This is a genomic window from Pseudarthrobacter polychromogenes (assembly GCF_014644495.1).
In the GTDB taxonomy this organism is placed as follows: domain Bacteria; phylum Actinomycetota; class Actinomycetes; order Actinomycetales; family Micrococcaceae; genus Arthrobacter; species Arthrobacter polychromogenes.
On the sequence record NZ_BMKU01000014.1, the window covers coordinates 1 to 57,671 of the forward strand.

45 protein-coding genes and 2 pseudogenes (1 of these 47 running past the window's edge) are annotated in these 57,671 nt (G+C 65.9%); 17 read left to right on the plus strand and 30 right to left on the minus strand.

Annotation, left to right across the window (positions count from 1 at the left end; all coding sequences use genetic code 11):
* Window positions 1–35: 35 nt before the first annotated feature.
* From IEX43_RS17490 to IEX43_RS17505, 4 genes are all read right to left on the minus strand, one after another.
* A complete protein-coding gene (locus IEX43_RS17490; protein ID WP_188813063.1) occupies window positions 36–665 on the minus strand; it encodes an alpha/beta fold hydrolase in 630 nt (209 codons plus the stop codon).
* Window positions 666–764: 99 nt separating this feature from the next.
* Window positions 765–1,403: a hypothetical protein gene (locus tag IEX43_RS17495; RefSeq protein ID WP_188813065.1), complete on the minus strand. Its 639-nt coding sequence runs from the start codon at window positions 1,401–1,403 to the stop codon at window positions 765–767.
* Between the two features lie 210 nt (window positions 1,404–1,613).
* Window positions 1,614–1,868 carry a hypothetical protein gene (locus tag IEX43_RS17500; protein ID WP_188813067.1) on the minus strand — a complete coding sequence of 85 codons (255 nt, stop codon included), beginning with the start codon at window positions 1,866–1,868 and terminating at the stop codon, window positions 1,614–1,616.
* A gap of 103 nt (window positions 1,869–1,971) precedes the next feature.
* The gene (locus IEX43_RS17505; protein WP_188813069.1) at window positions 1,972–4,713 is read right to left on the minus strand and encodes a LuxR C-terminal-related transcriptional regulator; all 2,742 of its coding nucleotides are present in this window, start codon (window positions 4,711–4,713) and stop codon (window positions 1,972–1,974) included.
* A gap of 141 nt (window positions 4,714–4,854) precedes the next feature.
* Between IEX43_RS17505 and IEX43_RS17510 the strand changes: the two genes are divergently transcribed.
* On the plus strand, window positions 4,855–5,544 hold the full coding sequence (locus tag IEX43_RS17510; protein ID WP_188813071.1) for a hypothetical protein: 690 nt from the start codon (window positions 4,855–4,857) through the stop codon (window positions 5,542–5,544).
* Window positions 5,545–5,577: 33 nt separating this feature from the next.
* Here IEX43_RS17510 and IEX43_RS17515 read toward each other — a convergent pair whose 3' ends face one another.
* Window positions 5,578–6,228, minus strand: coding sequence for a response regulator (locus IEX43_RS17515; RefSeq protein WP_188813073.1), 651 nt, complete (start codon window positions 6,226–6,228; stop codon window positions 5,578–5,580).
* Complete coding sequence (locus tag IEX43_RS17520; protein WP_188813075.1) at window positions 6,225–7,373, minus strand: sensor histidine kinase; 1,149 nt, start codon at window positions 7,371–7,373, stop codon at window positions 6,225–6,227. Before IEX43_RS17520 ends, IEX43_RS17515 begins: the two co-directional genes overlap by 4 nt.
* Window positions 7,374–7,532: 159 nt before the next feature.
* On the opposite strand from IEX43_RS17520, the gene IEX43_RS17525 reads away from it, so the two are divergent.
* Together IEX43_RS17525 and IEX43_RS17530 are read left to right on the plus strand one after the other, a co-directional pair.
* The gene (locus IEX43_RS17525) at window positions 7,533–8,024 is read left to right on the plus strand and encodes a DUF6326 family protein (protein ID WP_229666517.1); all 492 of its coding nucleotides are present in this window, start codon (window positions 7,533–7,535) and stop codon (window positions 8,022–8,024) included.
* 273 nt (window positions 8,025–8,297) lie between these two features.
* Window positions 8,298–8,468, plus strand: coding sequence for a hypothetical protein (locus IEX43_RS17530; RefSeq protein WP_188813079.1), 171 nt, complete (start codon window positions 8,298–8,300; stop codon window positions 8,466–8,468).
* A 212-nt stretch (window positions 8,469–8,680) separates the two neighbouring features.
* On the opposite strand, the gene IEX43_RS17535 is transcribed toward IEX43_RS17530, so the two are convergent.
* The 9 genes from IEX43_RS17535 to IEX43_RS17575 form a co-directional block, all read right to left on the minus strand.
* Window positions 8,681–9,409, minus strand: a complete 729-nt coding sequence (locus tag IEX43_RS17535; protein WP_188813081.1) for a PspA/IM30 family protein — start codon at window positions 9,407–9,409, stop codon at window positions 8,681–8,683.
* 210 nt (window positions 9,410–9,619) lie between these two features.
* A complete protein-coding gene (locus IEX43_RS17540; RefSeq protein WP_188813083.1) occupies window positions 9,620–10,213 on the minus strand; it encodes a hypothetical protein in 594 nt (197 codons plus the stop codon).
* Entirely contained in the window at window positions 10,210–10,392 is a 183-nt protein-coding gene (locus IEX43_RS17545) for a hypothetical protein (protein WP_188813085.1), read from the minus strand. Before IEX43_RS17545 ends, IEX43_RS17540 begins: the two co-directional genes overlap by 4 nt.
* 40 nt (window positions 10,393–10,432) lie before the next feature.
* Window positions 10,433–11,911: a mannitol dehydrogenase family protein gene (locus tag IEX43_RS17550; RefSeq protein WP_188813087.1), complete on the minus strand. Its 1,479-nt coding sequence runs from the start codon at window positions 11,909–11,911 to the stop codon at window positions 10,433–10,435.
* 6 nt (window positions 11,912–11,917) lie between these two features.
* Window positions 11,918–12,922, minus strand: a complete 1,005-nt coding sequence (locus IEX43_RS17555; RefSeq protein WP_188813089.1) for a carbohydrate kinase family protein — start codon at window positions 12,920–12,922, stop codon at window positions 11,918–11,920.
* Window positions 12,923–12,981: 59 nt separating this feature from the next.
* On the minus strand, window positions 12,982–14,040 hold the full coding sequence (locus IEX43_RS17560) for an NAD(P)-dependent alcohol dehydrogenase (protein ID WP_188813091.1): 1,059 nt from the start codon (window positions 14,038–14,040) through the stop codon (window positions 12,982–12,984).
* Window positions 14,041–14,092: 52 nt separating this feature from the next.
* Window positions 14,093–15,028 carry a carbohydrate ABC transporter permease gene (locus tag IEX43_RS17565; RefSeq protein WP_188813093.1) on the minus strand — a complete coding sequence of 312 codons (936 nt, stop codon included), beginning with the start codon at window positions 15,026–15,028 and terminating at the stop codon, window positions 14,093–14,095.
* Complete coding sequence (locus tag IEX43_RS17570) at window positions 15,025–15,993, minus strand: carbohydrate ABC transporter permease (RefSeq protein ID WP_188813095.1); 969 nt, start codon at window positions 15,991–15,993, stop codon at window positions 15,025–15,027. The genes IEX43_RS17565 and IEX43_RS17570 overlap by 4 nt, the downstream gene beginning before the upstream one ends.
* 20 nt (window positions 15,994–16,013) lie before the next feature.
* A complete protein-coding gene (locus IEX43_RS17575; RefSeq protein WP_188813112.1) occupies window positions 16,014–17,366 on the minus strand; it encodes an ABC transporter substrate-binding protein in 1,353 nt (450 codons plus the stop codon).
* Window positions 17,367–17,639: 273 nt separating this feature from the next.
* Here IEX43_RS17575 and IEX43_RS17580 point away from each other — a divergent pair, with 273 nt between their 5' ends.
* Window positions 17,640–18,566: an AraC family transcriptional regulator gene (locus IEX43_RS17580; RefSeq protein ID WP_188813114.1), complete on the plus strand. Its 927-nt coding sequence runs from the start codon at window positions 17,640–17,642 to the stop codon at window positions 18,564–18,566.
* Window positions 18,567–18,909: 343 nt separating this feature from the next.
* On the opposite strand, the gene IEX43_RS17585 is transcribed toward IEX43_RS17580, so the two are convergent.
* Together IEX43_RS17585 and IEX43_RS17590 are read right to left on the minus strand one after the other, a co-directional pair.
* Entirely contained in the window at window positions 18,910–22,560 is a 3,651-nt protein-coding gene (locus tag IEX43_RS17585) for a hypothetical protein (RefSeq protein ID WP_188813117.1), read from the minus strand.
* Complete coding sequence (locus IEX43_RS17590) at window positions 22,560–29,279, minus strand: DUF6603 domain-containing protein (protein ID WP_188813119.1); 6,720 nt, start codon at window positions 29,277–29,279, stop codon at window positions 22,560–22,562. Before IEX43_RS17590 ends, IEX43_RS17585 begins: the two co-directional genes overlap by 1 nt.
* Window positions 29,280–29,962: 683 nt before the next feature.
* On the opposite strand from IEX43_RS17590, the gene IEX43_RS17595 reads away from it, so the two are divergent.
* Window positions 29,963–30,412, plus strand: coding sequence for a peptidase inhibitor family I36 protein (locus IEX43_RS17595; RefSeq protein ID WP_188813120.1), 450 nt, complete (start codon window positions 29,963–29,965; stop codon window positions 30,410–30,412).
* A gap of 901 nt (window positions 30,413–31,313) precedes the next feature.
* Here IEX43_RS17595 and IEX43_RS17600 read toward each other — a convergent pair.
* The 3 genes from IEX43_RS17600 to IEX43_RS17610 form a co-directional block, all read right to left on the minus strand.
* Window positions 31,314–31,682 (minus strand): type II toxin-antitoxin system death-on-curing family toxin, encoded by a 369-nt coding sequence (locus IEX43_RS17600; RefSeq protein WP_188813122.1) that lies wholly within the window; start codon window positions 31,680–31,682, stop codon window positions 31,314–31,316.
* Window positions 31,679–31,885, minus strand: coding sequence for a ribbon-helix-helix protein, CopG family (locus IEX43_RS17605; protein ID WP_229666518.1), 207 nt, complete (start codon window positions 31,883–31,885; stop codon window positions 31,679–31,681). Before IEX43_RS17605 ends, IEX43_RS17600 begins: the two co-directional genes overlap by 4 nt.
* 425 nt (window positions 31,886–32,310) lie before the next feature.
* A complete protein-coding gene (locus tag IEX43_RS17610; protein ID WP_188813124.1) occupies window positions 32,311–33,009 on the minus strand; it encodes a maleylpyruvate isomerase family mycothiol-dependent enzyme in 699 nt (232 codons plus the stop codon).
* Window positions 33,010–33,233: 224 nt separating this feature from the next.
* On the opposite strand from IEX43_RS17610, the gene IEX43_RS17615 reads away from it, so the two are divergent.
* The 4 genes from IEX43_RS17615 (at window position 33,234) to catC (ending at window position 37,074) form a co-directional block, all read left to right on the plus strand.
* Window positions 33,234–34,619, plus strand: coding sequence for an MFS transporter (locus tag IEX43_RS17615; protein WP_188813126.1), 1,386 nt, complete (start codon window positions 33,234–33,236; stop codon window positions 34,617–34,619).
* A gap of 127 nt (window positions 34,620–34,746) precedes the next feature.
* Window positions 34,747–35,667: a LysR substrate-binding domain-containing protein gene (locus tag IEX43_RS17620; protein ID WP_188813128.1), complete on the plus strand. Its 921-nt coding sequence runs from the start codon at window positions 34,747–34,749 to the stop codon at window positions 35,665–35,667.
* On the plus strand, window positions 35,664–36,767 hold the full coding sequence (locus IEX43_RS17625; RefSeq protein ID WP_188813130.1) for a mandelate racemase/muconate lactonizing enzyme family protein: 1,104 nt from the start codon (window positions 35,664–35,666) through the stop codon (window positions 36,765–36,767). Before IEX43_RS17620 ends, IEX43_RS17625 begins: the two co-directional genes overlap by 4 nt.
* Before the next feature lie 28 nt (window positions 36,768–36,795).
* Complete coding sequence (gene catC, locus IEX43_RS17630) at window positions 36,796–37,074, plus strand: muconolactone Delta-isomerase (RefSeq protein ID WP_188813132.1); 279 nt, start codon at window positions 36,796–36,798, stop codon at window positions 37,072–37,074.
* Between the two features lie 23 nt (window positions 37,075–37,097).
* Here the strand turns inward: catC and IEX43_RS17635 are convergent, their stop codons facing one another.
* The 5 genes from IEX43_RS17635 to benA form a co-directional block, all read right to left on the minus strand.
* Window positions 37,098–39,929, minus strand: a complete 2,832-nt coding sequence (locus tag IEX43_RS17635; protein ID WP_188813134.1) for an AAA family ATPase — start codon at window positions 39,927–39,929, stop codon at window positions 37,098–37,100.
* 52 nt (window positions 39,930–39,981) lie between these two features.
* Window positions 39,982–40,809, minus strand: coding sequence for a 1,6-dihydroxycyclohexa-2,4-diene-1-carboxylate dehydrogenase (locus IEX43_RS17640; RefSeq protein WP_188813136.1), 828 nt, complete (start codon window positions 40,807–40,809; stop codon window positions 39,982–39,984).
* Window positions 40,809–42,380, minus strand: coding sequence for a benzoate 1,2-dioxygenase electron transfer component BenC (benC, locus tag IEX43_RS17645; RefSeq protein ID WP_188813138.1), 1,572 nt, complete (start codon window positions 42,378–42,380; stop codon window positions 40,809–40,811). The genes IEX43_RS17640 and benC overlap by 1 nt, the downstream gene beginning before the upstream one ends.
* A gap of 121 nt (window positions 42,381–42,501) precedes the next feature.
* Window positions 42,502–43,038, minus strand: a complete 537-nt coding sequence (gene benB, locus IEX43_RS17650; protein ID WP_192044084.1) for a benzoate 1,2-dioxygenase small subunit — start codon at window positions 43,036–43,038, stop codon at window positions 42,502–42,504.
* 35 nt (window positions 43,039–43,073) lie between these two features.
* Window positions 43,074–44,459 carry a benzoate 1,2-dioxygenase large subunit gene (benA, locus tag IEX43_RS17655; protein WP_188813141.1) on the minus strand — a complete coding sequence of 462 codons (1,386 nt, stop codon included), beginning with the start codon at window positions 44,457–44,459 and terminating at the stop codon, window positions 43,074–43,076.
* 329 nt (window positions 44,460–44,788) lie between these two features.
* Between benA and catA the strand changes: the two genes are divergently transcribed.
* Together catA and IEX43_RS17665 are read left to right on the plus strand one after the other, a co-directional pair.
* On the plus strand, window positions 44,789–45,673 hold the full coding sequence (gene catA / locus IEX43_RS17660; protein ID WP_188813142.1) for a catechol 1,2-dioxygenase: 885 nt from the start codon (window positions 44,789–44,791) through the stop codon (window positions 45,671–45,673).
* Window positions 45,674–45,784: 111 nt separating this feature from the next.
* Window positions 45,785–47,176, plus strand: coding sequence for a benzoate/H(+) symporter BenE family transporter (locus tag IEX43_RS17665; RefSeq protein WP_188813144.1), 1,392 nt, complete (start codon window positions 45,785–45,787; stop codon window positions 47,174–47,176).
* Between the two features lie 687 nt (window positions 47,177–47,863).
* Here the strand turns inward: IEX43_RS17665 and IEX43_RS17670 are convergent.
* Window positions 47,864–48,232: a type II toxin-antitoxin system death-on-curing family toxin gene (locus IEX43_RS17670; RefSeq protein ID WP_188813146.1), complete on the minus strand. Its 369-nt coding sequence runs from the start codon at window positions 48,230–48,232 to the stop codon at window positions 47,864–47,866.
* Window positions 48,229–48,435, minus strand: coding sequence for a ribbon-helix-helix protein, CopG family (locus IEX43_RS17675; protein WP_229666519.1), 207 nt, complete (start codon window positions 48,433–48,435; stop codon window positions 48,229–48,231). The genes IEX43_RS17670 and IEX43_RS17675 overlap by 4 nt, the downstream gene beginning before the upstream one ends.
* A gap of 833 nt (window positions 48,436–49,268) precedes the next feature.
* Here IEX43_RS17675 and IEX43_RS17680 point away from each other — a divergent pair.
* The 3 genes from IEX43_RS17680 (at window position 49,269) to IEX43_RS17690 (ending at window position 51,832) form a co-directional block, all read left to right on the plus strand.
* Window positions 49,269–49,835, plus strand: coding sequence for a hypothetical protein (locus tag IEX43_RS17680; RefSeq protein WP_229666520.1), 567 nt, complete (start codon window positions 49,269–49,271; stop codon window positions 49,833–49,835).
* 175 nt (window positions 49,836–50,010) lie between these two features.
* Window positions 50,011–50,709 (plus strand): hypothetical protein, encoded by a 699-nt coding sequence (locus IEX43_RS17685; protein ID WP_188813150.1) that lies wholly within the window; start codon window positions 50,011–50,013, stop codon window positions 50,707–50,709.
* Window positions 50,710–51,034: 325 nt separating this feature from the next.
* A complete protein-coding gene (locus tag IEX43_RS17690; RefSeq protein ID WP_188813151.1) occupies window positions 51,035–51,832 on the plus strand; it encodes a hypothetical protein in 798 nt (265 codons plus the stop codon).
* A gap of 109 nt (window positions 51,833–51,941) precedes the next feature.
* Here IEX43_RS17690 and IEX43_RS17695 read toward each other — a convergent pair whose 3' ends face one another.
* A complete protein-coding gene (locus tag IEX43_RS17695) occupies window positions 51,942–53,111 on the minus strand; it encodes a hypothetical protein (protein ID WP_188813153.1) in 1,170 nt (389 codons plus the stop codon).
* Window positions 53,112–53,459: 348 nt separating this feature from the next.
* On the opposite strand from IEX43_RS17695, the pseudogene istA reads away from it, so the two are divergent.
* Window positions 53,460–54,405, plus strand: a pseudogene (istA, locus tag IEX43_RS17700) (IS21 family transposase); the annotation flags it as partial.
* Window positions 54,406–54,412: 7 nt separating this feature from the next.
* Here istA and IEX43_RS17705 read toward each other — a convergent pair.
* Both IEX43_RS17705 and IEX43_RS17710 read right to left on the minus strand, forming a co-directional pair.
* Window positions 54,413–54,961 (minus strand): annotated as a pseudogene (locus IEX43_RS17705) (recombinase family protein); the annotation flags it as partial.
* A 222-nt stretch (window positions 54,962–55,183) separates the two neighbouring features.
* Complete coding sequence (locus tag IEX43_RS17710) at window positions 55,184–55,897, minus strand: TetR family transcriptional regulator (RefSeq protein WP_188813155.1); 714 nt, start codon at window positions 55,895–55,897, stop codon at window positions 55,184–55,186.
* Between the two features lie 210 nt (window positions 55,898–56,107).
* Here IEX43_RS17710 and IEX43_RS20575 point away from each other — a divergent pair, with 210 nt between their 5' ends.
* Both IEX43_RS20575 and IEX43_RS17715 read left to right on the plus strand, forming a co-directional pair.
* On the plus strand, window positions 56,108–56,545 hold the full coding sequence (locus tag IEX43_RS20575) for a sugar-binding domain-containing protein (RefSeq protein ID WP_377102918.1): 438 nt from the start codon (window positions 56,108–56,110) through the stop codon (window positions 56,543–56,545).
* Window positions 56,499–57,671, plus strand: the 5' portion of a protein-coding gene (locus IEX43_RS17715) for a glycoside hydrolase family 2 TIM barrel-domain containing protein (protein ID WP_377102919.1). Its footprint extends 858 nt past the window's final position; 1,173 of the gene's 2,031 nt are visible here — the first part of the coding sequence; the start codon lies at window positions 56,499–56,501; its stop codon lies off the right edge, out of view. The genes IEX43_RS20575 and IEX43_RS17715 overlap by 47 nt, the downstream gene beginning before the upstream one ends.

A 57,671-nucleotide genomic window follows, 5' to 3' on the forward strand; every position in this document is an offset into this window, starting at 1 on the left:
TATGAAACAATCAACCGGACCGCACTCACAGCGGCCTAAGACCCCGAGTCAACAAAAGCCGGGGCAGTCCCTATCCCGATGACATTGATGCCGCCGCTGGCCGCGGAATGCTTCTCCAGCTCGGTCGTGGGCACGCTCGGGTCAATGCCGATAACGGCGGATACTTCGCCCGGGTACCGGTTCGCATAGTCGAGTGTGTAGAAGCCCGCGATCGAATGTCCAGCCAAAACGTACGGCTTCCCGATGTCGAGTAAGGAGAGGGCCTCGTGGAGCTCTCTGCTGATATTCTCAACGGTCCGATCCGGTGCGCTCATGTCGCTGTAGCCGTACCCGAAACGCTCGACGACGATGACGTCGTAGGCCACGAGTTCCCTAATCAAAGGGGCGAAGTCCAGCGCCGGAGCTATCGTGCCCAGACCGCTGAGCAGGACCAGGGGCTGCCCACCTTCGGCGCCAGCCCGGACGACGTTCAGTGAGCCTCCAGCGACCTCCACTAGTTCACCGTACTGGGCAGTGCTCGACCTCTCCTGCTGTTCCAGGAACGCGTTGGCCGCTGTGGATGCAAGAATCATGCCCAGGGCAGTGATCGCAACAACGCCAAGGATTTTGCGCGTGCGACGGAATGGCCGGCGACGTTTCTTTGTATGGTCTGTAAGCGAAATCATTGCTACTCCTGGTACAAGAGCCGGCTCGATACCCGGCATTGGTTGGTTGCAGTCGACGTTTAGAAATTGGGTGGCAGCGGCCTTCTCAGCGTGTTCTGCTTAGGTTGCAGTCACCGATGCTGGCTGCGCCGCAGTGACCCCGTCGGCTGCTGCGGTACGAGGAACGTTGCGAAGCATCCAGGCTGCAAGGAAAGCGGCGGCTACGGCGAGACCAACCAGCCCAAGTTGCAGCACAATTTCCGGGAACACCGTTCGCAGGGCGATGGGAAGTGAACTCGCCGTGTAGAGGACTATGGCGCTTTTGGGAACGCTTGACGTCACCCACAGCGCGAGCATGAAAATCACGGTACCCACGAGGAAGAGCATCGATACCACTGTGAGGGCGATACCCAAGGGACCTGAACGCAGGACGGAAACAACATCTTGGCCAATGTAGGGAAAGACGAGGTTGAGGACGAACTCAACCCCAACGAGGCCGGCCAGCGACGTTACGGAGATGACGGCACCTGAGGCTGCGAGGGTCCCGGCCTTGCGGGAAACCAACAAATACATCCCGATCACCAATCCGATCGCGGCGATTTGAGCTATCGGTGCAGCGAGCTGGGTGAAAGGTGATGTGGGAATGATCCCTGCCCTCTTTGCCGCGTTGACCAGCAGAATTGCTGCTGAGATAAATCCGGCGAAGGCCAAGATCCTGATGAGTGTTGCAGGTAGGAGAACTTCGATTTTGGATGACATTTTGGAGCTCTTATCTGACGGGTTCTGCGCGAATCACGAATGTTGAAGGTGGCCTCATGCCCGGAAAGTGCCGGGATGACTTGAAGCTACGCGGGCGCTTAGTGACCTGGCGTCACCACGGGTGGTGATTGATGAGGTGGTTGGCCCGATATCTCCCGATCAACCGGCGTGGTTGGGTGGAATCCGAGGTGTGGTCGCTGCACGCTGGCGCTAGGCCTTAATGGTTTCGTTCTGGGGGCCCGGATCCTCCAGGAGATTCACGGCTATTAACGTCGCGCCGATATCCCGAACCTTTGCGAGCAGGCCGTGCAGCGCTGCCTGATCGAGGACCGGTCCGCACAGGCTGGTTGTTCCGTCGTTTTCTTGTGTGACGGCCATGCCTTCGAACCAGTTGGTCCAGGAACTGTCGAGGTGTCCCCGGATGCGGAGTTGGTACTGTCCGGGCCCGTGATGTTCTGCTGGCATGGCGTTCATCCCCTTTCCCACCTGAAGCTACTGAGGCGTGGGGTGATTCCGCGTCACCATCCTTGGTGATGGATGTAGTGCTCCCCGAGGGCTGCGCAGGCCCCTAAATCAGCCCCTGCTCCTTGCCATGGCGCACCGCTTCCCGCCGGCTGTTGACCTCGAGCTTGGTGAAGATGCGTTTGGTGTGGGTGCGCAGGGTGTTGACCGAGACAAAGAGCTGGCGGGCGATTTCCGGCCCGCTCAATGACGAGCCCAGTAGCCTCAGTACCTCCAGCTCGCGTTTGCTCAGGACTTCCAGCTCAGGTGCGGTAGTCCCCCTGGCAGCCGTTTGAAGTTTCGTGGTTTCCAAGGATTGGAGAAGCCGGGCAACGTGGGCCGCGGCGGTGCCCTTGCCTGCTGCCTCAGCCAGCAGCGGCGCCAGGGGTGCTCCTTCATCCAGAAAGAGGCGGACGTAACCCTCCGGTCCGGCTTCGGCCAGGGCACGTTCCAGGGGTGCCAGCGCCAGCGCGTGCTGGCCCTGGGCGTCCAGTACCAGTGCCTGCAGCACAAGGATCTCGTAGGTGCTTCCCTTGCGTCCGGCTGCCTGCGCAGCTTTGAGCAGGCGCTTGAGCAGGTCCTCCGCCGCCTGGATCGTCTTTTCTTCCGGCAGGACGCGGTGCTGGGAAATGAGAAGACGCGCCAGGGTGAGGTGCTCAAATTCCCGTAGGTAGCTCAACTCCCTAACCACCGGCAGGCCGGTGCTGCGTGCCCACGCCCAGCCTTCTGACAGCCGCCCCTGCCTGATCGCTGTGCGCGCTTTCAATGCGGGGATGGGGCGGGTTTCCGGAAAAAACCCACGCAGATACAGGAGCTGGGCCTGGTCAAGGGACTCGATGGCCCCGGTTACGTCCCCTTCGGCTTCCCGCACGCCTGCCATCGCAACGAACCACCGGTAAGAGTGCTCCGTCAAGGGAGCGACGTGCCGGCCCAGCTCTTTACTTGTTTGAAGATGCAGGGCTGCGCTCTCCAGGTCCCCAAATTCACGGCAGAGCTCGCTGTAGCCCACATGCAGCTCAGCAGTGGCACGGGGCGCCGTTCCCCCTTGGGCGGCCGCATGGCCAAGGGCACTTTCGTAGAGCTTTCGCGCTTCCTGAAGCTTTCCCCGGGCGATCTGCATGTCTGCCAGCAGGATGGTGCTGCTGAGCTCATCGGTGAGGTTTCCCGCTTCATGGAGGCTCAAGACTGCCTCTGAGAAGGTGTCGACAGCCGTTTCTACGTCACCTTGAGCCCAGGAAGCCAACCCCAGAAACGCCGCTGCGGCCCCGCGGGCGAAATGGTCTTCCGGCCCGGCGAGTTCGAACGCCTCCCGCGCGTGGTGTGCCGTGGCGGAGACGTCACCCCTGGCCTGAGCCAGCGAGGCCCGGTACATTGCGATGGTTGACGGCAGCATCCGGAGCTCTTGTCCGCGGATTGATGTCGGGGCGGAGTGTCCTGGCCCCTTGCCCTCCGCTGCTGCTGAGTCCAGTCCCTGTTCAGCGGCCCGAAGCCAGGGCTCGACGGCGTCGAGGTCGCCGGAGACTAGCATGCGCCAGGCGTAGAAGACACTGAGCAGTGGGCGGGAACGGATCACCTCGTCAGGAAGCGCCGTCAGCCAGGCCAGCATCATGACATCCTGCCGGGTCCGGCGCATTTGCGGCAGCACTTCTTCGATCAGGTTGGCGGCGCGTTCAAAGTCCTCGGCCGCCAATGCGTGGTGGACTGCGTCCTCTGTCAGGTCATTCTGTTCGTACCATTCGCTTGCCAGTCGATGCAGCTCGGGTATTCGGCTGGGCGGTTCCTGCCGGGCCCGTGCACGCAGGACGTCGGCGAACAAATGATGATACCGATACCACTGCCGCCGGTCATCCAGTGGAATAACGAACAGATTGTCCCGCTCCAGCGCATCAAGCATGGCCTGGCCTCCGCCCACGCCTGTGAGTGCCTCACAGAGACCTCCTGTCAGGTGGTCCAGGAGAGCTGTGGTCAGCAGGAAGTTGCGGACTTCTGCCGGCTGGCGCTGCAACACCTCCTCCACCAGGTAGTCGATGACGAAGCGATGGCTTCCCGTGAAAGCCCGGATAGACGCGGAGGCGTCCTCGTGCTCCCGGAGGGACAACCCGGCCAGCTGAAGTCCCGCGATCCACCCCTCGGTCCGGGTCGCAAGAGCAGCGATGTCATCCACTGAAAGACCCAAGTTCATGACCTGGTTGAGGAAATCAGCCGCTTCCTCCGGTGTGAAGCGCAGGTCGGCGGCCCTGAGCTCGGTCAGCTCGCCGCGGCTCCGTAAGCGGGCCAGCGACAGCGGCGGATCCGATCTGGTGGCGATGGCCAGGTGCAGCTGCGGCGGCAGATGGTCCAGAAGGAACGCGAGGGCTTCATGAACCAGTCGTTCTTCAATGACGTGGTAGTCATCGAGCACAAGGATGAACTCTTTTCCGGACCGCGCCATGTCATTGATCAGGGACGTCAGTACTGGTTCCGCAGCCATGACCTGGCCGCTGTGCCTCAGGCCGGTGATCTCCACGCCGATGTCCGCGTCCACGCCCTGCAGGGCAGCAACAAGGTAGGCCAGAAAGCGTGAGGGGTCATTATCGTGCGCGTCGAGGGACAGCCAGGCGATACCGACGCCGGGTTGCTGGCGTCCGCGCTGGATGATCCACTCGCTGAGCAGGGTAGTTTTGCCGAAGCCCGCCGGAGCGCAAACGAGTGACAGCTTCCGGCTTGCGCCCAGTTCATCGTTGAGACGCTTGAGCAGCCGTGGCCGGGAAGTGATCTGCGGGCGCGGTGCCGGAAAAAAGAGCTTCGTAGCCAGCACAGGCGTCGGCATGCCCCCAGTATAGGCGTCCGGGCTGCCCGGATCTCACCCCGTCAATCACATCCTTGGGTGACGCCTGGTCACCCCATTGGTTCCTACGTTTGAGTCATCCGTAGCACTCGGCCACGGACACGCGGAAACAAGGAGCCGGACATGCCCATCACCGCCACCAAGCTCACCCGGGCGGCCGGCCTGAGCGCCATTGCCGCAGGATTGCTGTTTACTGCCGTCCAGATCAACCATCCCCATCTGGATGCCACCTTTGTCACCACAACCGAATGGACGGTCCGGCAAGGGATGAAGGTGCTCATGGCCGCTTTGGCGCTCGTCGGGATCACGGGAATGTACCTGCGCCAGACCAAGGAGACCGGGGTCCTTGGCCTGCTCGGGTACGTCCTTTTCAGCGCAGGCTACCTCGCCATGCTGAGCGTCGAAACCATTGCGATGGTCGTCCTTCCATCCATCGCCGAGAGCGCGCCCGGCTACGTCAACGACGTCCTTGCCGTGTCCACAAACGGCAGTGCGGCCGGTGACATCGGCCTGATCCAGCCACTCATCTCGTTCATGGGAATCGCTTACCTGGGCGGCGGCCTGCTTTTCGCTATCGCCCTCTTCCGCGCAAAGATCCTCGTCCGTTGGTCTGCAGTACTGCTCGCCGTTGGCGCCCTTGCTCCTATCGCGATCCTGGTGCTGCCGCAGATCAACTTCAGACTGTTCGCCTTGCCCAACGCTGTCGCCCTGGTCGCCCTCGGATTCTCCTTGTGGCGCGAGCAGCGCACGGTCACCGGTCAGTCCGTGCACAAGGCCGCGAGTTCGTCGCTCCACCCAGCCGGTGCCAAGTGAACGACGCTGGCCTCTACGGCCTCCGCCCCAGCCTCAGGTGGTGCGGCCTGTCTCATGAGCCCACATGGCGAGCTCGACCCGATTTCGCGCGTCCAGCTTGCGCATCAGGCTGGCCAGATGGGTCTTGACGGTGCTGGGACTGATGTGGAGATCGGCGGCGATCTCACTATTGGTTCGGCCCTGCGCCACGGGGAGGAGCACTTGCTCCTCCCGGGAGGTGAGCGGTTCTATCGGCTGCGCGGATGGTCCCTTCTGCGACCTGGCAAACGCCGCAAGTAGACGGACGGTCACGCTGGGAGCGATCAGCGCATCACCGTCGGCTGCGGCGTGGATCGCCTGGGTCAGCAGCGCAGGTCCGGCGTCCTTAAGCAGGAAGCCCCGGGCACCGGCCTTCAACGCCCCATGGACGTACTCGTCGAGGTCAAAAGTTGTGATCACCACGATCGGCAGGGGGTCGGTGACCTCGGGTCCGGCGAGCCGGCGGGTGGCTTCAATACCGTCCATCAGCGGCATGCGGATGTCGAACAGGCACACGTCCGGGTGCAGCTGACGCGCCAGGGCCACCGCCTGTCGCCCATCGGTGGCGGCACCCACGACCTCGATGTCGGGCTGGGCGTTCAGCAGCATCGTCAGGCCGGTGCGCACGATGTCTTGATCGTCGGCGATGAGCACCCGGATGGTCATCGGGGGGCGCCCGCTCGGGGCAGTATCGCCTCGACCCGCCAGCCACCGCCCGCGGACGGGCCGGCGTGGAACGTGCCACCCAGCAACTTGGCGCGTTCCCGCATACCGACGAGGCCAAAGCCCGACGGGCCGCCAGCGGCCGTGCTGACGGCGCCATCGTCATCGACCGTCAACCGCACCTGCTCGGCGTCACCCACGACACGCACGGCTACCCGCGTCGCGGAGCGGGCGTGCCGTCGCGCGTTCGTGACCGACTCTTGGGTCAGGCGGTAGAGCGCGGCACCAACCACAGGGCTGAGATCGTCGAGCTCACCGGACAGCTCAACATCGACCCGTGGCCCTCCCCCGGCCTGACCGGCGAGCCGCCCGAGGTCAGCTACGCCCTGGCCTGGCGCGAAGTCCGCCCCCTCGGAGGCGCGCAGAACACCCACCATGGTGCGCAACTCGGTCAGCGTTCGCGAGGCCGCGTCCTCGATGACAGCAAGAACCTCAGCGGCACGCTCGGGGTGCGACGTTGCGACTGCACGTCCGGCCTGGGCCTGGATGACGATGCCGGAGACGTGGTGGGCGACCGTGTCGTGGAGGTTACGCGCCAGCTGCTCACGCTCCCGGGCTTTGGTCTCGTCAATGTCGCGGGTGCGCGCGTACGCGTGGTAGCGGATTGCAGCGCCCAGGGCTGCGGCGAACAGGAAGAAGGCGAATGCACCCACCACATCTGCCTGGCTGGTCGGGTCGGCGACGTGCGTGATGACCAGCCAGGCCAGGATGACCACGAGGCCGATCGAGGCCTCCCGGCCGGCTCCCCACCGGAACAGCGCGTAGGCCAAGACGAGCACGCCCCCGATGCTCGTCAGCAGACCAGCATCCTCGCCCGCGAGGATCCTCGCAACGTCGACAGCCATCAGCGTGCCGAAGGAGACCGCGACCGCCGCCAGCGGGTGGGTGCGGCGCCACCACAAGGGAGCAAGGACCACAATCATGGCGGCGAGCACCAGCGGGCGCCACATTATGTCCTCGCGGAGCACCGCCTCCACCACCGACCACACCAGGAGCACCCCGACGAGCACCCCGTCCCGCCACACCCGCCGCGGCGGATTCGCTGGTCGAGGCTCAGCCCACATAGTGCGCAACGCCTTCGTCACCATCTGTCCAGCTTAGAACCAGAGCGGCAGCGGCGGATCAGCCGAAAGCACGAGAGAGAGACCATGCCATAGGCCAGGCAAACTCCAGCCTCCGGGCCGATGTGCCCGCCGCCTGGCTCAGCGATCGTGGAACTACCGATCCTCACCACAACAACGGAGCCCATGATGAGAACACGTCAACCCACCACCGCACCGGAAGACCAGCGGATCCCGGTGCAAGCCAAGCTCGCCGCAGCCTGGACCAGTTTGATGTTCTTCTACATCTACATCGACTACTTCCACCTCTACCAACCCGGCGCCATCGACCAAATCCGGGGTGGCGGCATCTTTGAGTTCACCATTACCCCGACGTTGATGACCGTTTTCGTCGCGGTCATAGGAATCCCGGCCCTGATGGTAATGCTCTCCATGACGCTGCCCGCCCGGGTGAACCGCACCGCGAACCTCGCCGTGGCAACGCTCTACATGCCCGTCACGGTGTTCAACGCGGCAGGGGCGAGCTGGGACTGGGCCCTTTACTACGGCTTCCACATCGCAATCGAGCTGCTGCTCCTGGCCTTCATCCTGCGCTCCGCCTGGATCTGGCCCCGCACCGCCCCGGCTGCGGCCCTGCCGACCAGGCGTGAGTCCGACCGCGCCCAGCAGCAAGCGTGAACCCACGAGCAGTACCTGTCCTGTTCGGAGTCATCTGCTTCGTGCAGGCCTTGGCCTTGCGCACATACTCCTAAGCATACTTATGATGGTTGCAGTCGGATGGGGATGCGACTGTGAGGGGAATCGTGAAGGGTGCGCTCAGCGAACGGGGCGCACCTTTTTCGTGCCCGGAGCCTTGTCCGTTGACCTCTGGTCCCTACGTGGGCAAATTCCGGCTCTGATGCTGCGGAGTTGCGTCCGGGAATGAAAGCGGCACGGTCCTAGACTTTCGCTATGCACCCCTTAGTGGGAATCGGCCTGGTGTTCCTCGCCGCGATTGCCTGGTCGGTCACCATCCTGACCATGCTGATTGTTCTGGTCAAAGCCCGGCGCCGGCCGCTGGCCCACGGCAGACGAGCAGTCCAGAGTACGGAGATCCAAAGCTCCGATGAAAGAGCGGCTTAGTCGAGGCTGGGTGCCACCTGCGGGCGTGTCCTCCGCTTGGGCGTTCACGAGCAAGGGGCGTCCGGAAAGGCACGGATTGGGGGATCCAGTGAAGCACAAACCCCGGTTGGCCTTCGCCGGGATCCTGGTTCGTGCTACCACTGCGTTCTTCGTGGTGCGGTCCACCGAGGACAGGGTGACGGTCAGATCCAGGGCCCTTGAGGGAGCCGTTCCTAGTCGTCGATGGCTTTCCGGTCGATGGACTTGAGAGCGGCGAGCCGTGCTTCCACTTCGGTCTGCTCACCGAGGTCTTCCAGGGAGGCGAACTGGGCATCCAGGGATGAGGAGGCGAGTTCCTGCTGGCCGCGGACGGTGGCTTCCTGGCGGCGGATGCGCTCCTCGTACCGGCCGATGGCCGAGGTCGGGTCGCCGGCGTCCAGAGACTTGAGCGCATCATGGACCTGGGACTGGGCGGCCGCCGTCCGGGACCGGGCCACCAGTTCGTTGCGCTTGGCGGTCAGCTCGTGCAGCTTGCCCTTCATCTGGTCGAGCCCGCCCTTGAGCTTGTCGACGATCTCGTTCTGCGCGGCCAGGCCGGGCTCCTGCCCCTTGGCCATCGACTCGGCGGTCATCTGCCGCTGAAGAGCCAGCTTGGCAAGGGCATCAAACTTGTCGGCGTCCACACCGTTCCCGGCGGCCCGGAACTCATCAGCTTTGCGGGACGCGGCGATGGCCTTGTTGCCCCAGGTGTTGGCGTCGTTCACGGCCCGCCTGTAGTCCTCTTCGGCCATACGGACGTTGCCGATCGTCTGCGCGACGGCGGCTTCGGCTTCGCGGATGTTGGCCGAGTAGTCCCGGACCATCTGGTCCAGCATCTTCTGAGGGTCTTCCGCGGAGTCCAGGAGGGCGTTGATATTGGCCTTGGCGAGCTGGGCAACACGGGCGAAAATACTCTGCTTCACGGGGGTCTTTCTATCGGGGGTGGAATTCGAATTTTATGTGTACGGCACCGTGGCGGGTCAACAGCGGGAGACCGCACCCTGACACCTCGCCCCGTAGGGGCTTATCCAGTTTGACCCTCGGCTAACCCACTGTGGCCGCGAGAGGACAGCGCGCAGCAGGCGAATATGTGTCGGCTAACGATTCAGGTCGGCTTCCTTCAGGCACCACCTTCACATGCCTGCTTCATCCGGGGCAACCAACAGGGTTTTATCCCCGCAGAAAAGCTGCAGCTCGTTGCCGGCACTATCCAGCCGGCATTTCTGGTCTTTCACCCGGGGCCAGCCAGAGATCTCCGGTGCGTCGCGGACCCGCTTGTAGTGGTACTCGTCGTGCTCGGTGTGGAGGACGGCGCTGTCACCGCCGAAGCCGTCCTGGGTCACGAGCACAGAGGTTCCATCCGCGGCCACGATCTTCACTGTGTCACCAATTCCGAACGCGCCAAGGGCTGCGAAGAGAAACACGAGGGCGAAGTACGGCACTGCCGCAGCGGCCGCCACGCCCGTGAGCCAGCCAACGGTGCGTCGTGGGATCTTCTTGCGAATGCGTCCGATCAACGCCGGAAGCAGGAGCGACAGCCCGGAGGCGCCGGACAGGAAGGCCACAACCAAGAACCAGAAGGCGATGGAATCCGCAGGAATCCCGATGTAGAGGAGCAGCCCCTCCCGGGCGGCAGCCCGGTACGCCCCATAGATTGCATGGTAGGCATAGGCGCACAGTGCCGCCGCGACAATGAGGGCGGTCCCCCCGGCTTCGCGCCGACTCATGGATGTGCGACTTCCTTCTCGGATACCCGCGTGTCTTTGCGGATGGACCAGCGCCCGATCGCTGAGGCCGGACCGACGGTCGCCCAGAAGAGGTGTACGGCCAGGAGCAGGAGCGCCCGCAGCGTCCGCAAGTTTCGAATGTGCACAGGCGGCTCCGCGGCCTCGTCCCCCAACGTCATGCTGCCAGCCTATCTGTCGCCCGGACTTGGCGTCCTCCGGTTAGGGCTGAGAGGCAAGCGATCCAAGGGTGGCCCTGGCTCCGCCCTCGTGGAGCTTGTCCAGCGCTGCGGTGTAGGCACGGACGAACATCTCGTTGTCGATCAGGTCTCCAAAGATTTGTCGGTTGGAGATGAACGCCAGGGGTTCCTCGCGTTGGCGGGCAGCCGCTGCCATCAGGGGCTTTTTGAGCCGGTCGACGACGTCGACGCTGTTTCCTTGCTCATCAAGACCCTCTGCGTAACGGGCCCAGCTGGCCACTATCGCGGCAGAGCGGTGTATTTTCCCGCCCCGTTCCAGATTGGTGTTGATCACAGGCAACAGCCATTTGGGGATGCGGTCGGAACTTTCGGCGCACAGGCGGGCGAGAGTGTCCCGAATGTGCTCATTGGAGAAACGGTCAATGAGGGTTTGTTTGTAGCTGTCCAGGTCTATTCCCGGCACAGGCTCCAGGGTCGGGGTTGCTTCCTTGTTCATGTAGTCCAGCAGGAACCGGGCAAACAACGGGTCCTGTGCGGCTTCATGAGCGTAGGTGTAGCCGGCGAGGTGGCCAAAGTAGCACATGCCTTGATGGCTGGCGTTGAGCAGGCGGAGTTTCATGAGCTCATAGGGTTCTACGTCGGCGACCAGCTGGACGCCGGCATCCTCCAACGGGGGCCGGCCGAGACTGAAATGGTCCTCGAGGACCCATTGTTCGAATGGTTCGCAGACGACGGGCCAGGCGTCCTCGACACCATATTCCCGAACGGCGGTCAAGCGGTCCTCGTCGGTGGTGGCGGGGGTGATGCGGTCAACCATGCTGTTGGGAAAAGCGACATTTTGCCGTACCCACTCGCCAAGTTCCGGGTCTTTGAGGGCAGCAAAGGCGGTAAACATCTCGCGGGCAACGTTGCCGTTGCCCTGAATGTTGTCGCAGGACATCACGGTGAAGGGGGCAAGTCCGCGCTGCCTTCGGCGGGCGAGGGCTGCTGTGATGAGACCGAAGGTCGTCCGGGGCACGGCTCCGGGTTGAAGGTCATGGACCACGTCGGGGTTGTCCGCGTCGAATTCTCCGGTGACGTGGTGGAAGTTGTAGCCGCCTTCAGTCACGGTCAGCGAAACGATGCGGATGGCGGGCGAGGCCATCTTCTCAATCACTGCTTCCGGGTCGTCCGGGGCAAAGAGGTAGTTGATGATGGAGCCAATAATCCTGCCCTCTCTGATGCCGTCGGCATGCTTCACGGTGAGGGTGTAAAGGCAGTCCTGGCTGTCCATGACCTTCTTCATGTGAACATCGCCGGGCAGGACCCCTACCCCACAAATGGCCCAGTCAAGAGCTTTTCCGGCATTCATGAGCCGGTCCAGATACATGGCCTGATGCGCGCGGTGGAAACCGCCGACTCCGAAGTGGACAATGCCCTCTGTCAGCCTTGACCTGTTATATGCAGGCTGGCTGACCGGGCCGGGAACGTCGGGCAAGGTGTAGTTCTTCAGGGATGGCATGGGTGCCTACGCTTCGAGGAAGGACGATGGGATTGCCAGCGGCCCCAGCTCTGCCGGTCCCGGTGGGTTGGCGCCCGCCCGCGAGCAGGTGATGCCGGCTGCTTTGTTCGCATAGCGGGCCAGGGCATGGAGCTCGTCCTGGCTAATCCTCTGGAGCCGCTCCCGGCCTGCTGCGCCGAGTGCGTCCAGCTGCGCCAGCCCGGAGATCAGTGCGGCCATGAAGGAGTCTCCTGCTCCGACGGTGTCTGCTACCGTTACCGTTTCACCGGGGATGTCCACCCTTCCGGACCGGCTGAGGAGGACGGGTCCGTTGGCGCCGCGGGTCAATGCCACCAGGGCAGGCCCCAGAGCCAGCCATGCGTTCATTGATTCCTCCAGGGTCCTGTCGGGGTACAGCCAGAACAGGTCCTCGTCGCTGGCCTTGACGATGTCGCTGGCGGCAACAAAGTCCTCTGCCTGCTGCCTCGCGGCTGCTTTGTCCGGGCTGATTGCCGGCCTGCAGTTGGGGTCGAAGCTGATAGTGGCGTGATGGCGGGCACCGTCGAGCAGGCCCATCACCGATTTGCTGCCCGGAGGCAGAACCGTGGCGATGGATCCGGTGTGGACGTGCCGGGAGCTTTCCGCCGCTGCCAGGGCCGGGATGGAGGCCCCGTTGATGTCCCAGCTGATGGCGAAGGTGTAGCGGGCGGCTCCAGTGTCGTCCAGAGTCGCCACAGCTGTTGAGGTGGGTTGGGATCCCCCGACGATGGTCTCGACACCGTTGTTCTCGAGGTGCTTGGCGATCAACTGACCGTACGGATCCTCAGCGAAGTGGGTGACGAGTTTGGTGTAAAGGCCCAGCCGGGCGCAGCCGACGGCCACATTCAGGGGGCTGCCGCCCGGATGCGTCTCCGGTGCTGTGCTCCCCTGTCGGGGGTCTTCGATGATGTCGACGAGTGCTTCCCCGATGACAGTGACCAGGGCTTTGCTGTCGGAAAGATTCGGTTTCGGGCCGATCCCCTGTGATGACATGGCTGCTTCCTTGCAGGTCGGTGCTGGATGTGGCTGCTGCTGCTTCCGGGCTACCGGCGTCAGCGGCCCGGGTAGACGACGGCTTTGAGCTGGCCGGGCTGTTTGCCTGCCGTGAGCGCCTCCTCGGACTCGGACAGGCTGAATTTGCCGGTGACCAGGATGTCGAGGTCCACTTTCCCGTCGGCGATCAGCTGGATAGCCAAGGGCCAGGTGTTGGTGTAGCGGAAGACCCCGGAGAGCCAGATTTCGCGGTTCTGGAGGTAGGAGACGGGGAGTTCGACATCGTCCGCCCCGAGCCCGACGAGGATGACCCGGCCGGCCGGGGCTACGGCCTTGATTCCGGAGCGGACCGCCTGTGGTGCGCCGGACGCGTCAATGAACGCGTCGACGTCGAGCCCCTCGACGCTGTCCGTCCTGGCATTGAGCGCGTGCGTTGCGCCGTGTTCCAGGGCGAACGCAAGCCGGTCTTCGGCGATGTCGCTGATGTAGATTTCGGTGGCGCCGAAGGCGCGCGCGGCCTGGGCGGCGATGATGCCGATGGGACCGGCTCCGGCGATCAGGACCCTGCTGCCGGGCTTGATCTCTGCCCGTTCGCAGGCCCAGAGGCCGACGGAGAGTGGCTCGATGAGGGCGGCTGCCTCGTCACTGACGCTGTCCGGGATGTCGTAGGCAAAGTCGGACTGGATGGCCACATACTCGGCGAACGCGCCGTCGATGGGCGGGGTGGCGTAGAACTCGATGTCCGGGCAGAGGTTGTACCGGCCGGCCTTGCACTGCTTGCATTTGCGGCAGGGGCGCTGGGGTTCGACGGCGACGCGCCGGCCGATGCGGGCCTGGTCCACGGCGCTTCCGACGGCGGCGATCCGGCCGGAGAGTTCATGGCCCAGGATGAGTGGGTGGTCCACCACGTACGGGCCGATCCGGCCGTGCTCGTAGTAGTGCACGTCACTGCCGCAGACGCCGACGGCGGCCACCTGCACCAGGACCTGGTCGGCGTCGAGCTGCGGAAGCGGCAGGGTTTCCATGGTCATCTCGCCCTGGCTCTTCAGGATGTTCGCTCGCATCGTGGCGGGCAGTCCGGAACCTGTGGCAGGTGACTGGGCGGTTGTTGTTGTCATTGAAGTAATCCTTGAAAGAGTTTGGCGGGGCGGCGGGCTATGTCATGGCCTGTTATTTCACGGCGCCCAGGGAGAGGCCCTGGACGAGTTTGTCCTGTGCGGCGAAGCCTGCGAACAGCACGGGAAGGGAGATCACGACGGCGGCCGCGCAGACCTGGGCGAGGAAGAGGCCCTGGCCGGAGACGAAGCCAGTGAGGAAGACCGGGGCGGTGCCTGCCACCACGCCGGTGAGGACCCGGGCCAGGAGCAGTTCGTTCCAGCTGAAGATGAAGCAGATCAGGGCGGTGGCGGCGATGCCGGGCATGGCCACGGGGGCGATGATTTTGCGGAGGATGAGCAGGAGGTTGGCGCCGTCGATCTGCGCCGCTTCGAGCATTTCTTCGGGCACTTCGGCGAGGAAGGAGCGCATCATCCAGACGGCGATGGGCAGGTTCATGGAGGTGTACATCAGGATCAGGAACCAGATGTTGTCCAGTGCCCCCACGGTCCGGGCGAAGAGGTAGAGGGGCAGGATGGCCGCGACCACGGGCATCATTTTGGTGGAGAGGAAGAAGAACATGACGTCGGTCCACTTCTTCACCGGCCGGATGGAGAGCGCGTACGCTGCCGGGAAGGCCAGGAGCAGCACGAGGACCGTGGACAGGATCGAGGCGGTGGCGGAGTTGATCAGCGACGGCCAGGGGCTGACGCCGGATGTTTCGCCGAAGAATTCCCGGTACGCGTCCAGGGTGAGGTTTGCGGCGATGGACGGCGGGTTTGTTGCGGCGTCGGTCTCGGAGTGGAACGAGGTGAGGATCATCCACAGGACCGGGACTGCGAAGAGAAGTGCCAGGAGCCAGGCCGCGATGCCGGCGGCGGTGTTGTTGCGGGTGGGGTCCATGCGTGCCTTGCCGCGACGCCGTGGAGTGCGGCCGGTGTTCAGTGCGGTGGGCGATGTGGAACGGGCAGGGCCGAAGTTCTGCGGTGCAGCGGGGGTGAGGGTGCTCATCGTGCTGCCTCCTTCTTGAAGAGTGAAAAGACGGTGCGGAGTGCGAAGGTGGCCACGATGATGGTGCCGATGACCACCACGACGCCGGCGGCGGATGCCAGGCCGTATTCGTTGGCGAAGTAGAACGTCTGGTAGATGGCGTAGGGCAGGTTGGCCGTGCCCAGTCCGCCGGCGGTGAGGGTGAAGACGGCGTCGAAGTTCTGCACGATGTAGATTGCGCCCAAGAGTCCGCCGAGTTCCAGGTACTGGCGCAGGTGCGGCAGCGTCAGGTGGCGGAAGATCCCCCAGGGGGTGGCGCCGTCCATCTGGGCAGCTTCCACGGTGTCCATGGGACGGGACTGCAGGCCGGCCAGCAGGATGAGCATCATGAAGGGCGTCCACTGCCACACCAGGGAGAGGATCACAGCCATCATGGGTGCCTGCGAGAGCAGGTCCAGTTGCGGCGCCGCGGCACTGCCGAACAGTGACCATACCCAGGTCAGGACGCCATTTATCAGACCGTAGGTGGGGTTGAGCAGGGCGTGCTTCCAGATCAGGGCTGCTGCCACGGGAACCACCAGGAACGGTGCGATCAGCAGCGTCCGGGCCAGTCCGCGGCCGATGAACTTCTTGTCCAGCAGCAGGGCCAGTCCCAGCCCGATGAGCAGGCTGACCAGCACGACGGAAACGGTGAGGAGGATGGTGGTGAAGATGGCCTGGCGCAGGTCAGGGTCCGTGAGGACGGTGGCGTAGTTCTCCAGCCCTGCAAAGGCGGTCTTGTCCGGGCTGAGGCTGTTCCAGTTCATGAACGAGATAACCAGCGTTGCCACGAACGGGAGCTGCGTGACCAGGATAAGGAAGATCAGGGCCGGCAGCAGCGGTGCACGCCGTGCCCAGGCCAGGGCGCGTTCCCGTTGCCGGGCATTTTGTGAAGGTGTGGCTGCATTGCGTCCCGGACGGGAGATGCGCGCCGTTGCGGTAGTCATGATGTTCTCCTGCGGTTCGGTTAGGGCTGTTTGTACTTGTCGCCGACCTTTTGGGCGGCTTCCTGGCCCTTGGCCAGCGCGTCTGCCACGCTGCCCTGGCCGGCGATGGCGGAGCTGACGCCTTGGGACACGTTTGTGCCGAGGGCTGCGAATTCGGGGATGCCGACGAACTGGATCCCGACCGCGGGACGTTCCTGCGCACCGGGGTTCTTCGGGTCTGCGTTTTCAATGGCGAAGCGTTCTGCCTCGAAGAACGGTGCGGCCTTCTGGAACTCCGCGTTTTCGTAAGTGGAGATGCGCTTGCCGGACGGGACCTTTGCCCAGCCGAGCTCGGAGGCGACGAGTTCCTCGTAGTCCTTGGAGCTGGCCCAGGCAATGAACCGCTCGGCGGCGTCCTGCTTCCTGGACGCGGCCTGCATAGCCCAGGACCAGGTCCACAACCAGCCGGAAGAGGCGGTTTCCTTGACCGGGGCCTGCGCGTAGCCGATTTTGCCTTTGACCGGGGAGTCCTCGGCTTCCAGTGCGCCTGCGGCGGACGTCGCGTCGTACCACATGGCCACATTGCTCTGGCTCATGTTGTTCAGGCACTCGGTGAACCCTGCCTGTGCGGCGCCTGCTTGTCCGTGCTCGCGGACCAGCTTGGTGTAGAACTCCACCGCTTCGGTGAACTCCGGGGAGTTGACCTGGGCATTCCAGTCTTTGTCGAACCAGGTCCCGCCGAAGGTGTTCACCACGGTGGTCAGGGGTGCGAAGACCTGGCCCCAGCCCGGCTGGCCGCGGAGGCAGATGCCCTTCATGCCCGGTTCCGCGCCGTCCACCTTTGCCGCTATCTCAGCCACCTCGTCCCAGGTGGGCTTGGCCGGCATGGTCAGGCCCTCGGCCTCCAGGATGTCCTTGCGGTACATCAGGAAGGAGGACTCCCCGTAGAACGGTTCGCCGTAGAGTTTGCCGTCCTCACCGGTGAGGGATGCCGTGTAGGCGGGCAGGATGTCGTCCTGGTCGAATGCCGGGTCCTCTGCCACGTCGTCCAGCGGCGCCAGCCAGCCGTTGGCGGAGTAGAACGGGATCTCGTAGTTGGACAGGGAGGCGACGTCGTACTGGCCGGCCTGGCTGGAGAACTCCTGGCTGATCTTGGCCCGGACGTCATTCTCCGGCAGCATCGTGTAATTGACCCTGATCCCTGTTTCCTTGGTGAAGTTATCTGCCGTGAGTCGTTGCAGGTCCTCCATCTGGGGGTTGTTGACCATCAGGACACTGATGCTGTTCGGGTCTCCGGCAGAATTGCCGCCGCCGGCACCTGCACAGGCCGAGGCACTCAGCGCTACACACAAAGCGCCGGCGGCCAGGGTCGCGGCACGCATTTTTGGGCGCATTAAGGACTCCTTTGTTCTTCAAGGGTGCACAGTCACCGCACCTCGACTGCCGTGTCGGGGTACAGGACCGGGGCGAGGGCTTTGACCGGATTTTCCGTGCCTCGCTGATGTACTTCCAGATTAGGTGGGAGGTGCAGGTCACAACTAGCGCCCTGGTTGCCACTTTCTGATACTTATTTTCCTGCCGGCACCACCGGGAAGGCGCTAGTCTGGGACCAGGACCACCAACGCCTGTCCGGAGTTCATAACCGCCCACCCCTATGGAGCACCACGATGACCGCCGCGGATACTGCTGACGGAGCCACGGCAAGGCTCGCCGAACGCCTGCTGGGGATGCGGGCAAACCGCGAGGTCATCCCGCCTGATCCCAACCATTCGGTCCGGTGGCACCAGCACAGCTATCCCAGCCCGCTGGCACGGTGGAACTACCATCCCGAGTACGAGATCCACTTGATCCGCAAGGGCACGGGAAAGTTCATTGTTGGAGACCATATCGGCACGTTCGAGGCTGGCCACGTTGCCTTGGTGGGGTCCGGCCTGCCGCACGACTGGGTCAGTGACCTTGAGCCCGGTGAGGTACTCGAGAACCGGGATGCCGTGATCCAGTTCGACGGCAGGTGGGTTGAGCAGGCGGCGGCGCTGGTTCCCGAACTGGCCGAGGTGAGGCCGCTGCTGGAGCAGTCCCAGCGGGGGATTGAGTTCCTGGGAGTTTCAGCCGAGGAGGCGGCCGCGGCCATCGAGGCGATGGGCACTACCACCGGACTGGAGCGGCTCCAGCACCTGTTCTCCCTCTTCGGAATCCTGCTCCGGGCACCCCAGGACGAGCGGCGCTACCTTGCCGAGGAATGGTTCAGGCCGCAGCTGGACGGACAAGCCGCCGCCGTCGTCGACCTCGTCCTGGAGTATGTGTTCAGCAACCACGCCGGCAGCGTCAAGATGTCCGAGGCAGCGGCACTGGTGGGCATGCCCCAACCCACTTTTTCCAAGTACTTTAAGCGCGCCACCGGCCAGAATTTCAGCGATCTTGTTCGGAAGCTCCGCCTGGCCCACGCCCGGCGACTGCTGGAACGCAGCGATAAACCAATTTCCGAAATCTGCTACGAAGTCGGCTTTACCAACCTCTCCAACTTCAACCGACATTTCATGAACGACGCCGGGGAAACACCGCGGACCTACCGCCGGCGCGTCCAGAAATCCTAGTCAGCGCAGGCGCCCGTGCCCGTGGCAGCATTCGCGTCCCGTCAGCTGAGGGTAGCCCCTGTGCGCTGTGCGTATGCCTCCAGCAGAAGGTCCTGCGCTGCGGGATTGCGGACATTGGAATGTACCCGCCCGACGACGGCCTCCAGACCGGGAAGACCGCGCCGAACGTCCGCGGCACGCTGGTCATTGCGCGCGTGTGCGACAACCCGCCTTCGCCCGACCGGGCCCTGCGGCAGTCACCCCTCTGCTAACCCACCGCGCTTGCGCGATTCACCAGGCCTGGTCTGGACGAGCAGGCGTGATTGGTCATGAGGACCGAGCCGATGCCGCGATCGAAGTCAGCTCAGGCCGGGTGCCAGCCGTCGTTCACCTCTCCTTCGATGGGGTGGGTGATGGCCGCGGTCAGGCCGACGATCCGCTCGGCGGGTATCCACAGGCCGATCTCTGTTCCCTGAGGGCCCCTCGACCGCACGGCCATGATCTCTGCGCCCCGTGGCGGCACCGGGGACCGCCGTGTCGGGATGTCCGGGAGTTGCCAAGAGGCGCGCAAGGAACGGCGCCTGAAGGGGCCCGGCGGGATGGTGCCGGGCAGTCTTGCGACGACCGTGAGGACATGGGGCGGTTCGGTCTCTGGATCGGCGCTGGTCAGCAGGCTCGCCACGTAGCCGCGCCCGGCGATCCGGAGCACGTCGATGATCTTCAGGGTCAGCTCGGGCCGCGGCTCGACCCAGCCGGGCACGAGCAGGGTCTGCTCCGCGACCCGGCCGAGCGGGTCTGCCACGCGCACGGTCGCCTGAACCGGCACGGACGGGTCGTCGCGGCGTCCCCAGACCAGCAGCGTCGTGCGCCCGGCCGCGCGCGGCAGCCGCTGCACGACGGGGCCGGCGGTGGCGTCCGCCGGGGTGGACTCGTCCGCCACCCGTGCGGTCGCCTCGAGCGGCTGTACAGGACCGGTGACCGTGCCCAGCGTCACCTGGACCGTATGCGACCCCGCGGGCACTACCCGGTCCGCGGCGGTGGTCGCCGTCCGGACCAGAAGCCCCTTGTTGTCTGCCCCGACCACCTCCGCGACGAGTTCGTCGAGCTGCGGCGCCGCCGGCGGCAGGACGACGGCGGTGACCACGTCCGACGCCGGCGAGACCACGCCGCGCTCGGCGGAGACGGGAACCGTGCGCTCCGGCACGGCGACGGCCCGCAGGTGCCACGGCTCCCACGAGGGCGGCAGGGCACCCGACCAGTCCGCGGTCCAGACCCGCTGGCGGGTGATCGGGTCCAGCCGCGGATCCGCCGTCACCGGATCGAACGCGGCGCCCGCCGGAACCTGGGCCAGGGGCGGTCCCATCGTCAGGTGGTCGCGGGCCGCGAGCTCGGACCGCGTCGCGAACACCTCGAAGGCGGTGACGGGGATCGGCGAGGCTGCCTCGATGGCCACAGTGAGGCTGCCGTCGGTCTGGACGGCGGGCCGGACGAGCGGCGTGGCGGGCCGCCGCAGCCGCGGCGCTGCCACCGCCTGCAGATGGGCGTGCGCGGGCAGGCCGCCGCCCCCGGCCGGCCAGGGCGACTCGACCCCTGTGGTCGTGACGGCAGTGACGAGAAAAAGGTGGATGTCCTCACTCCCCCGGGCGAGGGTCAGATCGGCGGCGGCCGGGACCGCCGGCACCTCAGCGGCCCGGCGGAAGCCGAGGGGGCGCTGGGCGGCGGGCGCGGCGTCGTACAGGTTCCACAGCTGCTGGAGCCGGACGCCGAGCGGGAGTGTCCGGTCCGGCGGGTTGCCGGGCGCGAGCCGCTGGCGCAGAGTGGTCTCTGCGGCCTCCCAGACGACGACCCGGTCCACGTGCGGGCCGGCCAGGCCCGACCAGCCCACCTTCACGTGGGACACGCCCTGCGCGTCAGGGGTGCTGCCCAGCGGCACCCCCGGGGGCAGCGGCGGCGGCGTCGGCACGGCGGGGACCGGGCTGCCCGCGACCGCCATGGCAGGTTGTGCGGGCACGGGCACCCAGATGCTGGGGGCGGCGATGCCGGGTGCGGTCTGCCGGGCCCAGACCTGGACTCCCCAGCGCGAGACCGCCCCGAAGTCCAGGCCGGGCCCGGGCACCGTGAGCCGGTAGGAGCGCGCCTCGCCGCCCTGCTCCGGAGCGCCCCAGCTCGGCGCGACCGAGCCGTCCTCGCGCAGCGGCACCACGCTCCCCGCAGACGCCGTGGCCGCGTCGCCGGTGAACGTGAGGGTGCTGGCCAGCCCGAGGTTCGGCGCCGGCGGGGGCAGCGTCGGCGGCGCCCCGAACGGCGGCGGCGTCGAGCCGGTGGGCATCGGGTAGAACACCGCGCGCAGGTCGATCGCCGCGGGTGTGCGCTGCGTCCACTCTGTGGCCAGGTCCACAGTCAGCAGCGACGGACAAACCGGGGAGCCCGCATACGTGGCCAGGAGCGTGAGATGCGTGAGCCGCGGCGGCGCCACACCCGGCGAGGAGGTGGTCAGCTCCACGTCCTCCCAGCGCGACCAGACGCCGAAGATGTCGCACTGCGCCACCGCGTACCCCCGGTCGACCGACCCGTCGACGGGCAGCTCCTGGTCGCCCTGAACGACCTTTGGCCTGTCCGCGCCGGCCAGGGTGGTGTCGTCGGCGTCGGGGCGGGGGATGGCCCGCGGCTGCGACCCGCCGAGCAGCCGCCCCGGCATCAGGTCCTCGGCAGATCCCCCGCCGTGGCGCCAGCCGGCGAAGGCGTGCGCGACCGGCCCGGACATCGTCGCCAGGCGCGGGCCCGGCCGCCAGCTGACCTCGATCGCCTCGCGGAACGGCCCGTCGGGGAGCGCGGGCGGCAGCAACGCCGCCCGGGCGGCCCGCAGGTCCACGACCGGCGGCACCACCGCGTGCCGCCGCACCGGCGGGATGTACGCGGCCGCCTCGACGCCGTCGCCGAGGACCGAGCGCCGGTAGTGCCCGGTGACGAGGTACTCGAGCTCGCCCTGCCGGTCGGGCATAAGCTGGGCCAGGTCGGCGGCCCGGTAGGCGGTGCCGAAGCCCGTCGCGAGGTTCGCCGCCGGGTCGGTGCCCGCGGCCAGCAGCAGGAGGGCTAGCGGCTTGAGCCGGGCGGTCGCGGGCTGGTCGGCGGCGGTGCCGTCAGCGCGGGAGGGAGGGTCGACAGCGCGCCGGTCCTCGAGCGCGTGCTGGTCCGTCTCGGCGGTCCCGGACGCGTAGAGCGGGCGCAGCTCGGGCAGGAGGAACGTGCGGGTCTCCTCCACCAGCCCGTCGGGGTCCGCGGACATCCACGGCGGGGCGGCCCTGCCGGTCTCAGTCACGGGGTACCAGCCGAGCGGCACCCCGGCCCGGTCGATGCGCTGGGCGGCGGCCTTCGGCGGGGCGGCCGGCGCGACGACGAGGCCCTGCTCGTCGGGAACGTACTCGCCGAGCTCGTGGCCGTCGACCGGCAGGCCGACGCGCTCGAGCGGCTGCCAGTCGTCGGCGTCGACCACCTCCTGCACGGTCTGGATCAGCACCGCGAGCGCGTGCGCATTGACCAGGACGGCGTGGGTGGCCGCACCCGCGCTGGCCGTAAGCGTCACGGTGGGGCTGCCGGCAGGTGCCACGGCGGCGGTGCCGACGGCGCCGGCGGGGTCCAGCCCGGTCCGCAGCAGGAACAACGCGACCGGCCGGGCCGGGTCCTGCACCTGGCACCGGACCTGCACGTGCGCGGCCTCCTCACCGCCCCACCAGACCAGCTCCCCCTCGTCGACGGGGACGCCGATTAGCCCGGCGTTCCGCAGCCGGCGGTCCCGCACCGGCCGGCCCCACACCATGAACGCATCGCGCGGCACGCCCAGGTCTGCGGAGCAACCCCAGGCCAGCCGGGTGTCCGGGCCGCGCTCCTTGAGCCGTTCGAGCAGCGCGTCGTCGATCCCCTCACCGTGCCCGGCCCGCAGCATGCGGCGGGCGATGTCCAGCCAGTCGAGCCGTGCGCCCACGGCCCGGAACTTCCTCACGTCGTGCGTGCGCATCAGAACTCCACTTCCCACGGTGCCCCTGTCAGGGTCACGTCGACGATCGTGACGGCCCGGCCCGGGTCGGCCGCGAGCAGGTCGGGGGCCTGCACCAGTTCGAGGGTCAGGCGCCGGCCGCGCTGCCCCGCGGCCAGCAGCACCATCGCCCGGGTGCCGCCCGGCCCGCGGACCACCCGCCCGACGCTTGCGGCGGCCGCCGGGTCCGGGGGCGCCGCTGCGGGCCGCACGTCCAGCCAGGTCGCCGGGCGGGCGGCCCACCACGCATGCGAGGGGTCGACGGCGTCGGGCGGCGAGCTCAGCTGGACCGGCATGACGCGCTCCCGCACGAGCTGCTCGGAGCACCCGACGACGACGGCGAGCGGCTGCGGCACGGCATCGGCCGACCACCAGACCTGCACCGCCGGCGCGGACGGCGTCTGCGGGACGGGCAGCCCGGCCAGCTGCACGGCGTCGTCCCACTCCCGCCCGGTCGGCCTGTCCGGCAGGCCGGCCAGGGGGGCGGCGTCGCGGACCACGCGGTGATCGATCGGCGCCGGCGCGATCCACGAGGCCAGATGGTCGGGGTCGTCGAAGCGGGAGGTCGTGAAGTTCGCCCGGTGCACCCGCTTCCGCGGCCCGGCGCCGCCGGTCGGCACCGCGTGGATGTCGAGGAGGTAGTCGGTCAGCGGCTCGAGCTCGTATGCCAGGACGATCTCCTCCACCTCCCGGGTGACGTGCTCGGCCCCGATGCACTCGAGGGCGTCCACGAGCTCGCCGACGGCGCGGTCCCACGGCGTGAGCACGACGGCGTTGGCCTTGGGCTGCAGCACCGACCCGGCAGCGAGCACCGCTTCGACCGGCAGCACGAGCGGCTGACCGGGGGCTCCCCCGCCGGGCGGGGCGGGGTGGTGGCCGGAGGCGGCGAGCACGGTCACCTCGAGCCGGTGGTCGTAGGCATCGAACAGCCGGAGCACGTTCTGGGTGGCGAGAGTGACCCGCAGCGGCTCCCGGCAGAACACGCCGGCATCGCCCATGCCCGGGTTGGTGTCGAGCAGCCACGGCCCCAGGTCGATGGGGACCTCGGACGCCGGGGCGGTCGCGAACCGGAAGGTCTGCGTGTGCTCGTCGGCGAAGGACGGCGTCCGCGTCGGCACTGAGTCCCCGGTCTCGACGTCGTATGTCCAGCTCACGGTGACGTCGTAGGTCTGCCCCGGTTCGAGCAGGGCGTGGTCGGAGGGGTCCTGGGCCAGGCCGGTCTCGAGCGCCTCCCGGTCGCGGGAGACGATCGTCTCGTCGTACTCGTGCCGGCGCACCTCGGCCCGGGTGAGGCCGGCGGCGGCGACCACCCAGTAGCGCTGGGCGCGGATCAGCTGGCCGAGTTCCCCGCCCCAGCCGACGACGACGGCGGCCGCACCCTTCGGCAGTTCCTCCCAGCGGATCAGGGCGGGCATCGGCCGGTCGCGGTCGGCCGCCGAAGCCTTCGCCGCCATCCGCCCGGCCAGCTCGACCGGTTCGGCCCAGGGCCCGTCGGGGGCGAGCCAGCGGTCCGGCAGGGGGTTGGCGGGGCCAACCATCGCCGGCCAGTCCACCTCGCGGCGGTCGAGGGTCTCCCCCGTCCCCGATCGGACCTCGATGAGCAGGGTCCGGTGCTTTTCGCGCGGCACGAGCAGCAGCAGGTCGAACGCCGCGAGGTCCTCTCCGAGGGAGAGCGCGACCGCATCGGCGAGCGGGTCGGGTTTCCACCCGGCCTCCTGCCGTGCCCGTTCGACCAGCTCCCGGTCGGCCCTGCTGCCGAAAGTCGCCTCGCCGTCGGTGCGCAAGGGCGAGGCGAGGATGTGTCCCTCGCAGCCCTTGAGCCGGCCGGCCTCGGGGTCGGGGCTGCGCTCGAGCCAGTGCCCAGTGACGTCATTGACGGTGGTACCGGCGGCCAGCAACTCGGCCAGCTCGGCGTAGGTGGCGGCCCCCGCCCCAGCCCAGGTGGTCGGGTCAAGGGGGCCGTTCTCCTCGGCCCAGCGGGCGAACGGATCCTCGGGCGGGGTGCGGTCGGTGGGGCAGGCGACGGCATCGCCGGCCACCTCGGCAGGTGTTCCGCCGGCCAGCAGGTCGGCCGCTACGTCGCCCGTGCGCCACGGTTCGGTGACCCGCAGCTGGCGCCCCGCCGGGGAGGTCCGCAGGAGCCCGTCGGGATCCGGCCAGAGCACCGGGTCGAGCCGCCAGCCGGTGGCGCTTGGCCCGAGCGGTTCGCCCAGGAAGGTCCACAGCTGCGGCTGCGGCGGCGCGGCCGGGCGGCAGACGGTCCCCCAGCGGTGCTCGACCTGCTCCCGCAGCACCTCGCCGTACGTGACGGTGCTCGTGAACGGCGTCGGCAGCCAGTGCAGCAATGCCAGCGCCGGCGGCTCGGCGGTTGACGAACCGGGCGCCGACGCGCTCCACCATACCGACGGCGTCGTGCCCGCGGTGAGGGTGCCGCTGAGGGTGACGCCCGTAACCTTGTAGGCCCACCAGCGTTCCCCGATCCGGCGCCAGGCGCCGGCGCCCGCCGCGCCGGTCGAGCCGAGCGGTGCCTGGCCCAGCACGCTCAGCCCCTCGGCGTCGGGCGCGACCTGGAAGCGGAGCACGGGGACGGCGTCGAGCGGCACGGTCGGCACCTCGCCGTGGACGACTGGGGCCTCCCCCTCGTGCTTTTCCACCTCCGCAGCGTGGCCGACGGTCGAGTCGGCGGGCCGGCCGGCGGTGCCCTCGAGCAGCGCCGGCGTCCGTCCGGCGAGGGACAGGCCGGCGACCAGGTCGCGCACCGGCGGGTCAGGGTCCGGCTCGTGGCCGATGGTGAGCTCGACGCAGCCCTTGACGCTGAAGAAGAAGAAGTCGACCCGGCCGCAGACCTCGCCGTGCACGTACGGGTCGTCACGGGGAACGCCGTCCTGGATCCTGGTGCCGACCATGAGTGTCAGCTCGGCGCTCACGCCGATCGAGACGATGAACAGCCGCAGCTCGCCCCGGACATAGACCTTGCCGGCCAGGAAGAACGGGTCGAAGCCGAGCACGGCGTCGAACCCCGCCGCCGCTTCAACGTACAGCCGGGCGGCCTTGGACCCCATCAGCACGGCCTGGATGTGGAAGCCGGTGGCCACGGACAGGCCGGTCGTGGCCGGCAGGGGCGGAATGGCGATGCCGTCGCCGTGCACCATGAGGTAGCCGGTGCCGGTGAACACGTCGAGCACCTTCACGGTCACCCGGTCGTCGTAGGAGCCGAGGTCGACGAGCCACTTCTCCGGGTTCCGTGCGTCGAAGAACGCGGTGACCGGGACGTGGATGCGCAGGATCCGCTCGATCGCGTAGTCCGCGACGACGCCGACGGTGATCGTGCCGGCGCCGAAGTCGATGTCCAGCACCGCGAGGAAGGTGGCCTCCTGGGTGGAGCCCAGGGCGGGCGGGAGGCTCAGGACGTCCGCCTTCATCACAAGCAGCAGCCGGGGCCCGGGCATTTCGATGAGGATGATGCCCTTGAGGTGCAGGATGAACCCGCCCTCGGTGGTCCCGAGCAGCAGCCCGGCCGCGACGGCGAAGGAGCCGGCCGTGTGTGTCCAGCCGTCCGGGTGCATCACGCTCTTCCGGGGCGGGGCGAGCTGCGCCATGAGCCAGTCCAGCGCCGGGACCCGCGCCGCCGGGTTCTCGAGCCGGGCGTAGTTGACGCCGACCCCGCCGAGCAGCCCGTACAGGGCCAGGCCGGAGTTGCCCAGAGGCAGGGGCGCGGGGAACTCGACCTCTACGCCGATCAAAAGGCCGGTGACGCCGGCCTTGGTCTCGATCGCGAGGGTCGCGGCGGCGCGGATGCTCAGGGGCACGATGGTCAGGTCGAACGCCGCCTTGAACCCGGCGCCGGTGAGTTCGATCGAGCCCGCGCCGTGGACTGTGCCGGGGATGTCGAGCGTAGCGCCGAGCTTGGTCAGCTGCGGGAGCTCGACGGCGTCGAGCCTCGCCCGGACGCGGACCGTGTCGACGGTCACGGGGCCCAGCGGCACGTCGATGCCTGCCTCGACCTCGAGGTAGGTCGGGTTGTCGCGGCTGACGCGGACGCCGAACACGCGCAGGATCTCGTCCAGCGGCGGCGTGGCGACCAGGGAGCCGGGCTGGATATCGAGCTCGTAGCCCCGGGAGGGGTCGAACACCGGGATCGGCACGTATTCGACCTCGGCGCCGGTGCCCCACTCCGACCGGACGCCGACCGCCTTGTAGCGGGTCCGGATCGGCCGGTCCTCCGGCACTCGGATCACGGCCAGGTCGAACCAGAACTGCACCTCCACGTCCAGCAGGACGCTGACCTGCGTGCCGCGGTCGGTGGCGGTCGAGCCGTCCGGCGCGATGATGCCGTCGCTCACCATGACCTCGGCGCCGCGCAGTGTCAGGATGCGGGTCCGCACGAGGCTGCTGGCGCCGAGGGCGACCGAGCCGAGCTGGACGAGGGTCCCGGCCGCCGGGGAGAGGTCGGCGGCGCCGGCGGCGAGGGGGCCCATCACGGTGAGCGCTCCAAGCACGTTGAGGCTGCCGGCGTCGATGCCGGCGTCCGTGTGGCGGCCCTCCCAGAGCCCGTCGAGGTCCGCCTCGAGGGCGCGGAACTCCCCGAACACCTGCCAGGATTCCCGGTCGGTGGCCAGCCGGAGCCGGACCCGGAACGCGCACAGGCCGTCGCCCGGGTTGGGACCGCGCCCGCCCAGCGGCGGCTGGCCGCCCTCGTCGAGCGAGGCCTCGATGGCCGTCTGGACGTCGAACTCGCCCCAGACCTCGAGCCGGACGAACGTCGTCCGGATCAGCTCGACCTCCACGCCGAGGCGGCGGAAGCAGTCCGGCCGGCCGGACGCCGGGGGCTGGGGGTCACGCTGCCCGGGCGGTTGGCTGGCCGGGGGGCGGGACAGCTCGGCGCGGACGGCCTCCGGAGCGGGGGCCGCGGCGGCCCGGGCCCGGGCGAGCCACCACTCCCCCGACGTCTCGGCCGGCGCCGGCGTGGGCGGGTCAAGTGGGGTGTGGTCGCGGGCGTCGGCGTGGCCGTGCGGGGTGCCGGCGGTTGCGGCGTAGCCCAGATCGCGCAGGATGTCGACCGCCGCGTCGAGGCGGCGCCGGCTGAGGTCCAGGTTGTTGGTCCGCTTCGTGGGGGTGTCGTTGCCCTCGTAGGAGGCGTAGCCCTCCACGACGAGCGGGGTGGCGCCGATGTCTGCCTGCCGTGACCGCGCCAGGTCGGTGAAGGCGTCCCCGGCGGGGGCAGCGGTCCGCCCGGACGCGGGTGCCGAGCCGGTGTTGGCCGGGTTGCGCCACCAGGCGTCGGTGGTCTCGCTCGGGAAGGGGTGGTTGAACCGGAAGTAGCAGTCCAGCGTGGTCGGGCGGGCGTCCGCGGGCTGGGTGGGAGTGCCGGCGACCGCCGCGGTGCTGCCGGCCGCCACGGTCACCGTGGCCCTTGTCCCGGTCGAGGCGCCGCCGGGCCTCACCCAGTCGGCAGCAACCTCGGGGTCGAGCCGCACGGTCACGTCGATGGCGGTCTGGGAGACGACGACCATCCGCCCGCGCTCGGGCGTCAGCAGCCGCAGGGCGGCCGGGTTCGCCAGCGCCGGAGCGGCCCCCTCACCGGAGGCAGGCCGCAGCGCACGGAAGGAGACCGGGCCGTGGGAGTGCCCGCCGGCGTCGGTGACCGTGACCCGCAGCTCGACAGTGCCAGCCGCGGGCACCGTCACGGGCAGTCGGTCCCCCGCGACCGTCGGCCCGCCGACGACCTCGATCCTGATGGTGTGCGGGGCCAGCCCGCCCGAGGCGTCGACGAGAAACACGCTCTGGTCCGGTGCCTCGACCGCCGCGCCGGCGACCGCCGCGATGTGCCGCCCGGCCGGGCTGATGAACCGGGCCAGCACCGCCGGGGAGCCGCCGCGGTTGACAACCTCGGCACTGAAGGCGCCCGTCACGCCGTCGTGCACCCCAATCCCGATCCACAGGTCCCGGACACCGGCCGCGACGGCCAGGCCCTCGAGCCCGTCCGGGGCCACGAACAGCCGGACCTCCGGCAGGTGCAGTCCCTGCCACTCGCCGGGGACGGCTCGCGCCCCGGGCGGCAGCCCGGGCGGGTCGGCGAGTGAGGACAGGTCGAGCTCGGCGGTGCGGAACGCGAAGCCGACCGTGTTCCCCGGGCCGATGAGCGCGTGGCCCGGGGCCATGCGGATGAAGGAGTAGATGTCGTCAACAGGGTTGCCCGAGGTCGACGCCGAGCGCAGCCGGGTGCCGACCGTGGCCCCCGCCAGCTGCATGGTCCGGATGACGATGCGCGGCAGGATGAACCGGACCTGCGGGTTGGCGGGGTCGAAGACCAGTTGGCCGCGGGTGTCCAGCATCGCGCCCCGCAGGTAGGGCACGAGCAGCCGGATCCCGGGCACGTCCAGGTCCAGGTGCCAACCGCCGTCCTCCGTGCCGCCCGGGCCGGTCAGGTGGCGGCCGTACGCGATGGTGACCTGGGTGCCGGTGAGCTCGATGGGTGTGGATGACCCGGCCCCGCCCCAGCGCCCGGTCGCGGGGTCAACGCTGACCCCGGCGAGCTGCGGCACGTCCGCCGCGACGGATCGGACGCTCCAGGTGCCATCCACGTCGGTGACCTCGCGCGGCATCAGCCCGGCGGTGTCAATCGCCCTGAGGGCATTCTCCAGCGGATCCAGCGCTCCAGTGTTGCGGACGTCGGACGGGAGATCGTCCCAGAGGCTCATGACAGCGCCGTACGGAGTGAACGGCGATCAGCGGCCGACAGTCCCCCATCGTCATGCGCGCCCGTGTGCAAGCGGACGCTCGTTCGAACCTGGATGAATGTTGGCGTGGTCGGCTGGTGACAGCGTTCCTTTGGTTTGAGATTGGCCATGTCAGCTCCCCGGGCAACCGTGAACGCAACGTAAAGGTAGTGGGACCCTAATGGCGTGAGCGTTACTGCGGCGTTACGTCCAAAGCCAGGTCGTTGACCATAGATCGACGACGACAAAACAAGCAAGGCCAGTCCTCTTCACACGGTCCTGACCCAGATGCTCGGCAGTCATCGGCTGCAGTAGCCGTTCGAGCCGGCTTCAAGCTGGCGAAACCTGCTGCCGAGACTGGAGCCGGTCACGACTGGTACTAGCTCGTGCTGCGTTAAAGGTTCCAGTCGCGGGTGGCGCTCCTCGCTCCCCGCCCAATTCGCTGTCTCATAACCCTCCGCTGGCGACGAGTTCAGGCGGTGAGTGCAACACCTGAATTCTGTGGGGTGTCGTCGATGGGTGGAGGGCTTAGCCCGGCCCCTGGGATTGGGGGGAGGTGTCCCCATGGCCCGCAAGACGTCGATGCCAGAGAATGATGACGGCGCCTCCGCTGGGTGACCCGGACGATTGGTTCGTCCGCCTACAAAAAATGACTGGGGAACTTCATGAAACTTGCAACGCATAAAGCGGCTACTGCTGCGGCTGTACTGGCGCTCGGAGCCAGCACATTCCTGGCGGGCGCGCCTGCTGCCAATGCTTCGGGCACAGGAACCGCGTGCCCGTCAGCCCGCGTGTGCTTCTACTTCAACTCCGACTTCCAGGGCGCACGCGCCGACTACGCCAACAGCGACGCCACCATGGGCAACGAGCTCTTCACCGACGGCCCCGTCGGACGGAACGGATGGGGCGTCCAGGTTAACAACAACGCAGCATCCCTGATCAACAACACGTACGCGTACATCACCATCTACGACAGCCCCGGCTGCGAAGGCTACGCCTGGTACATCCAACCGGGGGAACGTCTCAACCTGGGCGCGATGAAGAACAGAGTCAGCTCAATCCACGTAGCTTACAACGGCGGTGCCTGCCTCAACCGGGACCAGTCCTGGGCCTAGCCTTGGACTGGCCCAGGCTGTAACGCCGGGCCTTCTCCGCGGCGCCAGGGACACTGGCGCTGCGGAGGGGCTTCATAGGAAGCGAGCAGCAGGACAGCGAAAGACAGGCACCCGTTGCTGGGTGTCGGCCACGTCCGGAACAAATGGTGCGGGCCTGGCAAACCCGGATGGCTGTGTGCGCTGGAACCTCCACGTTCGTCCACCACGACTCTGCCGCACCACTGCCCACGTTCGAACTGCGGACTTTATCCCGTCGCCTCCCCCTCAGTCAGGAAACGATGAGGACGAGGCCAGCGTTGAGAAGACCGCCGTCGGATCAGGCCGACGCCGCCGAGGAACTCACTGTTGCTTTCATAGCCGAGCACGACTGCCTGCTCGGATTTTGTTCGCGGTACACGACGGTGACCGGCTCACCGACGGATGGGCGCTGCTCATGATCCACGGGGGCGTTCGCGTAGCGGCTCACGCCGTCGGCCGCCACGTACTCAACCGCGATGTCCGGTTTGATCCCCCTTAGCGTCACTAAAGCAGGTGATGGTCCCGGCGACTTGAACGCCGATGCGGGCGAGCTTTTCGTCGGCGCCAACCTGTTGCTAGCTGGCCACCATCAGGGCGTGCCCTACCAGCATCAACACTCAGGCGAACAACGTTCCAGATATGCAGGTACGGTCCGCTCGGGTGCACACTCTTGGCGGTTTTGTACACACTCGATCTCCTAACGGGCACTTGACCTGGGGAAATACTGTGCCCGAGGTGGGACTCAAACTACATTCCAGGGCTTGGAAACACTGGGAACCCGCGAAAAGATGCGGAATCCTAGCCAGTCCGAAGGCTGTTTGGCTCAGTACGAGACGAAAAGTGTGGACATTGTCCACCCCCCCCTTTCGGGGGCGCTGGAGGACTACCGGGGCACCAGATGCCTGGAAATCTCGGCGGCAGAGTCCAGCAAGTCGACAGTGCCCGCGGCGACTCCGACGACCAGGTCGAAGCCTTCATCCGTGGTGAAGCCATGCCGGTAACCGTTGATCCACAGCAGCAGCACCATGAGCGTCCACGCCGTCCGTTTGTTGCCATCAATGAGTGGATGGAACCGGGCGACCGACTCCAACAAGGCCGCCGCCTTCACCGCCAATTCCGGATAGGCTTCCGCGCCCATGACAGTCGTGGCCGGCCTGGCCAATGCCGAGGCCAACAACCCGACATCACGGAAATGGATGCCGTACCGATCAACTACCTGAAGTGCATCCTCAATGTCCAGGTACGCCGTCACGCGTCCTCAAGGCGCTTCAGCAGATCAGCGTCATGGCTCACAACAAAATCAAGGCCCTGGCTGATTTCGCGCCGGCGCGCGTGGCGCTGCAGAACCAACTCTGCGCCCTGCAACAGAAGCGCGGACTTGGACGTGTGTTCTTCGGCAGCCAACTTCTCCAGCCGCCGATCGAGGTCCTCAGGGACACGGAGATTCATAGCCATATCTCTATGGTACCAAAACGGTACCCGGACTTGATTGGACTGCACGCCCCGCTAATTGGATCAGGCTCACCCGAGCAGGGCCGCGGTGTCTTGGAAAGCTCAGTTGTTTTTCAAGACGCTAGGCTGCTGAACCCCTGCTGACGCTGCCAATAGGCCCACTTCACCGATTCAACCCCTTGAGCCAACGAGCACGCTTCCGGAAGCGGACACGAACGCTTTTCACAACCACATGGGCTTTTCCTTGCTCGACAACGCTGTGTCATGCCCCTGGCCAAGTTGGTTGAGTAACCGGGCCGGGACTGCGACAACCGGGTGGTGCGGGCGCCCGAAGGAATCGCAGAAGCGGTGAAGCAACGAAAATAACCTCGCCGGACTATGCAGGCCCCTCGATGGGATGCCGCTGGAGCCGTTTCGTGCCGGCCGACTCACCAGCGCGGCAGTGCCGGCACCGGACCCTCCGCCTCGATATGCGTGGCATCACCGCGCGCCAGCCACTGGAGCAGACCCTCACGGTCCGACTCCACCCGGAGGGAGCCGTCACCGATGATCCACTGGTCGCGTTCCTCGGTTACCAGGGTCATCCCCGGTGCGTCCTTGGCACACAGCGAGCGCACTGCGGCTTCGAGCGCATCAAGGAGGGAGTCCGGGTCAGCTTCCTCGATGGTCCAGGCGGTATCCAGGTCGTGGTGGTGCACTACGACTTCCGAAATCCGGAGCGCCACGATGGACGTCGCCGCCAGCGGGCTGCCGTTCAAGCCGATCTCCGGGGCTGCGAGGGCGCCCGCCAGCCGCTGGGCCTGCTCGGCGAAGTGCCCGGCCGAGGACCGCAACTCCGCACGCAGCTCTTCCCGTGGCAGTGCGGCCAGGGCGGCGATGGCCTCGGCGCGGGCTTCGGGCGAGACGTACAGCCGACGCTCCTTACCCGTGGCGGCCCACTCGACGAGATGGACCAGCGCACGGCCATTGGCAGCGACGTGCGCAATGACGTCCGCCCTGGACCATCCGTCGCACAGTGACGGGCCGGCCATTTCGTGGTCCGACAGGGACGCGACGGTGGCGAGGAACATGTCGGTTTCCCGGCCGAGGCGGGACAGGTCGGAATGAAGGCGTGCAGGAGTGGTCATTGCGCCAGCCTAGCGGCAGGCGGGTGAGCTGTCATCTATATTTACTCTTCAATGCAAAAGGCTTATTCATTCGAAATAAGTACATAGAAACCCCCGGGCGGAACCCCGGGCAATTGCCTCATATGTCCTGGGTCACACACCTGTCAGGCTGAAAGGAACCCCGAAACGGCTGCTGGCCCAACGTCGTGCCAGCGCATGCAAATCACCTTTGAGAGGAACCGGACATGACACAACCGCACGCGGTTATCGCTGAAAATCCAGAGAAGGAGACCCGCACCGCCAACTGGGTGGCCTTCGTCATCTGCACAGCCCTGCTCTTTGACGGCTACGACCTGGTCATCTACGGCACCGTACTGCCGGGCCTGCTCGCTGACCCCGGCCAGATCGGTAAATTCGACATGGCCACCGCCGGCCTCCTGGGCTCCTGGGCCCTCATCGGAGTCCTGGTCGGTTCCCTGATCTGTGGCGCCGTCGGCGACTTCTTCGGCCGCCGCCGCCTCATGCTCCTTGGCATCGCCTGGTTCTCGGTGGGCATGTTCATCACCGCACTGACCACCACAGTCCCGGCCTTCGGCGCCATGCGTTTCATCACGGGCCTCGGCCTGGGCGTTGTCATCGCCAGTGCCGGCGCCACCATGGCCGAGTTCGCTCCGGCAGGACGCCGCCAGTTCTACAACGCCATCGTGTACTCCGGCGTTCCGGCCGGCGGCGTGGTCGCCTCCATCATGGGCATTATGTTCCATGAGAGCCTCGGCTGGCGTGGACTGTTCATCATCGGCGCACTTCCGCTGGTCATCCTGCTCCCCATCGCATGGCGGAAGCTCCCCGAGTCCCCCCGCTGGCTGTTGTCCCGCGGCCGGGAAGAGGAAGCCCTGGCCGCCGCGGAGCGCACCGGCGTGCCGCTCCTCGAAGAGCGCGTCATCTTGGAGACGGGCGCTGCGCCGCAGAAGTCCGGGTTCGCCGCAGTCTTCTCCAGGCAGTTCGCGCTGGCCTCCGTCCTGCTGGGGCTCATGTCCTTCTGCGGCCTGCTCCTTACCTACGGCCTCAACACCTGGCTGCCCAAGATCATGGAAGGCTACGGCTACGGCCGGACCTACTCCCTGTTCTTCCCGCTGGCACTGAACCTCGGCGCGGTGGCGGGCGGCCTGATTGCCTCCCGCCTGGCTGACAAGAGCGGCCCGCAAAGGGTAATCGCCACTACCTTCGGCCTGGCCACAGTCTCCCTGGTCCTCATGACTTTCAACTTGCCGCTGCCCATGCTTTTCACCTTCATCGCCGTGGCCGGCGTGGGAACGCTTGGCACCCAGGTGCTGATCTACGGCTTCCAGTCCAACTACTTCACCACCAACGCCCGAGCGGCCGGCGTTGCGTGGTGCGCCAGCGTGGGCCGCCTGGGCGGCGTGCTCGGCCCGATCATCGGCGGCTGGCTCGCGGCCGCGGGCATCGGCGGTTCCACGGCCTTCTACATCTACGGCGGCGTTGCGCTCCTGGGAGGCCTGGTGACCGTCATGGTCCCGCACCAGCGCAAGCTGGAGCAAGCCGAGCACCAGGTCGAAAAGATCGCTGGGCACCGCGCCGAAACGGATGCTGCGGCAAAGCAGCCCCAGTAGCGCACAGCGGTCTGCCTTGGACGTCATTGAGTCGAAAGAATGCACTAGTAAGTCTTTTTAGGGTTATTCTTTGAATCAATAGTCGTCCGGGGCAGAGCCTTGGCAGGGCGAATGGGAAGGCATCACAGTGGACATCCGGCAGCTGAACTACTTCATCGCGGTGGCGGAAGAACGGCACTTCGGCAGGGCTGCGAAACGCCTCCACATGGCCCAGCCGCCTCTCTCCCAGCAAATCCGCCAGCTCGAGGAACAGCTGGGGGTTCGGCTGCTTAACCGCACCACCCGCCGCGTGGACCTCACCACAGCCGGCGAACTCCTGCTGGACCGCGGACGGCAGATCGTCAACGATATGGAAACACTGAAAGCGGACGTGTACCAGGTGGGCAAGGGAGCCACGGGCGTCCTTCGGGTGGGCTTCTCGGGTTCGGCCACCTACGGCGTCATGCCGCAGATCGCGAGGCTGGCCAAGCAGATGCTGCCGGGCCTGTCGCTGGCTTTGCATGGCGAGATGCTTACCCCGTCCATGGAAGCCGGACTCCGGGACGGCACGCTGGATGCAGCACTCCTCCGCCCTCCCGTCGCCTCCCAGGACATCGACTACCGCGTTGTCGACCAGGAGCCGCTCGTCCTCGCGGTTCCGTCCTTCAGCGCCCTGGCCGAGGACAAGCCGGTGGCGATGCACGAACTGCAGGACCAGGACTTCATCAGCTACGCGCCCGAATCCGTCCTGTACCGCATCACTTCGGACCTGTGCCGCCAGGCCGGGTTCCAGCCGCGCATCACCCAGGTGGTGGGCGAAACCTCCACGATGCTCGCCTTCGTGGCCGCCGGGGGCGGGGTGGCGGTCATGCCGTCCCGGGTCCGGGCTTTCCAGCTCGACGGCGTCGCCTACCGGGAGATCGACAACGCACCTCCCGTGGAGCTCGCCGTCGCCTGGCTCCGCGGCCACCGCTCCGCCCTGCTGCACAACTTCCTGGACGTCGTCGTGGCCGCCACCGCGCCCGGCCATGACCCGCTTCCCAAAGATGAAAGGTTTTCCCCGTCATGAAAATCGCAGCCATTGAGGCGATTCCCTACTCGATCCCCTACCGCCACCCGCTGCACTTCGCCTCCGGATCCGTCCACGAGGCCGACCATGTGCTGGTCCGCCTCCGCACGGACGACGGCGTGGTGGGCCTCGCGGACACCCCGCCGCGCCCGTACACCTACGGCGAGACGCAAAAGTCCATCGTCGCGGTGGTGCAGGACGTCTTCGCGCCGCAGCTGATCGGCGTCGACATCTTTGACAGGGAGAAGGTCCAGGAGATCCTCTACCGCACCATCCACAACCAGACCGCCAAGGGTGCCGTGGATATCGCGCTGTGGGACGTCATCGGGAAGGCCCTCGGCCAACCGGTGACCAAACTGCTGGGCGGCTACACCGATTCGCTGCGGGTCTCCCACATGCTTGGGTTCAAGCCCGCCCGGGAACTGCTCGCCCTGGCGCTGGAGTTCCGCGAAACGTACGGCATCAACACATTCAAACTGAAGACCGGCCGCCGCCCCCTCCACCTGGACATCGAGGCGGCCCGCGTGCTGCGCGAGGGCCTGGGCGAGGACGCCGAACTCTACATGGATGCCAACCGTGGCTGGTCCGCGAATGAGGCCGCCGAAGTGCTCCGCCGCACCGCGGACCTCGGCCTGCAGTTCCTCGAGGAGCCGGATGACGCCCGCGAAGTCCTGGGCCGCCGCCGGCTTGTCGCCAACGCCCCCATGCCCATCGCAGCGGACGAATCCGCCCCCAACCTCGGCGAGGCCGCCAAGGAAATCCTCAACGGCGGGGCCAACCTGCTGGCGGTCAAGACGGCCCGCTCCGGATTCACCGAGGCCGCCAAGATCGTGGGCATGGCCGAGGGCATGGGAATCGACGTCTACATCGGCAACCAGATCGACACCCAGGTGGGCACCGTGGCGTCCGTGGTGTTTGGTGCGGCCTTCGCCCACACCGCCAAGCGCGCCGCGGAACTGTCCAACTACCTGGACATGACGGACGATCTCCTGGCCGAACCGCTGCAGATCATTGACGGGCGCATCCGCGTCCCCGAAGGCCCCGGCGTTGGCACCGGGGTGAATGAGGAAAAACTCGAACGCTACCGCAGCGACCGCTGACGCCACCCATTCCACGAAAGGAAAAACAGTGAAGTACCTGGTCCATATGGACGTGAAACTGCCCGCAGACCTGCCCGCCTCCGAGGCGGCCGGAATCAAGGCGAAGGAGAAGGCCTACTCGCAGGAACTGCAGCGCTCGGGCAAGTGGCCGGAAATCTGGCGCGTGGTGGGTGAGTACGCCAACTATTCGATCTTTGACGTTGACTCCAACGACGAACTCCACGACATCCTGCAGAACCTGCCCCTGTTCCCGTACATGGAGATCTCGGTGGTTCCGCTGGCCAAGCATCCCTCCGACATTAAGTAAGACAAGCACCGACGCGTTCCGGGTCAGTCCCCTGCCCGGAACGCGGCGGCGAGCTCGCTGCGGGAGCGGATGCCCATCTTCCGGTAGAGCCGCGTGAGGTGGTACTGCACGGTCTTCTCCGCCACGAACAGCGCCCGGGCCGCTTCCTTGTTGGTGGCTCCCCCGGCTACGAGCTCGGCCACCGCCTGCTCCTGCGCGGTGAGCTGGAGGTGGTGGTCGCGGGCGGCGGTGAGCACCGCATCGGCGGGGTCGGGAAGATGTCCGACGTCGAGACCGGTCGCCTTGAGCTCCCTGTCGCAGCGCTCCACATAGGTCGCCGCGCCCAATGAGTCGTAGAGGTCCCGCGCCGCGCGCAGCACCGATGACGCCAGCCGCCGTTTCCCGGCGCGCCGCATGCTCTGCCCGAAGGCGAAGCTGATCCGCGCCCGCAGGTAGGGCCGGTTGAGCCCGCGAAGATGCCCCAGGGCCGCCTCGAAATGCTCCCTCGCCGTGTCCGGATCCCCCTGCGCCGCCAGAAGCCGGCCCCGCGCCCACGCCATCCTGGCCATGTCGGAGGGGACTTCCCGCTCGCGCCGCAGCCCCTCGAAGGACGTCAGGAAGGCGTCGGCGGTATCCAGCTGATCGGTCATGACAAGTGCGTTGACATAGGTGTCCTGCCAAGGCCAGAAGGACACCCGGTCCTCGGTCCACGGGTCCAGCTCGGTCAGCGGCTGGAGCACGGCCAGGGCGCTCTCATAGTCTGCCCGCGCCTCATGGAAGCGTGCCCGCGCCAGGCTGGCGGGCACCTGCATGGCCCGGTACGTCCCCGGCTGGACCGCGGCCTGCGAGACGTAATAGCGGGCCCGGTCCCAGTCCCCACGCATGGACCATAGCTCCGCGGCGGTCCAGTACAGGAGGGGCCGGATCAGGGGCATCCGGGAGGTTTCCAGGCGGACGCTGGACCGTGCGATGGTGGCCGCCGCGGCATCCCAGTTCCCCAGCACCAGGTGGGTGCGGGCCAGCCACGCCTCGGCCCACAGGGAAATCCGCAGGGACCCGCCGCGGTACTCGGTGGGGGCCGCCGACTCGAAGTTCACCAGGGCCGATTCGACATTGTCCATCCGCAGCGCCAGCCAGCCGGCACCCATCTGCACCCGCTGCTTCTGCGCATTCTCGGCGGCGTGACCGAAGGCGCGCTGGTACGAGGCCTCCGCCTCCCCCAGCCGGCCGCAGGCGTACAGGCCCAGGCCATAGATGGCTTCGGACTCGACATGCGCCGGCGTCCCTGGTTCGGTCAACGACATGGCGCGTTCCGCCCAGCCGGTGATCATCGGGCCGTCCCAGGACGCCACCCCGTGCAGCACGAACCGCTGCGCCACCTGCGCGGCAGCCTGGGGGTCGCGCTCCGGGTTGCTGGTGCGCCAGGCCATTTCCAGCTGGCTTTGGGCGCTGTCGTTCTGGCCGGACACCGTAGACAGGTAGCCCAGCACCGAAGAGCGCAGCGGCGACGGCGGCAGCGCGTCCACGGCGGCCGACCAGCTCTGCGCCTCGGCAACATTCCCGGCTCCCACCAGCGCGTCGACGGCGCGCAGGAGCCGGTCGTTGCGGGCCCGGATGTCCAGGGACAGCCGCGATGCGGAAAACAGGGCCGTGGCCACGTCCTGCCATGCGCCCACAGCGGCCTGGCGGGCGGCGAAATCCTCGAGCTCCTCGGCGAGGGCCTGGTCCCCTGCCGGTGTGGCGGAGACCCGGTGCCCGAGTTTTTCACCCTCCGGCTGCACGGCCTCTGCAGCCAGCCGGTGCAGCGCGATCCGGCGGCTGGGAACAATCTGCTCGTAGATCGCCTCCGCCGTTCCGGGTTCAACGAACACGACGGCGGAGCGCGCCTGGTCCACGGACAGCCGCAGGAGGCCGGCGCGGTGGCCTTCGTCCAGGGCATCGAGGACGGACTCCACCCCGCTGACGGCTGCGACTTCGTGCAGTCCGGCGCTGCGGCCCAGCACGGACGCGGCTTCGGCCACGGCAACGAGGGCGGCCGAGGCGGAGTCCAGGACGCTGCGCACGCGTGCGCGCAGCCGGGAGGAGGGAGGCAGCGCGGGGAACCAGCTCAGCCACGTCTCGGCGGGCAGTTCGCGCAGCAGCTCCGTCACGGGCTGCGGCAGACCCCCGGTGTGCCGGACCAGGCCGTGGGCCGCAGTGACGCTGAGGTCGATGCCGTGCAGGCGCCGGGCCACTTCCTGGACCTGCTGCGGAGTGAGCGGCTCCATGGGAATGCGGACCACCTGGTGCCCGGTGAGGTAGTCCAGGACGCCTGCCGGGATGCGCGGCGCGTCGGCGGGGTCCAGGGTCAGCAGGAACAGGATCTTCTTGCCGTGCAGCCGGCGCATGACGAATGTGAGGATACGCAGGCTTTCCACGTCGAGTTTGTGGACGTCGTCGACGGCGACCACCACGCTCCCGTGCGATTGCAGCCCTTCCAGGTGGGTGCCCAGCGTCGACGCGTAGTTGACCACCTGGTCCGTACTCAGGGAGGCGAGGGGACCCGCCGGAAGGTGCGGGCCGCCGTCGTACGCTTTCGCCGAACGCAGCGGCGGGGCGAGCATGAGCTGCGAATAGCCCGCGAGCGCAAACTGCGCTTCCCACTCGTCGCCCATGGCGGAAAGGACGCGGACGCCGCGGGCCCCCGTGCGGCAGTGTTCCAGGAAGGACTCCAGCACCGCGGTTTTGCCGGAGCCGGCGGGCCCGGTGAGGACCACGGCGGCCACCTTGCCCTTACGGACGGTGCGGAGGATTTCCGCGAGCTCAGCGAACACTGCCTCGCGGCCTACCAGCGCCGAATCCGCGCCAATGTCGCCCTGGACGGACCCCGCAGTCATGGCCGCCAGTCTACCGGAGCGCCCTGCCCGCCCGTTCCGGCGGGGGTCCATGCTAGCCCAGGTCCCCGCCGGCCACCGGAAGGATGCTGCCGGTGAGGTAGGACGCTTCGTCGGAGGCGAGGAACACGATGGGCGCGGCCTGCTCGTCCAGGGTGCCGTAGCGCTTCATGAAGGACGATTCCACGGTCTGGTCCACGATCACCTGGTACCAGGCCTTCTCGGTGGCGGATTCGGCTTCCGGGCCACGTTTGACCTTCCGCGGTGGAGCTTCGGTGCCGCCCGGCGCAGTGGCAACCACGCGGATGCCGCGGCCGGCAACCTCCATGGCCAGGGCCTGGGTCAGGGCGTTGACGCCTCCCTTCGCCGCGGCATACGGGACGCGGTGCATGCCGCGGGTGGCAACCGAGGACACGTTGACGATGGTCCCCGATTCCTGTTCCAGCATCGCCGGCAGGACCGCCCGGCAGCTCCAGAGGGTCGGAAACAGCGAGCGGCGGATCTCCTTTTCGATCTTGTCCTCGTCGTATTCCTCGTAGGGGCGCGCCCAGATGGTGCCGCCAACGTTGTTGACCAGGACATCCACGCGTCCGTGGGCTGCAAGCGCAGCCTTGACGGCCCGGTTGGCGCCGGCGAAGGTCTCCAGGTCCGCTGTGACGGACGTGGCCGAACCACCGGAACCGGAGACCTTGGCGGCCTCTCCGATGCCGCGGGCCACGTCGTGGACCAGTTCCGCGCGGTCCACCAGGACCACTGCCCCGCCTTCGGCGCCGATGCGTTCGGCCACTTTCCGGCCGATCCCCTGGGCGGCACCGGTGACGACGGCGACCTTGCCGCCGAAACGGCCGGGGGTCACGAACTGCCCGGCGTACGGCGCAGCCATCAGAGGGCGGCCTTGGCGTCGATGGCGCCGGCCATGGTGTCCTTAGCGTCGTGGGCGTGTGCGGTGATGACGGCGCGGAGGCGGTCCTTGTCACCACGTTCAAAGGCGTCCACGATGTCCAGGTGGTCCTGGGTGACCCGCTCGAAGATCGGCGTTCCGGCGTCGAGGGCCGCGGCCATCTGGGCGTGCACATCCAGGCGCCGGTAGGACTCCAACAACATGGGGTTGTCGCAGACCATGAAGAGGTACTCGTGGAATTCCTCGTTGGTGCGCGCGAACTCCTCGGGGTCCCTGATGTTCCCGCCGTCCACTGACGCTGTGGTGGCTTCGGCGAGCCGGCGGAACTGGCGCAGCTGCGCTTCGCTGAGCCTGCCCAGCAGCAATTCGCTCACCGCCAACTCCAGGCCCATGCGGGCGTCCAGCTGTGCGAAGCTGTCTTCCTTGCGGAAATCCAGCCGGCCGGTCTCCAGCGAGGACACTGCCTCGCCGCGGCTCATCGTGTCTCCTTCGGCCCGGATCTTCCCGGCCGGCGCCGGGGCACCCGTTTCGGCGTCGCCTCCGGTCGTCTCCTTCGGAGCGAACCGCTCGAAGTAGAAGTTGGCGGGCTGGATGCCTTCAGTGTCCAGCCACTTGGAGACGGCGTTGACCATGGGGGGCGGGCCGCAGAGGTAGATGTCCACGTCTCCGTCGTTGAGGTGTTTCGGTTGGATGATCTGGGTGACGTAGCCGGTGTGCGGGGCCGAGGTGCCGGGCTCGGAGGCGATGTAGTCCCAGGTGAAGCCGGGCAGCTTCGCTTCGTAGGCACGCAGCCAGTCCAGGCCCACGATGTCCGCCTCCCGGGTGAGCCCGTAAATGAGGTGGACCGGGCTGGACGGCGGCTTTTCGGAGAGTTTTTCCAGGATGGACAGGAGCGGGGCCAGTCCGGTGCCGCCGGCCAGGAGCAGCAGGGGCCGCTTGGGTTCTCGCAGGAAGAACGAGCCGTAGGGGCCGGTGAATTCAACGGAGTCGCCTACTGCGGCGCGGTCACGCAGGTATTCGGACATGGCGCCCTGTGGGGTGACGCGGACCATGAAGGACGCGTCCTGAACCTCGGGGCCACTGCTGAAAGAGTAGGACCGCTCGGCGTCGGTGCCGGGGACCTTGAGGTTGACGTACTGGCCGGGAAGGAAAGCAAGTGCGTCCCGGTTGTCCACCTCAAGGGTGAAGGACACCGTGGTGTCCGTGTGCCGGTTAAGCTCCTTGATGGTGGAGGTGAAGGTGGCCGCCGCCGTTTTGGCCGATTCCGACGTGGCCGGGATCTGGATGGCCAGGTCGGATTCCGGGACGGCCTGGCAGGTCAGCAGGTAGCCCTTTTCGAGTTCCTCTTCGGTCATGGCGTCGTCGATGTAGTCGCCCGGGTCGAAGGACCCCGAATCGCAGAAAGCCTTGCAGGTGCCGCAGGCGCCGTCGCGGCAGTCCGACGGGATGTTGATGCGCGCCTTGTAGGCCGCGTCCATGACGGTCTCATAGTCGCCGACCTTGATGACTTTGGTGACGCCGTCTTCGAAGCTGAGGGCTACTTTGTGGCCCATGGGGTCCTCCTGGCTGTGCGGGCGCGTCGTCGCGTCCCGGGAAAGTTCTGGCGTGCCCGGCGGGCACGGAATGGGACCTGCAGTGCGGCGCCGGGGAACTCCGGGCGCCGCACTGGGCGGGTCAGATCATGTAGACGTCCACCACGTGGTGGATGTAGTCGTTCTTCAGGACTACTTTCTTCTTCAGAATCACCGGCTCGGGGCCGGAAAGGTCGATCGTGTAGTAGCTGGTGCCGAAGTATGTGTCCGTCGTGTTGTAGCGGAAGTACAGGGTGAACCAGTTGAAGCGCACCTCGACGCGGCCGCCGTCGTTCGCCAAAACCTCAACGTCCGTGATGTTGTGGCCCGTGCGCGGCTCGGGGAGGGAGGTCGCCGAAGACCGGTCGGTCTTGATCCGGAACACCCGGTCCTCGATGCCGCCGCGGTTGTCGTAGTAGATCAGGGAGATCTCGTTCTGGGGGTCCTGCGTCAGCTGGTCGTCCACGTCCCAGGCCGGCATCCAGAATTCGGAATCCGGGTGGTAGCACTCCAGCCATTCATCGAACTGGCGGTCGTCCAGCAGGCGGGCTTCCCGGTAAAGGAAGGCCCGGACCGTTTCGAGGGTTGCGATCTCCTCTTCGGTCTTTAGGACCGGGGCGGTTTGGGTCAGGTTTGTCATGGGTTCTGCGCTCTCTGTGGTTCCGGTGGGCTCTGTCAGGCGGAGGCGGGGACGGAATCCAGCGCGGCGCGGTCCTCTTCGTCCACCAGGGCACGGTCCATGACTTCCTTCCAGTACCCGTGCTGGATGGGGTAGAGCCCTTCGTCTTCGGTGCGCACGCCGGAGGCGATGACCCTGGTCATGCCCAGGGCCTGGGCCTGCTCGTCCGGGCCGGCGATCTCGTGCGTAGAGCCTCGGGTCATGTCGTTCCACGGGGCGCTGGTGGCCCAGTAGGTCTTGTTGCAGGAGCGGAATTCCTCCAGGTCGTCCGGTGTGGCCATGCCGGTGGCGTTGAAGAAGTCCTCGTACTGGCGGATGCGCTTGGAGCGGTTCTCCTGGGACTCGCCCTTGGGCGCGATGCAGTAGATCGTCACCTCGGTCTGGTCCGCGGAAATCGGCCGGAAGTGGCGGATCTGCGAGGAGAACTGGTCCATGATGTAGACGTTCGGGTACAGGCACAGGTTTCGCGAGATGTTGATCATGAAGTTGGCCATCTCCTCGCCGTACTTCTGGACCAGTTCCTCGCGGCGGTCCCAGAGCGGACGGTCCTCGGGATTGGTCCATTCCTGCCACAGGAGCAGGTGGCCGTGGTCGTAGGAGTAGAAGCCGCCTTTGACCTTGCCCCACTTGCCGGCGTCCATGGCCTTGGTCTTGTTGGCGGAGTCACCGGCGCTGCGGCGGGCTGTGGTGGCGGCGTAGTTCCAGTGCACGGCCGTGACGTGGTAGCCGTCCGCGCCGTTCTCGGCCTGTACCTTCCAGTTGCCGTCGTAGGTGTAGGTGGATGATCCGCGCAGCACCTCCAGCCCTTCGGGTGACTGGTCAACGATCGAGTCGATCACCTTGGTGGCATCGCCCAGGTGCTCCTCGAGCGGCAGCACGTCAGCCTTCAGCGACCCGAACAGGAAGCCGCGGTAAGACTCGAAGCGGGCCACCTGGGTGAGGTCGTGCGAGCCTTCCTTGTTGAAGGTCTCGGGGTAGCCGGCGTTCCTGGAATCCTTGACCTTCAGCAGTTCGCCGGAGTTCTTGAACGTCCAGCCGTGGAACGGGCAGGTGAAGGTGGTGCGGTTGTCCGTCTTGCGGCGGCACAGCATGGCGCCGCGGTGCGAACAGGCGTTGACCAGGCAGTTGAGTTTCTCGTCCTTGTCCCGGGTGATCATCACCGGGGTGCGGCCGATGTACGTGGTGAAGTAGTCACCCACATTGGGGATCTGGGACTCGTGGGCCAGGTATACCCAGTTGCCTTCGAAGATGTGCTTCATCTCGAGCTCGAAGATGTCCTGGTCGGTGAAGATTTCGCGCTTGGCCCGGATGATGCCGTTTTCACGGTCGTCGATCACGGCGTCGGCAAGGACCTCGCGGGCATGGATCAGGTTCTCGGTCATGGCGTGCTCCCTCATTGGAGATTGCTGGACGGATGGGCGGGAGGTCCGGGCTGGCGGCGGCGCCGGCCGTGGACGTTAGAGGCAATCCTTCCCCGCCGTGACTCGTCCCACATCAGGCAAACACCTAGGGTCCACCAAGGGTGTGTTTATGTCCTGATAATGACTAAGAACCGGCCTTATCAATATTTGTTTCGTCATTATCTTCGGACCTACGATGAGACAGACATCACGCGACGCCACGGCCCGCAGGTTCTCCTGTGCCGGCGTCCCGCGGCGGGTACAGGAGACCTTCCTGGGCCCCAATTTCAAAGACGAAGGTGGAGACCGCCATGACTGAGACCCAAGTGGATATCCGGAACGAGAACGAGGGCACGGCCGTTGAAGCCGGCTCGAAGGCCACCGAACGCTTCACCGCTTCCGGCAAGCTTTCGGAACTGAACGTGCCCAAGGAACGCGTGAGCCTGCTGGCCGGCGCGCTCATCAAGGCCGCGAATGACATCGTCGTTGAGCACGAGGTCACCTACGAGGAGTACAACGCCCTGAAGGCGTGGCTCATCAAGGTAGGTACCGACGGCGAATGGCCGCTGTTCCTTGACGTGTGGCTGGAGCACACGGTGGAGGACGTCAACTCCCAGGAGCGCCCCGGCACCAAGGGCACCATCGAGGGCCCCTACTACGTGCCAGGGTCACCGGACCTTGCGACGCCGGCCACTGTCCTCATGCGCGACGGCGAGGAGGGCACCCCGCTGCGCTTCACCGGCCAGTTCACGGACACCAACGGCAGCGCCCTCCAGAACGCCCAGGTGGAAATCTGGCACGCGGACGCCGCCGGTTTCTACTCGCAGTACGCCCCGGGCCTGCCCGAATGGCTCTTCCGCGCCACGGTCAAGGCTGACGACCAGGGCCGCTTCGAAATCAACACCATGCGTCCGGCGCCGTACCAGATCCCCACGGACGGCGCCTGCGGCCAGCTCATCGAGGCGGCCGGCTGGCACGCCTGGCGCCCGGCCCACATCCACATCAAGGTCTCGGCACCCGGCTACCAGCCTGTCACCCAGCAGCTCTACTTCCCGGGCGACCCGCACAACGCCGACGACATCGCCTCGGCCGTCAAGCCGGAACTGATGCTGGACCCCCGCCCCCGCACGGACGGCGGCGCGGGCGAGGAAGTTGTCTACAACTACATCCTCGCCAAGGAAGGCGAGACCAAGTAGGTCTTTGCCCCTGCCTGTTTGAGGCCGGGCGCCAGATCCCGGCAACCCAGGCGCCCCGGAGCTGCATCTCCGGGGCGCCTGTCCTTTCTGACCACGCAGCCAGGAGCCAGGATGCCCACTTCCCGCAAGGACCCATGCACCCAGCCCGAAACCGCAGCAGCACCCGTCCATGCAGAGGCGGCGCCCGGGCTGCCGGCCGCGGAGGTGCCGCCTGCGCAGCAACCGCTCCTGGAACGGCCCGGACGCCGTCCGGCCGGACCACGACGTTTCCTTCGGGACGTGGCACCCGCCTACCTGTCCAACGGCGCCATTGGCCTGGTCTTCACCGCCTCCGGGCCCATCGCCGTCACCCTGGCGGTCGGGGCAGCGGGCGGGCTCAGCCAGGACCAGCTCGCCTCGTGGGTTTTCGGCATCCTGTTCTCCGGCGGCGCCGCGACACTCCTCATGTCGCTGCTGTACCGGCAGCCGCTGGGATTCGCCTGGTCGATTCCAGGCACGGTACTGCTCGGGCCGTCGCTGCAGCACCTTTCATTCGCGGAAGTAGTAGGCACGTTCTTCACTGCCGGGCTGCTCATCCTGGCCTTAGGGGCAACAGGGGTGGTCCGGCGAATCATGGTGATGATTCCCATGCCGATCGTCATGGCCATGGTTGCCGCCGTCTTCCTCCGCTTCGGTACGGACATCGTTTCCTCCAGCCAGTCCAATCCGGCCATTGCCACGCCGATGGTGGGCGCCTTCCTGCTCCTGACCGCCGTACCTGCCCTGGGGAAGTTCCTGCCCCCGGTCCTCGGGACCCTCGTGGCCGGCTGCCTGGCGGTGGCAGTCAGCGGGCAGTTTGTCGCCGGCGTACCCGGGCCGCTCCTGGCCGCCCCGGTCTTCACTCCTCCCGTCTTCACGTGGGCGGCGCAGCTGGAACTGGTGGTCCCCCTGGCGCTGACGGTCCTCTTCGTCCAAAACGGCCAGGGCATCGCCGTGCTCCGGGCCGCCGGCCACCTGCCACCGGTGAACGTCTTCGCCATCGTGTCCGGCGTGTTCTCCCTGCTGAACGCCAGCCTGGGTGCCGTATCCGCCTGCGTGACGGGCCCTACGAACGCCCTGTTGACGTCGTCGGGAGTTAAAGAACGGCAGTACACAGCAGCGGTGACCTACGGCTGCCTCGCCCTGGCCGGCGCCGCGCTGGCTCCCACCCTGACCCGGCTGATGCTCGCCACGCCGAAGGAATTCGTCCTGGTCCTTGGCGGAATTGCGATGCTGCGGGCACTCCAGCAGGCGTTCGTGACCGCCTTCTCCACCACCTTCACTCTTGGAGCGCTGGTGACCTTCGTCGTGACCATCTCCGGCCTGGATCTGTTCAACATCCACGCAGCCTTCTGGGGCCTGGTCATCGGATACGCCGTTTCACGGCTGCTGGAGCGTCCGGACCATCTCGATCTTGAGGGGATCAACCCGCAAGGTCTTCCTCGGACCAGCCCCGCACCAAGCGGAGGACCTCAGTCTCACTGAGGGATACTCAGCTCCGCCGCCCACAACGCCAGGTCGTGGATGCGCAACAGCTGAAGCACCAGGCCTATGTGGCCAATCAAGCAATTCACGTGTCTTTCCTTTTAGGCTGCGCGAGAATCACCGGCCGAAACGTCGGAGGGGTCGGCCTCCACCGAAGGCAGTCCCCCGGCAGGCAGGCAGCGCGTCACCAGCCCACGCTTTGTTGACTGGGCGGGGCGCGGGGCGCCCACAGCGATTCGATGGCTCCCGTGATGTCTGAGAGAAGTCCCGCAAGAAGGCATTCATACCAAAGTCGGCGAAGTCATGTAGTCCCACGTACCTTCGCCCATGAACGGTGTTGGCCAAGAAACCACGGAACCCACCACAGCAGGCGGAGAGCGCACCAGCCAGGACCCTCAACCCGTCACCTCACACCTGAAGAGGCCATCGCGGCGGCCAGGCCACAGTCGGCGAACCACCCGGCAGAGCGACGGTGCCACAAGATCTGTACGCACGTTAAAGCAAAAAACCCCTCTGACGAGGGGATATGCTGTGCCCGAGGTGGGACTCGAACTGCATTCCAGCCCGTGCAAACACTGGGAACCGGCGTAAACATGCGGAATCCGAGGCAGTCCGAAGGCTGTTTGGCCCAGTACGAGACGAAAAGTGTGGACATTGTCCACACCCCCTTTCGGGGGCGTTGGAGGACTACCGGGGCACCAGATGCCTGGAAATCTCGGCGGCAGCGTTCGGCAGGTCGATAGTGCCTGCGGCGACTCCGACGACGAGGTCGAAGCCTTCATCCGTGTTGAAGTCATGCCGGTAACCGTTGATCCACAGCAGCAGCACCATGAGCGTCCACGCCGTCCGTTTGTTGCCATCAATGAGTGGATGGAACCGCGCGACCGACTCCAACAAGGCTGCCGCCTTCACCGCGAGTTCCGGATAGGCTTCCGCGCCCATGACAGTCGTAGCCGGCCTGGCCAATGCCGAGGCCAACAACCCAACATCACGGATATGGAAGCCGTACCGATCAACTACCTGAAGTGCATCCTCAATGTCCAGGTACGCTGTCACGCGTCTTCAAGGCGCTTCAGCAGATCAGCGTCATGACTCATGACAAAATCAAGACCTGCGCTGATTTCACGTCGGCGCGCGTGGCGCTGCAGAACCAACTCTGCGCCCTGCAACAGAAGCGCGGACTTCGACGTATGTTCCTCGGCAGCCAACTTCTCCAGCCGCCGATCGAGGTCTTCAGGGACACGGAGATTCATAGCCATGCCTACATGGTACCAAACCGGTACCCGTCCTTGACTGAGCTGCACGCCTCGCTAATTGGACCAGACTCACCCAAGCAGGGTCGCGGTTTCTTGGAAAGCTCTGTTGTTTTTCAAGACGCTACGCTGCTGAATCCAGAAGTGTGTCTACTTCCAGCCTCGCTCTAACGCCCTCGAACCGACGCCCGCTCACCTGTCTCATAACCAAGGATGAGTACCAGGTATTGGCTACGAAGTTATGAGACATAGCTACGAGAATCGCCCTTACCATCGCTCGTACAAGATTCCGTAGAAAATCAGCGACCGTCCAGGTCAGACGTTTCTCCGCGGAAATGAGACATCTCATTTCCCAAGGGTTACGAGACGCATATTGCCGCCAGATCTCTCGGGCTAGTTAGACCCGGGCGGTGAAAAGCTGCCACTCCCACAACACTGCCTCAGGGCGCTCCTGTCATTTCGGGGCTGCATGAGTCGAAACTGGTCTCCGTGCAACTCTTCATTGTCACAGGTTCTGTGCCGGAGGAGACTTGAAGCGACGGCCTCCCATCTCGGGCCGCCCGCGGGGCCATCTGGTTGCGGGGCCTCACAGTCGTCTGCAGCGGCCTGTTGGATCCATGAGTTCCATGACACCCCCCGGAATGGCCGCTCCGCGGTCGCGCCATCTCTTGTCCCTTCTGGCTATCGCACTGATTGCGTGTCTCGGCGGATGCGAGTATGAGTCCGATGACGTCCCGCAACCGACCGCCAGTTCTCCGACTACGGAGGCCCGCACCGTCCCACCGCAGTCGGGCGGCGGCGACACCGGCAGGGTCTCACCGCTGCCGGAGAGTGGCGATATGGACGCCGGCACATACCTAGTCCCCGTCGCCGGCTACGAGGAGCCTTTCGAGGTCACCGTTCCAGGCGGCTGGTTTGCTCTCGACGGCGACAGCCTGGGCAAGGATGATCCGGATCACCCGGCTGAATGGGCCGTCTACCTGACTCTTTGGCCCGCGGACTATGTGTCGAAGGACGCATGCAACTGGATGGGCGCCCTGGCCGATGTCGGTCCGTCGGCCGAGGCCTTCGTTAACGCGATGGCGGCGCAGTCGTCAACGGCAAGCACTCCTCCCGCCAAGATCATGGTGGGCGATTACTCCGGCTTCGAGTTCGACCACTCCGTCGAGGGCAGCGTGGACATCAACGCCTGCGACGGCAGCAAGTTATGCATCCACTCAGGATCTAGATACGACTGCTCACGCTGGTACTCAACTCAGAATGAACACGAAACCTACCGGGTGGTCGACCTGAAGGGCCAGCGAGCTGTCGTCGCGGTGGCCCATATCGACGAATCGGTCAATCCGGACCTGATGAGAGAGGCGCGCGCCGTCTTCGACTCGATCGTGTTCGGGTCCGACAAGTGACCAGCTGATCCGATAGGTGATCCCGCCCTCGGGCGCCGGCCTCCTTCTCTGAAACCCACCTACATGTCTCATAACCGAGGCGCCTCAAAATGCTAGCGTTTCAATACAAGCTGCTTACGGCCCGGCCTAGTCAGTGTTCGGCTCGGTGCTCCTTTGAAGCGGGTAGAGTGCGTCCATGACATTGGGGGATGCCACGCCGAACACTGACGGCCGTCCGTGGGCTTTCGCCGCCGTCTGCGTCATGGTCCCCGCTCTCACGCTGATGGTGTTCAACCTGGCCGATCCGGTGATCCAGCTGCTGCCTTGGTATGTGGCCACCTACCTGCTGATCGGGGCATGCATCTTTGGCCCGACAAGAAAGCTCCCGTCGCTGCGGCAGGCCGTGGCGTTCCTGCTTCCGGGCGCCCTGCTCGTGCCGCTTGCGCTGACGAACGTCGGCTGGTGGTGCGGCGGCTGGCTGCTCGGGCTGCCAGCCTGGGGGTTGCTCCTGAGCCGGTGGACGCCGGGGAACCCGCTCCCGGCCGTTCAAGTGTTGAAATTCCATGGACTGTTACTGCTGGGCATGACGATCTACACGTTCAACGGGATCTACCCGATTCCCAGCCTGGGCCTGTTCCTGCTCCCGATCATTCCCCTTGTCCGGCTGGCCTACCCTGCGTACCGGGCCAGACCACTGCAGGCTGCCGTGGAGGTCGTTCTGGCCGTGGCTGCCGTCGTGGTTGCCTTTGCTATTCCCACCCCCGAAGGGTCATGGTCTTCGCCCTGGGTCTACGCGGGTGGGGCCGCGACGGCTGGACTCATGATCGCCTATTGGGCCTGGTGGCTCCCCCGTCACTCCCGGCGCCGGCGGCTTGATACCGGAGCAATCGTCTAGCCCGCGGTCTTCTACCAGGGAATCCTCTGAGGCTCTTTCTCATTACCTATGTGTCTCAAATCCCAAGGGTTATAAGACGCATTGCCGCCAGATCTCTCGGGCTAGTTAGACCCGGGCGGTGAAAAGCTGCCACTCCCACAACACTGCCTCAGGGCGCTCCTGTCATTTCGGGGTTGCATGAGTCGAATCTGGTCTCCGTGCAACTCTTCATTGTCACGGGTTCTGAGCCGGAGGAGACTTGAAGCGACGGCCTCCCATCTCGGGCCGCCCGCGGGGCCACCCGGCTGCGGAGCCTCACAGCACCCTGCAGCGGCTTGGTGGATCGATGAGCTCCATAACACCCCTCAAAAAGGCCGCTGCTCAGCGGTCGCGCCAACTCTTGCCCCTGGTCGCTATCGCACTGATTGGCTGTCGCGGCGGGTGCCAGTATGAGCCCGATAACGTCCCTCTCCCGTCCGCCAGTTCTCCGACTACGGAGGCTCGCACGGCCCCGCCACTGCCGGACGGAGGGGGCACCCGCACGGTCCCGCCGCTGCCGGAGAGTGGCGATATCGACGCCGGCACATACCTCGTCCCCGTCGCCGGCTACACGGAGCCTTTCGAAATCACCGTCCCAGACGGCTGGTTTGCTCTCGACAGCAAAAGCCTGGGCAAGGGCGACCCGGATCACCCGGCTGAATGGGCCGTCTACGTGACTCTTTGGCCCGCCAACTATGTGTCGATGGACGCATGCGCCTGGATGGGCGCCCTTGCCGACGTCGGTCCGTCGGTCGAGGCCTTCCTCAGGGCTATGGCGGCGCAGTCGTCAACGGCAAGCAGTCCTCCCGCCAAGGTCATGGTAGGCAATTACTCCGGCTTCGAGTTCGACCACTCCGTCGAGGGCGATGTGGACATCAACGCCTGCGGCGCCGACAGGTTATGTATCTACTCAGAAAATAGATTCACCTGCACACACGGGTACTCGACTCGCGGCGAGCGCGAAACCTACCGGGTGGTCGATCTGAACGGCCAGCGGGCTGTGGTCGCTGTGGGCCATATCGACGAGTCGGTCAATCCGGAGCTGATGAGAGAGGCACGCGTCGTCTTCGACTCGATCGTGTTCAAATCCGACCAGTTGATGTGATGGGCGATCCCGCCCTCGGGCGCCGGCTCCTTCTCTGAAACCCACCTACAGGTCTCATAACCGAGGCGCCTCAAAACGCAAGCATTACGAGACAAGCCTGCGACGCTGATTAGTCGACACAGGTGGTGGGAATGTCAGTGTCCTGCATCTTTACCGTTTGCGGGTCCGCCGGTGGAACAAAATTTCGGAGGGTCTCCTGAATCTTGTCGCGGAGCGCCTCCGCGCCAAGGTGCTGTTCCCAGTGCAGCACCCTGACGATGTCCAAATTCCTGCGTGCCCTAAACGCGCGAGAAGATGGAGGCCGATTGACCACGACGATGAGGGCCCGTCCTTCCATGCCTTCCGTAGCTTTCATGCGGCGTGCGTCATAATCATTCAATTGGTCCAAGAAGCCAATTCGAGAGTCCTCTTTGAGGAACCGGCTTATGACTACTGCTGACATGCCGTCGTGTCTGAGGAGAACGTCGATTCTGTTGTTCGACCTCCCAACTAGGGGGTTGAACTTCATTTTTCCTGCATCCCAAGCCTCGCGCAGCGCAATTGTGGTAGCGAGGTTATAGGCGTAATTGCGAAGAGCGGACGTGACGTCTCCTGTGTGCCAGGAAGAGTCTGCGAAGGTCTGGACTTCCCTCCACTGAGCTCTTAGATCTCCAATGCTTGCCGTAGCAGGGTCAGTTCGCCGGCCGTTGATATACGTTTGTTTAATGCCTCTAACAGCACGCTGCTGAAATGCACCCTGCGAGGTACGTTTGAGAGCATCTAGCAGGTCCAGTGCCAGTCCGCTAGGCAACCGTTCCTGCTTGGGGTCCTTCGGAACGATTCTGTCAGTCACCCATTCAAACTTGTCCCACCACGCTTTGTCCCGAGCTTCATCCTTGGTGTGCTGGAGACCTTTGTTGAAAGTGGTGGCCGCAATAACTGCAGCTAGTACTGCTGCGGTACCAGCTGCAGCCGGACTGGTTACAAAGTCTTGAAGAAAGTCCTCCCACGCCTGGGCGCTCTTCCACTGCAGAGCAAGTGAGACAAGCCAGATAAGGCCTGCAGCGACAACAAGCGCAAGAATCCATACGGTTACGCGCAGTACTGACCGAGTTTTGGCCTTTAGTCCACTCCACCAAGTAGACAGAAGCTGAATGGGAAGACGCGGAACGTCCCACCAACCAATTTCAATTTCGGTTTTCCTGCGTTCACCAGCGTCCTCTAGCGCCGCGGCCGCGAACGTTTCTAAAGTGCCTGGTGAGGTTCCATCTGTTTCGGCCCCGGGCCCAGGTGTAGTCACAAGGAAATTGTAGGGTGAATCTCTCTCGCATCAAGTTACCTGCGTCAGTATACGGGCTGTTGCCAGAAGCCTTGGTGACGGACGGCAAACCAACTAAAAACTCGCGCAGGCGGGTATTAGCTGCTATTTAGTTGAATAAGCGGTGGAATTGAGCTCGCAAGTCGAGCTGGCGAACCTAAGGGTTGTAAGACGTCATCAGAACTGGCTGTGACAGGTTTATATGGCCCCGGCAGGACGGTTATTTCTGGCCCCCCTTCATGACTCGCCGGGCACCTGTGGCGGTTATTTGTGGCCCCACCTTCAACGTTGGATTCATCACTGGATGGATGCGGCGGAAGGCTGGTCTGGATGGAGTCGAGAGTGGAGTTGTTCGCGCGGATTCGAAGGGACGCCCGGGTTGAGGGCCTGTCGGTTCGTGCGTTGGCGGTCCGGTACGGGGTTCACAGGCGAACGGTAAGGCAGGCACTGGATTCGGCTGCCCCTCCGGAGCGTAAACAGAGGCAAGGCGTGTCCTGGAGGCTGGAGCCTTTTAAGGGCGCGATCGATGCGATGCTGATCGAGGACACGACGGCGCCGCGGAAGCAGCGCCATACTGCACGCAGGATTTTGGCCCGGCTCATAGAAGAGCACGGAGCGCAGGAGCTGTCGTATTCGACGGTCCGTGATTACGTAAGGGTCCGTCGGGCCCAGATTGATGTGGAGGCCGGCCGCCGGGTTGAGGTGTTCGTTCCTCAGGAACACGCTCCGGGTGCTGAGGCTGAGGTGGACTTCGGCGAGGTCTATGTCGTGCTGAACGGGGTGAAGACGAAGTGTCACCTGTTCATTTTCCGGTTATCGCATTCGGGCAGGGCCATCCATCGGATCTACCCGACCCAGGCCCAGGAGGCCTTCCTTGAAGGGCACATCGAGGCCTTCAAGGTTCTGGGCGGCATCCCGACTAAACACATCCGCTATGACAACCTCACCAGTGCTGTCACCGCTGTGGTGTTCGGTCAGGGCCGGCAGCGCCGGGAGAACGACAGATGGGTGTTGTTCCGTTCCCACTACGGCTTCGACCCCTTCTATTGCCAGCCCGGCATCGCCGGGGCCCACGAAAAGGGCGGCGTTGAAGGTGAGGTGGGCTGGTTCCGCCGCAACCGGCTTTCACCGATGCCGGTTGCTGACTCCCTGGACGAGCTCAACGACCGGATCCGCAAATGGGAAGCCCAGGACGAGGACAGGAGGATCAATGACAGGATCCGCACCATAGGCCAGGACTTCGAGATCGAACGGCCGTTCCTGGCCAGGTTGCCGGCAGAGGACAGCGTTGCACGGCTCCAGCCCACGAGCCGGGCAGCGTCTTCCGCAGTACGGCCCTTCGCACGGGCGTCCTGGGCGATCGCCAGCTTGTCCGCGATGACGGCAGGGTCAGACGCCGGCCGGCCGAATCGGGTTCCGTTCTGCCTGGCGGCCGTGATGCCAGCGTTGACACGTTCAACGATCAGCTCGCGCTCATACTCCGCGAGGGTGGCGAGCATGTTCAGCATCAGCCGGCCCGTTGAGGTCGTGGGGTCGATGCCGTCCGAGATAGATCTGACGTGGATGCCGCGGTCGCGCAGCAGGGTCACGGTGTTGAGCACATCAATCAGCGACCGGCCCAACCGGTCGACCCGCCACACCACAACGGTGTCGCCCTCCTCGGCGTACTCGAGAAGTCTTCTCATTCCGGGCCGCTCGATGGCGGTCTTGCTGCCCGAAGTCACGTCCGCGAAGACGTCACGTTTCTGCACGCCAGCGGTCACCAGCGCGTCCAGGTGCAGCTTGGCATCCTGACTGGGAGTGCTGACGCGCGTGTAACCAAGTAGCCTCACCAGGCCATTCTGACTCGAAAAGTCCCCGCTGTACTCTCGGCGAGACGACTGGTGGCGAGACGCGTTTCCGAGACGCAGGCAGCCCTGCTTTCCCGCAGACCCGACCGGCTCATCCCTGCCCCGGAGGGGTGTCTTGAAAAGCTGTTGTTTTTCGAGACCCCCATTACCAATCACACCGCCATAGAAACTCCGCCACCGTGAGCTGACCTGATTTTTCCTGGCCTATCGAGTCAGTAGCTGCCGTTCCATGCCTGCGATAAAGATGTCGACTTCAAAGTCGAACTGGGCCCCAATGTCCTGGGGCCCGTTGATCTCCAATGCGATGAGTGCCCGGAAGGCTTCATAGCCGCCAGCGTCCTCGGCTTTTTCGATCAGCCGGCGCACTTCGGGTGCCTGCGGGTGTTCGCCGAGTTGCTGCTCCATGATGATGTCCCTGCCTACGGCCATGGCGAAATGGGTGACAAAGGCGAGCCCCCTGCCTGCGGTGGGCAGGTCGAACCCTGCCCGGATCATGTGCTGAAGCACCAGCTCAGCTGGTTCAAAAACGGCAAGATTGTCGCTGTTGAGTCGGAAGTAGTTGCTCACAACGTTGGTAGAAACCATACTGTCCCGCACGGTCCCCGCCCAGACCCGGATGGCCGTTTTCCAGTCGGTGTCGGCGGTCACCCCTGCGGCCTCGAAATGCGCACTAAACCCCTCGGTGAAACTTGACTCAAAGACATCGGCCGCCAGAAGGCGGAGCAACCCTTCGCGGTCCGTGACGTGGTAGTTGAGGGCTTTGCGGTCGACGCCAAGTTCGTCGGCGACAGCCTGCATGGTCAATGTTGCCGGATCCATTGCTCGAGCGGCTTTCACGATCATGCTCTGGTTGATGCGCAACGGGCCCCCGCGCTTGCGTCCCTTAGAGCTCGAAATACTCTCCGTCTGAATAGTCATGGTGTCCTCCTCGAGCCCTACCTATTGACGTGATCTGTATAACAGTCTAGCGTTTCCCCCACGGGAAACAAGTTTCCCGCCCGGGAAACTCAAAGACGAAGGTGAACCCCGTTGATTAGCACTTCATTTGACCAAAACTGGTACGTTCGGAGCGACGGCTCGGCACAGGCTGCGACCGTTGGGCCGGTTACAGTCCCTTACGACGCCATGATGTTCGAGGCGCGGGATCCGAACACCCGCAACGTGGGCAACACGGGCTACTACCCTGGCGGCGTGTACACATACACCAAGTCGTTCGGGGTTCCCTCGGATTGGCGCCACCAGACCGTCGTTCTGGAGTTCGAAGGCGTGTATCACCGCTCGGAAGTTTTCGTGAACGGGAAACGCGCGGGAGGCAGGGCTTCGGGGTATGCACTCTTCCATGTGGTTTTGGATGCTTTTCTGAACTACGGGGAAGAAAACATCATCGAAGTTGTGGCGCACAACGATGATGAACCCAATGGTCGCTTCTACCGGCAGCGGGATCTACCGCCCGGTCCAACTGCTGATCGGGGAGCGGACACATATCGCTCCGAAAGGACTCCGGCTTTCCACGACGGCCCTGGCTGGAACTGCGGCGACCGTTCTGGCCGAGACGACGGTTTATAACCGTGAAGCTGATGCGCAGATCGTGGACGTTGTCACGGAAATTCTGGACCCCCAGGGGATCCTCGTGGCCACCTCCAGGAGCAGCCTTACTGTTCCTGCGGCTGGTTCTGCCACGGCCCGACAGCATCTGGAGATCAGCGATGCCGCGCTGTGGTCACCGGGGACGCCGCAACTGCACCGGGCAACGTCCCGTATCCTGGCCGCAAACTCAACGATCGATACAGCCAGCGACGACTTCGGAATTCGCATGGTCACCGTCGATGCCCGTCGGGGACTGAGGATCAACGGAGAACCGCTCAAGCTCCGCGGAGCGGCGATCCACCACGACAACGGTGTGATCGGTGCGCACACACTCGACGCTGCCGACGAACGCAGGATCCGCATCCTGAAGGAAAGCGGATTCAACGCTATCCGCAGTGCCCACAATGCCGCCTCACGCTCCCTGCTGAGCGCTTGCGACCGTCACGGGGTCCTGGTCATGGATGAACTGACCGACGCCTGGTTCCGGCCCAAGGTACTCAACGACTACAGCCAGAACTTCGTGGAGTGCTGGGAGGATGACCTGGAAGCCCTGGTGGCCAACGCCTTCAACCACCCGTCGGTCATCATGTACTCCATCGGAAACGAGATCGCCGAGACCGCAACCCCGCGGGGAATTGAGATGAACCGACGGATCGCCGACCGGACCCGCGAACTGGATCCAACGCGCCTCGTAACCAACGGCATCAACGGGTTCCTGAACCTCATCTCTCCCCAGGACGAGGAGAAACTCGCCAAGAAGGCCGACGCTGCACGGGAGACCGGCGAGAACCCGAACAAGAACCTAATCGGCGTCCTGAACCTCATCATCGGAATTCTTGACCGGATGCTGGATAAGATCGTCCGGCTTCCAGCGGTCGACAAACGCACCCGTGAGGCGTTCGCTGCCCTGGACGTCGCCGGCTACAACTACATGACCGGCCGATACGAACTGGACGCCAAACTCCACCCGGCACGGGTGATCGTCGGCAGCGAAACCCGCGCCGCGCACACCGTGAAAATCTGGAAACAGATCGAGCACCTGGACCACGTCATTGGCGATTTCGCCTGGACCGGCTGGGACTACATTGGTGAGGCCGGCCTGGCA

Excerpts from the sequence above, each read along its gene's own strand:
- IEX43_RS17505 (WP_188813069.1), bottom strand. The coding sequence starts at position 4,713 with ATGCCGACGCCTGTGCTGGCTACGAAGCTCTTTTTTCCGGCACCGCGC.
- IEX43_RS17545 (WP_188813085.1), bottom strand. The coding sequence starts at position 10,392 with ATGACGTTGGGGGACGAGGCCGCGGAGCCGCCTGTGCACATTCGAAAC.
- IEX43_RS17635 (WP_188813134.1), bottom strand. The coding sequence starts at position 39,929 with ATGACTGCGGGGTCCGTCCAGGGCGACATTGGCGCGGATTCGGCGCTG.
- catA (WP_188813142.1), top strand. The coding sequence starts at position 44,789 with ATGACTGAGACCCAAGTGGATATCCGGAACGAGAACGAGGGCACGGCC.
- IEX43_RS17685 (WP_188813150.1), top strand. The coding sequence starts at position 50,011 with ATGACATTGGGGGATGCCACGCCGAACACTGACGGCCGTCCGTGGGCT.
- IEX43_RS20575 (WP_377102918.1), top strand. The coding sequence starts at position 56,108 with ATGTTCGAGGCGCGGGATCCGAACACCCGCAACGTGGGCAACACGGGC.
- IEX43_RS17575 (WP_188813112.1), bottom strand. The coding sequence starts at position 17,366 with ATGCGCCCAAAAATGCGTGCCGCGACCCTGGCCGCCGGCGCTTTGTGT.
- IEX43_RS17510 (WP_188813071.1), top strand. The coding sequence starts at position 4,855 with ATGCCCATCACCGCCACCAAGCTCACCCGGGCGGCCGGCCTGAGCGCC.
- IEX43_RS17495 (WP_188813065.1), bottom strand. The coding sequence starts at position 1,403 with ATGTCATCCAAAATCGAAGTTCTCCTACCTGCAACACTCATCAGGATC.
- IEX43_RS17570 (WP_188813095.1), bottom strand. The coding sequence starts at position 15,993 with ATGACTACCGCAACGGCGCGCATCTCCCGTCCGGGACGCAATGCAGCC.
- IEX43_RS17555 (WP_188813089.1), bottom strand. The coding sequence starts at position 12,922 with ATGTCATCACAGGGGATCGGCCCGAAACCGAATCTTTCCGACAGCAAA.
- IEX43_RS17680 (WP_229666520.1), top strand. The coding sequence starts at position 49,269 with ATGGACGCCGGCACATACCTAGTCCCCGTCGCCGGCTACGAGGAGCCT.
- IEX43_RS17520 (WP_188813075.1), bottom strand. The coding sequence starts at position 7,373 with ATGGTGACGAAGGCGTTGCGCACTATGTGGGCTGAGCCTCGACCAGCG.
- IEX43_RS17710 (WP_188813155.1), bottom strand. The coding sequence starts at position 55,897 with ATGACTATTCAGACGGAGAGTATTTCGAGCTCTAAGGGACGCAAGCGC.
- IEX43_RS17625 (WP_188813130.1), top strand. The coding sequence starts at position 35,664 with ATGAAAATCGCAGCCATTGAGGCGATTCCCTACTCGATCCCCTACCGC.
- IEX43_RS17550 (WP_188813087.1), bottom strand. The coding sequence starts at position 11,911 with ATGCCATCCCTGAAGAACTACACCTTGCCCGACGTTCCCGGCCCGGTC.
- benA (WP_188813141.1), bottom strand. The coding sequence starts at position 44,459 with ATGACCGAGAACCTGATCCATGCCCGCGAGGTCCTTGCCGACGCCGTG.
- IEX43_RS17615 (WP_188813126.1), top strand. The coding sequence starts at position 33,234 with ATGACACAACCGCACGCGGTTATCGCTGAAAATCCAGAGAAGGAGACC.
- IEX43_RS17640 (WP_188813136.1), bottom strand. The coding sequence starts at position 40,809 with ATGGCTGCGCCGTACGCCGGGCAGTTCGTGACCCCCGGCCGTTTCGGC.
- IEX43_RS17605 (WP_229666518.1), bottom strand. The coding sequence starts at position 31,885 with ATGGCTATGAATCTCCGTGTCCCTGAGGACCTCGATCGGCGGCTGGAG.
- IEX43_RS17530 (WP_188813079.1), top strand. The coding sequence starts at position 8,298 with ATGCACCCCTTAGTGGGAATCGGCCTGGTGTTCCTCGCCGCGATTGCC.
- IEX43_RS17610 (WP_188813124.1), bottom strand. The coding sequence starts at position 33,009 with ATGACCACTCCTGCACGCCTTCATTCCGACCTGTCCCGCCTCGGCCGG.
- IEX43_RS17565 (WP_188813093.1), bottom strand. The coding sequence starts at position 15,028 with ATGAGCACCCTCACCCCCGCTGCACCGCAGAACTTCGGCCCTGCCCGT.
- IEX43_RS17540 (WP_188813083.1), bottom strand. The coding sequence starts at position 10,213 with ATGAGTCGGCGCGAAGCCGGGGGGACCGCCCTCATTGTCGCGGCGGCA.
- benC (WP_188813138.1), bottom strand. The coding sequence starts at position 42,380 with ATGGGCCACAAAGTAGCCCTCAGCTTCGAAGACGGCGTCACCAAAGTC.
- IEX43_RS17595 (WP_188813120.1), top strand. The coding sequence starts at position 29,963 with ATGAAACTTGCAACGCATAAAGCGGCTACTGCTGCGGCTGTACTGGCG.
- IEX43_RS17675 (WP_229666519.1), bottom strand. The coding sequence starts at position 48,435 with ATGGCTATGAATCTCCGTGTCCCTGAAGACCTCGATCGGCGGCTGGAG.
- IEX43_RS17515 (WP_188813073.1), bottom strand. The coding sequence starts at position 6,228 with ATGACCATCCGGGTGCTCATCGCCGACGATCAAGACATCGTGCGCACC.
- IEX43_RS17585 (WP_188813117.1), bottom strand. The coding sequence starts at position 22,560 with ATGCGCACGCACGACGTGAGGAAGTTCCGGGCCGTGGGCGCACGGCTC.
- IEX43_RS17490 (WP_188813063.1), bottom strand. The coding sequence starts at position 665 with ATGATTTCGCTTACAGACCATACAAAGAAACGTCGCCGGCCATTCCGT.
- IEX43_RS17590 (WP_188813119.1), bottom strand. The coding sequence starts at position 29,279 with ATGAGCCTCTGGGACGATCTCCCGTCCGACGTCCGCAACACTGGAGCG.
- IEX43_RS17525 (WP_229666517.1), top strand. The coding sequence starts at position 7,533 with ATGATGAGAACACGTCAACCCACCACCGCACCGGAAGACCAGCGGATC.
- IEX43_RS17690 (WP_188813151.1), top strand. The coding sequence starts at position 51,035 with ATGAGCTCCATAACACCCCTCAAAAAGGCCGCTGCTCAGCGGTCGCGC.
- IEX43_RS17500 (WP_188813067.1), bottom strand. The coding sequence starts at position 1,868 with ATGCCAGCAGAACATCACGGGCCCGGACAGTACCAACTCCGCATCCGG.
- IEX43_RS17665 (WP_188813144.1), top strand. The coding sequence starts at position 45,785 with ATGCCCACTTCCCGCAAGGACCCATGCACCCAGCCCGAAACCGCAGCA.
- IEX43_RS17580 (WP_188813114.1), top strand. The coding sequence starts at position 17,640 with ATGACCGCCGCGGATACTGCTGACGGAGCCACGGCAAGGCTCGCCGAA.
- IEX43_RS17560 (WP_188813091.1), bottom strand. The coding sequence starts at position 14,040 with ATGACAACAACAACCGCCCAGTCACCTGCCACAGGTTCCGGACTGCCC.
- benB (WP_192044084.1), bottom strand. The coding sequence starts at position 43,038 with ATGACAAACCTGACCCAAACCGCCCCGGTCCTAAAGACCGAAGAGGAG.